Genomic DNA, 57,216 nt, shown 5'->3' with positions numbered 1-57,216 from the left:
CGAGGTTGAAGTCACCGAAATCCTGGTTGCCGTGGGCGACAAGGTGAGCGAAGAGCAGTCTCTGCTGAGCGTGGAAGGTGACAAGGCGTCGATGGAAGTGCCGGCCCCCACCGCCGGCGTGGTGAAGGAAATCAGGATAGCGGTGGGTGACAAGGTCGCCACCGGCTCACTGATTATGGTATTCGAATCCGAGGGTGGCGAAGCCGCCGCCCCGGCCGCCACCGAAGCGCCGGCCGCCAAGGCCGAGGCCGCTCCCGCGGCTGCCGGCGTGGCCCTGAAAGAAGTGCAGGTGCCGGACATCGGCGGTGACGAGGTGGAAGTCACCGAAATCGCCGTGGCCGTGGGCGACACCGTGAGCGAAGAGCAGACCCTGCTCACCGTGGAAGGCGACAAGGCCTCGATGGAAGTGCCCGCGCCCTTCGCCGGCAAGGTGGCCGAGATCAAGCTCGCCGTGGGCGACAAGGTCAGCACCGGCTCTCTGATCATGGTGTTCGAAGTAGCCGGTGGTGCGGCCCCGGCCGCCGCCGCGCCTGCCGCCCAGCAGGAAAGCACGCCGGCACCGGCCGTGACCGGCTCCGCCGCCCGCGACGTCAATGTGCCCGATATCGGCGGTGACGAAGTGGAAGTCACCGAAGTGATGGTGGCGGTGGGCGACAAGGTCGCCGCCGACCAGTCCATCCTCACCGTGGAAGGCGACAAGGCCTCGATGGAAGTGCCCGCGCCCTTCGCCGGCGTGGTCAAGGAAATCAAGGTGGGCACCGGCGACAAGGTCTCCACCGGTTCCCTGGTGATGGTGTTCGAAGCGGCAGCCGCTGCTGTGGAAGGCGCCGCCCCGGCTGCCGCGCCCGCCGCCGCACCGGCCAAGGCCGAAGCGCCCAAGGCGGCGCCGGCTGCCGCTCCTGCTGCCGCCCCGGCCGCCAAGGGTGACTTCGTCGAGAACAATGCCTATGTGCACGCCACCCCGGTGGTGCGCCGCCTGGCCCGTGAGTTCGGCGTGGATCTGTCCAAGGTCAGCCCGACCGGCCCGAAACAGCGCATCCTGAAAGACGACGTGCAGAACTACGTCAAGGCCATCATCAAGAAGGTCGAAAGCCAGCCCGCGGGCGTGGCGGTGGCCGGCAACGGCCTGGAAGTACTGGCCTGGCCCAAGGTCGATTTCGCCAAGTTCGGTGAAATCGAGGAAGTGGCGCTGACCCGCATCCAGAAGATCTCCGGCCCCAACCTGCACCGCAACTGGGTCAAGATCCCCCATGTCACCCAGTTCGACGAGGCGGACATCACCGATCTGGAAGCCTTCCGCAAGGAAGAGAACGCCATCGCCGACAAGCAGAAGTTGGGTTACAAGATCTCCCCGCTTATCTTCATCATGAAGGCCGCCGCCAAGGCGCTGGAAGCCTTCCCCAAGTTCTGCTCTTCCCTGTCGGAAGACGGCCAGAGCCTGGTGATGAAGAAGTACGTGCACATCGGCGTGGCGGTGGATACCCCCAACGGCCTAGTGGTGCCGGTGGTGCGCGATGTCAACAAGAAAGGCATTCGCGAGCTGGCGCTGGAACTGGGAGAAATCTCCAAGAAGGCCCGGGCCGGCAAGCTGACCGCCGCCGACATGCAGGGCGGCTGCTTCACCATCTCTTCCCTGGGCGGGATCGGCGGCACCCAGTTCACGCCTATCGTGAACGCGCCGGAAGTGGCCATACTGGGCGTGTCCAAGTCCGACTTCAAGCCGGTGTGGAACGGCAAGGAATTCGTGCCCAGGCTGATGCAGCCGCTGGCGCTGTCCTACGACCACAGGGTGATCGACGGCGCCGACGGTGCCCGCTTCATCACCATGCTGAGTGGGGTGCTGAGCGACCTTCGTCGTTTGGCCCTTTAATGTGACAAGGCAGGCATTCGCCTGCCTTTTTACTTTCTTTTTACAGGCAGAACAGTAAACTTTGGCCCGTTTAATTCAGTAGTGGTCGTAATGAGTCTGGTCCGGCCGGAGGCGGTTTGTCCGGGCGCCGCTGCTTAAACGGGGCAAAAAATCATAATAGAGGTCACCATGAGTCAAGAAGTCAAAGCTCAGGTTGTGGTACTGGGCGCGGGCCCTGCGGGTTACTCCGCCGCTTTCCGTGCCGCCGATCTGGGCCTGGAAACCGTAATCGTCGAACGTTATTCGACCCTGGGCGGCGTTTGTCTGAACGTCGGCTGTATTCCTTCCAAGGCACTGCTGCACATCGCCAAGGTCATCGAAGAGTCCAAGATGATGGCCAGCCACGGTGTGACCTTCGGCGAGCCCCAAATCGACCTCGACAAGATCCGCGCCCACAAGGAAAAAGTCATCGGTCAGTTGACCCAGGGCCTGGGCGGCATGGCCAAGATGCGTAAGGTCAAGGTCGTCAACGGTTTTGCCAAGTTCACCGGCGCCAACACCCTGGTGGTGGAAGGCGAGGGCGGCAACACCACCGTGACCTTCGACAACGCCATCATCGCGGCCGGTTCCCGTCCGATCAAGCTGCCCTTCATCCCCCACGAAGATCCGCGCATCTGGGACAGCACCGACGCGCTGGAGCTGAAGGAAGTGCCCGAGAAGCTGCTGGTCATGGGCGGCGGCATCATCGGCCTGGAAATGGGCACCGTCTACCACGCCCTGGGCTCCAAGATCGACGTGGTCGAGATGTTCGACCAGCTGATCCCGGCCGCCGACAAGGATCTGATCAAGATCTTCACCAAGCAGGTGAAAGACAAGTTCAACCTGATGCTGGAAACCAAGGTTACCAAGGTGGAAGCCAAGGACGACGGCATCCACGTGACCATGGAAGACAAGAAGGGCGAGAGCAAGACCATCGCCTATGACGCCGTGCTGGTGGCCATCGGCCGTACCCCCAACGGCAAGTCCCTGGACGCGGAGAAGGCCGGCGTCAAGGTGGACGAGCGCGGCTTTATCAATGTCGACAAGCAGCTGCGCACCAATGTGCCGCACATCTACGCCATCGGCGACATCGTGGGCCAGCCGATGCTGGCGCACAAGGGCGTGCATGAAGGCCATGTGGCCGCCGAAGTCATCGCCGGCATGAAGCACTACTTCGATCCGAAAGTGATTCCGTCCATCGCCTACACCGAGCCGGAAGTGGCGTGGGTGGGCGTGACCGAGAAGGAAGCCAAGGAAAAAGGGCTGAACTATGAAGTGGCCAGCTTCCCCTGGGCCGCCTCCGGCCGTGCCATCGCTTCCGACTCGTCCTACGGCATGACCAAGATGATCTTCGACAAGGACACCCATCGTGTGCTGGGTGGCGCCACCGTGGGCACCAACGCCGGTGAGCTGCTGGGCGAGATCTGCCTGGCCATCGAAATGGGTGCCGACGCCGAAGACATCGCCCTGACCATCCACGCCCACCCGACCCTGCACGAGTCCGTGGGCATGGCGGCCGAGATGTTCGAAGGCTCCATCACCGACCTGCCGAACCCCAAGGCCAAGAAGAAGAAATAAGTTTTTCCTGGTATCGGTACTGTCAGCGCCCGGCCTGTAAGCCGGGCGTTTTTGTCTGCGCGATAGTGCCAGACTAGCGCCCTGGTATCGCGAGGGGGAGGGTTGGGGAAGGGGTGTCGGCTAAACATCAGTGTGGTGCCCGCCACCTCGGGCGGTACACCGGGTATTCCATTTGTGTCTGCGATCACTTTTCCGGACTAAAGGCTTCACTTATTTGTCAATTAGTCGATATGGTTAGGAGCCACAACAAAAATAACCATTTTCGACCGATGTAAAGGAATACGAGATGCTCTCAAAACTTGGCCACCTGAGTGTGCGGGTCAAACTGACCCTGGGGTTTGCGCTGGTACTGCTGGCCACCCTGACCACCGCCGCTATCAGTTTCTACACCCTTTCTTCCGTTCTCGATCGAGCCCACAAGCTGGAGGAGGCGGGGGCCATCGACCTGCTGTTCAGCAAGGCCCGCCAGTTCGAGAAAAACTACCTGCTGCAGGACGATCCCGAACAGCTGAACCTGGCCAAGGAGACGGTGCTGCAGGCGCGGGCCCAAGCGGAAACACTAAAAGGCAGCCTGGCCGAAGCGGATGATCTGGCCCTGGTCGAGCAGATCCTGGCCGGTACCCAGTCCTATGAAGAAGAACTGACCCAGATGGCGACGCTGAACGAGGATGCCCAGCGCCAGATCTTCGATCTGAACGGCCTGGGCTTTTCCGCCCAGCAGCGGGCCGAATACCTCAGCTCCAGCGACTCCAGCGCCATGAGCTGGCTGGTGAGGCTGGTGGGTATCCGCCTGACCCAGAAGGACTTCGCCCTGAGCCGGGACGAGATCGATGCCATGCAGCTGGCGTCCCGCCTGCGCGGCCTGCTGGTGACCCTGGAAAACCGCCTCAACATGCGTGAAGACGAGGACGTGAAAGAGCTGTACGACCTGCTCAAGCAGTTCCAGCAGCAGCAGGAGCGCTTTATCGAGGCCATCAACGGCCTGGTGGCGGTGGAAGAGCGCATCGGCGCCGTGGCGGGGACCATCGCCGACGGCACCACCACCCTGCTGGCCAACCAGCAGGCGGCCATGGCCCGGGAGAGCAACTGGTCGCGCATCATCATACTGGCGGTCACGGTGGCCGCGCTGGTGATGGGCGTGCTGTTCGCCTGGCTGATCACCCTCGGTATCATCAACCCGCTCAAGCTGCTGGTGTCCCAGGCCAACCGTATTGCCGAAGGGGATCTGAGCCAGGATATCCGCCATAACCGCAAGGATGAGCTGGGCCGGCTGATGGACCGCATGCAGACCATGACCCTCAACCTGCGCCAACTGGTGGGCGAGCTCAACAACAGCGCCTCCCATATCGCCACCTCGGCGGAAGAACTGTCGGCGGTATCGGAGCAGACCCGTACCGGCGTCAACCAGCAGCGGATGGAGCTGGAGCAGGTGTCCACCGCCATGAACCAGATGGCCGCGACCGTGCAGGAGGTGGCCCGCCATGCGGAGGCCGCCTTCGGCTCTGCTCGCACCGCCGACACCGATGCCAGCGCCGGCGATCAGAAAGTGGGCCTGACCATCAGCCAGATCAACAGCCTGGCGGAGGAAATCCGTCATTCGCTGTCCACCATCAACCAGCTGGAAAGCGAGAGCCTGAATATCGGCAGCATCCTCGACGTGATCAAGGGGGTGGCGGAGCAGACCAACCTGCTGGCGCTGAATGCGGCGATAGAAGCGGCCCGGGCCGGCGAGCACGGCCGCGGTTTTGCGGTGGTGGCCGACGAGGTGCGGGCCCTGGCCAAGCGGACCCAGGAGGCGACTTCCCAGATTGAAAGCATGATCCAGGGCCTGCAGACCAAGGCCCAGGAGTCGGTGACCATGATGGGACGGAGCGCATCCATGGCCGAGGAAACCGTGACCATCGCCAACGAGGCGGGCAGCTCCATCCACGCCATTACCCGCTCGGTGTCCGATATTCAGCAGATGAACAGCCAGATCGCCACCGCCTCGGAGCAGCAAAGCTCGGTGGCCGAGGAGATCAACCGTTCGGTGTTCAGCATTCGCGAGGTGTCGGAGCATTCGGCGGCGGCCACCGAACAGACCGCGTCCAGCAGCTCGGAGCTGGCCCGCCTGGGCAACGAGCTGCAGCAGCTGGTCGGTCGCTTCCGCCTGCCGGCCTGATGATGAGCATGCGGTTTGCACGAGCCGCTCCCTCCCCCGGACTCGGGGTTGCCAGAACGGCGCCGCGGTGTCGCCAGGGGGAGGGGGTGTCGGTAGAGGCCTGCTGTGTTCGGCCCGCCCGCATGGGTGTTACGCCGCTGGTCGGGGGGTGGCATTTGGTCGAATAAATTCGACCCTAGGCCCGGACTTCCACCTTTGCGTGAGCGGCAAGGGGTCAGCAGCGGCCCTTCATCGCCTGGCCGGGCGGGCAGAAGCCGCCGCCCCTGTGGGGGGCGCCGTCGCTGACGCGGATGCTGGCGTCCCGGGTACGGATCTCGGCATCCCGCACCCCCAGGGTGGTGGAGCAGGCACTCAGGCCGAGCAGCATGGCCACAGCAATACACAGATTCTTCATGGTTTACTCCCTTCTGTCAGGCGTTCCATTCTACTCTGGTTGCCGCCCGGGCACAGCGACGGCCCGGGCGCGCCCTGACGTCGTTCGTCGCAGCATCCAGCCAGGTCCGCCGGTCCGGCGGGGGAGTCGACTTCCCGCTTCCCGACGTCCGATTTAGCTCCTACAATGCGGATATCCTTTTCCGCCGGGCCGTACCCCCATGATCCGCCATCTCCTGCTGTCGATATTGTTCGTGGCCACCAGCCTGCCGGCCCTGGCCGAACGTCCCAGGGTGGCCCTGGTGCTCAGTGGGGGCGGCGCCAAGGGGGCCGCCCACGTGGGGGTGATCAAGGTGCTGGAGGCCAACCGCATCCCGGTGGATATCGTCACCGGCACCAGCATGGGCGCCTATGTGGCGGGCATGTACGCCCTGGGGCTGGATGCGGAGGAGCTGGAGCGCCAGCTGTTGAGCCTGGACTGGAACCAGGGCTACCAGGACAAGGTCGGGCGCGACGAGCTCTCGCTGCGGCGCAAGCGCCAGAACGACGAATACCTGCTGCGCACCGATATCGGCATCAACCCGGAGTGGCAGCTGAGTCTGCCCGGCGGCTTCTTCCAGGGCCAGGCCATGGGTGCCCTGTTGCGCCAGAGCACCCTCAACCTGCCCGGGCTGAAAAGCTTCGACGAACTGCCCATTCCCTACCGGGCCGTGGCCACCGACATGGAAACCGTGACCCCGGTGGTGCTGGGCTATGGCCACCTGGCCACCGCCATGCAGGCGTCCATGTCGGTGCCCGGGGTGTTGCAGCCGGTCATGGTGAACGGCCGGCTGCTGGCCGATGGCGGCGTGGTCAACAACATGCCGGTGGACGTGGCCCGGGAGCTGGGGGCGGAGGTGGTGATCGCGGTGGACATCGGTGATGCCATGCTGCCCCGGGAGCGGCTGAACAGCGCCCTGGCGATGATCAGTCAGCTCACCAACTACCTGACCCGTTCCAGCACCGAGCGACAGCTGGCGCTGATGACCGAGCAGGACATTCTGCTGACGCCCAACATCGGCGGCATCGGGGTGGGGGATTTCAGCCTGATGCCCGACGCCATCAGCCGGGGCGAGGCGGCGGCCGAGGTCATGCTGCCCCGGCTGCAGGCCCTGTCGCTGAGCGAAGAGGAATACCAGGCCTACCAGGCCCACAAGCTGGACCGGCGCGCCCAGCTGCAACGCACTGACGCGGTCTACCTCGACCGGGTGGTGGTGGAAAACCGCTCCGGCCTGAGCGAGGCGGTGATCCGCGATGTGCTGGGGGTGGTGCCGGGGCAGTTTCATGAAACCCGGGAGCTGGAAGACGGCGTGCGCCGGCTCTATGCCCTCGACGCCTTCGAGCGGGTCAGTTACCGCATCGAAGAACACAACGGCGAGCAGGTGCTGACGGTTATCACCAGTGAAAAGGGCTGGGGGCCGGGCTTTATCGACTTCAAGTTTGCCCTGGAAGACGACTTCTCCAGCCGCTCCAATTACGAGATCGGCGTCCAGTTCCGCCGCACCAACATCAACATGCTGGGCGGCGAGTGGTTGCTGGAGGCGACCTTCGGCAGCAACAAGCAGCTGGCCTCCGAGTTTTATACCCCGCTCGATACCGATTACGACTTTTTCTGGAAAGTGCGCGGCGAGTACGAAAAACGCCGGCGGACCTTCTTCTTCGATGCCTCGGATCCCCAGTTCGAGCTGTTCCGGCCGCTGACCACCCTGGATGTGGACTATGCCACCTGGAGCCTGCTCACCGAGCTGGGCTACAACCTGCGGCCCTGGAGCGAGCTGGCATTCGGGGTGCAGGGGCTGGTCGGCGATATCGAGGCGCGCAATATCGATCAGCGACTCGATATCGACTCGTTCGGACCCTATGTGCGCTTCAGCCACGATACCCTGGACAACGTCTTCTTCCCCAGACGGGGCGAGGCCTGGGAAGTGCGCCTGGGGTACTTTCGCAACAGCCTGGAGGTGAACGGCGGCGAGGAGAGCGTCAGCGGCCTGGACTATGAACTGGAGTGGCTGCGTCCCTATGCCTTCGATCGCCATACCCTGATCGGCAAGCTGTCGCTCGGGGGCTCCAGTGCCGAGCAGGAAGTGCCCACCTTCGCCCGCAGCCTGGGTGGCCTGTTCAACCTGTCCGGTTACCAGAGCGATCAGCTGAGCGGTCGCTACAGCGCCTTCGGCGGCCTGCTCTACCACTACCGCTGGTTCGACAACGACTTCGGTGCCTTCCGCTCGCCGGTGTACCTGGGCGGCTCCCTGGAGCGAGGCGGGGTGTGGAACTCGGGGGCGGACGTGGACTGGCAGAGTTCGCTGATCGCCGGCAGTGTTTTTATCGGTGTGGATACCAACTGGGGGCCGTTATATCTGGCTTATGGCCATGGAGAAGGGGATAAAAACAGTTTTTATCTCTATTTTGGCAATCTGTTCAGCTTCTGATGTTAATGGTTTGTTGGCGGAAAGGGCCATGCCGGATATGCAAAAGTATATTAAAAACATTGGGTTAGTGAGATATTCGACCAAAGGGTAGGGGCGCCGGATTTTAATTCACGGTTAAAACTTATATACTGCTGCGGCGTCCGGACGGGACGCCAGCCCCCAACAAGGATATTCCCGCCCACGGTGGCGAATGATAATAAGAGGATACAGTCGTGCTTGAAGCCTATCGTAAACACGTCGAAGAACGTGCCGCAGAGGGAGTGGTCGCCAAGCCACTCGATGCAGAGCAAGTTGCCGCCCTGGTTGAATTACTCAAGAACCCACCCGCCGGCGAAGAATCCTTCCTTTATGAACTCCTTTCCAACCGTATTCCTCCCGGTGTCGACGAAGCCGCCTATGTCAAGGCCGGTTTCCTCGCCGCCGTGGCCAAGGGGGAGGTGAGCTCGCCGGTGGTCTCGCCCGCCCAGGCCACCGAGCTGCTGGGCACCATGCAGGGCGGTTACAACATAGCGCCGCTGGTCGAACAGCTGGACAACGACGCCCTGGCCCCCATCGCCGCCCAGGCCCTGTCCCACACCCTGCTGATGTTCGATGCCTTCCACGACGTGGCCGACAAGGCCAAGGCCGGCAATGCCCACGCCAAGCAGGTGCTGCAGTCCTGGGCCGACGCCGAGTGGTTCCTGGAGCGGGCACCACTGGCCGACAAGATCACCATGACCGTGTTCAAGGTGCCCGGTGAAACCAATACCGACGACCTGTCCCCGGCCCAGGACGCCTGGTCCCGCCCGGATATTCCGCTGCATGCCCTGGCCATGCTGAAGAACGCCCGTCCCGGCATCGCCCCCGACGAAGACGGCGTGGTCGGCCCGATCACCGCCATCGAGGCGCTGAAGGAAAACGGCTTCCCCCTGGCCTACGTGGGCGACGTGGTCGGCACCGGCTCCAGCCGCAAGTCCGCCACCAACTCGGTGCTGTGGCACATGGGCGACGACATCCCCTTCGTGCCCAACAAGCGCGCCGGCGGCGTGTGCATCGGCAACAAGATCGCCCCCATCTTCTTCAACACCATGGAAGATGCCGGCGCCCTGCCCATCGAATGCGACGTGACCCAACTGCAGACCGGCGATGTCATCGACATCTACCCCTATGAGGGCAAGATCTGCCGCCACGACAGCGACGAAGTGCTGGCCGAATTCAAACTGAAAACCGATGTGCTGCTCGACGAAGTGCGCGCCGGCGGCCGCATCCCGCTGATCATCGGCCGCGGCCTGACCGACAAGGCCCGCGCCGAACTGGGCCTGGGTCACTCCGAGGTGTTCAAGCGCCCGGCCGACGTGGCCGACTCCGGCAAGGGTTACACCCTGGCCCAGAAGATGGTGGGCAAGGCCTGCGGCGTGGCGGGCGTGCGCCCCGGCCAGTACTGCGAGCCGAAGATGACCACCGTCGGCTCCCAGGACACCACCGGCCCCATGACCCGGGACGAACTGAAGGACCTGGCCTGCCTCGGCTTCTCCGCCGACCTGACCATGCAGTCGTTCTGCCACACCGCCGCCTATCCCAAGCCGATAGACGTGACCACCCACCACACCCTGCCGGACTTCATCATGAACCGGGGCGGGGTGTCCCTGCGCCCGGGCGACGGCGTCATCCACTCCTGGCTGAACCGCATGCTGCTGCCCGACACCGTGGGCACCGGCGGTGACTCCCACACCCGTTTCCCCATCGGCATCTCCTTCCCGGCGGGCTCCGGACTGGTGGCCTTCGCCGCCGCCACCGGGGTAATGCCGCTGGACATGCCCGAGTCGGTGCTGGTGCGCTTCAAGGGCGAGATGCAGCCCGGCATCACCCTGCGTGACCTGGTGCACGCCATTCCCTACTACGGCATCAAGCAGGGCCTGCTGACCGTGGCCAAGGAAGGCAAGATCAACGAGTTCTCCGGCCGGGTGCTGGAAATCGAAGGGCTGCCCCAGCTGAAGGTGGAGCAGGCGTTCGAGCTGGCCGATGCCACCGCCGAGCGTTCCGCCGCCGGTTGTACCATCAAGCTGGATCAGGAGCCGATCGCCGAATACCTCAACTCCAACATCGTGATGCTGAAGTGGATGATCGCCGAAGGCTACGGCGACCCGCGCACCCTGGAGCGGCGCATCAAGGGCATGGAGGAGTGGCTGGCCAACCCGGCGCTGCTGGCAGCGGACGCCGACGCCGAATACGCCCATGTGCTGGAAATCGACATGAGCGAGATCAAGGAGCCGATCCTGTGCGCGCCCAACGATCCGGACGACGCCCGCCTGCTGTCCGAAGTGCAGGGCGAGCAGATTGAAGAGGTGTTCATCGGCTCCTGTATGACCAACATCGGCCACTTCCGCGCCGCCGGCAAGCTGCTGGACAAGTTCAAGGGCCAGCTGCCGACCCGGCTGTGGGTGGCGCCGCCGACCAAGATGGACAAGGACCAGCTGACCAGTGAGGGTTACTACGGCATCTTCGGCCGGGTCGGTGCCCGCATCGAGATCCCGGGCTGCTCCCTGTGCATGGGCAACCAGGCGCGGGTGGCGGACAACAGCACGGTGGTGTCCACCTCCACCCGCAACTTCCCCAACCGCCTGGGCAAGGGCGCCAACGTGTACCTGGCGTCGGCCGAGCTGGCGGCGGTGGCGGCGATCCACGGCAAGCTGCCGACGGTGGCGGAGTACCTGGAGTACGCCCAGGCGCTGAACGCCACGGCGGCGGACACCTACCGCTACCTGAACTTCGACGAGCTGGACAGCTACGTGCAGAAGGCCGATACCGTGATCTTCCAGCAGGCCATCTAAGCCCTGGTGAGAACACGCTGAACCAAAGCCAGCCTCCGGGCTGGCTTTTTGCGTTTTAGCCATGTTCGTTTTTGCCGCGGGCGCCGGACCACCGGCATGCTGGGCATCCCCGCTCGTACTCCGCGGTCAAAGTTGAATAGAATTGAGAGTAAGTTTTTTTTAGAATACGCCCGGTGCGACGCCACGAGGGTGTCCGCTTGATGGACGATATCGTTGTATGGAACCGTTTTCTGCCCTGGCCGATGCCCTCTACGGCCTGCTCTGGCTGCCTCTCTGGCACAAGTTCACCGGCCTGTTCGATCTGAATGGGCGCATGGGTATTTTCTTCCTCGCGATCTCCGGGTTGGTGGCCTACGGGTTGTACCGCCGGCAGCGGCGCCAGGGGTATACCCAGGCGAACGGCTTCTGGCACTATCTGGGGGGCCGCGAGGTGTGGTGGCACCCCTCCGCCCGCCTCGACTATCAGTATTATTTTGTTCGTGCCCTGCTGCACCTGGCCCTGGTGCTGCCGGTGCTGATCTGGCTGGATCCCTACCTGTTGCGTTCCGCCGACGTCCGGGGACTGCTGAACGAGCTGTGGGGGGCCAGGCCCTGGGCGGGGGAAAGTACCGGCCTGATGCTGGGCTATGGACTGGGCGCCTTTCTGGTGGCCGACTGCGTGCATTACTGGGTGCACCGGGCCTTTCACTGCCGCTGGTTGTGGGAGTTTCACAAGGTGCACCATTCCGCCACCGTCATGGTGCCCTTTACCGCCAGCCGAGTGCACATCGTGGAGAAGTTGGCCGAGAAGCTGTGCAAGGGGACCGCCCTGGCGCTGTTTGCGGGGCTGTTCTTTTACCTGAGCGGGGGCAAGGTCGGCAAGTACACCCTGTTTGGCGCCAGCTACCTGGTGCTGATCTTCAATTCGTTGGCGGCCAATCTCCGGCACACGCATGTCTGGCTGTCTTTTGGCCCGCGGATCGAACACCTGATCAACAGCCCGGCCCAGCATCAGATCCACCACAGCCGTGATCCACGCCACTTCAACCATAACTTCGGTACCAACCTGTCGCTCTGGGACTGGCTGTTCGGCACCCTGTACGTGACCACGGCCCGGCCCGAGCCGTTGCAGTTCGGCGTCGGCCCCAGGGACAACGAGCGCTATCAACGGATGAGTACCCTGATCCTGCGTCCTTTCTGGGTAACCGGCCTCAAGCTGTGGCGTGCCCTGCAAGGGATTATCCCGGCTGTTCGATCCGCGCACCGGCGAGTAGAATAGCGTTCTTTTTTACTGGTATTCAGCGATGGACTTTGAGTTTTTCCGGGATCTGACCGGGGTGTGCCGGGCGCGCTTTTCCATGGGCCATGAGGCCTTCGGCCAATGGCTGACCGATGAGGTGACGCCGGCGGAGGTGAGCGCCCTGCTGGCGCAGATCCGGCGGCTCGAGGCGCGCCAGGGCGAGGAGTTCAGGAAGGTCTACGCCGAGTTCACGTTGTTGCTGGGCCGGGATGATGTCGAGCTTGCCGCCCATAGCCTGGCGTTCGAGGGCGACCAGCTGGAAGAAGGCATGGCCTATTACGACGACGAGCTGTTCGCCGGCTGCGGCCTGGACGATCTGGCCCGGGTACTGGAGCAATGGCGGGAGTTTATTAAAGCTTGAAACGGTAGGCTGGACGCTTGAAGCTGCCCGATGCTGGCTGTGAATTAAGCCTCATCTGGGTCTTTTTTTCTGCCTGCCCAGGCCACAGGCACAACATATAAACCTCAGCCGGCTCGGGCAGCTTCCCGCATCAGGCTTCCCGCTTACAGCTTGATCTTCCCCCGGCCGCTCTTGATCTTGCCCCGGTGGGTTTTGCTGTCTACCCGGCGGGCCCTGGCGGCCTTGCCCGGTTTGGTGGCCCGGCGCACCTTGATGGGGCGCCCGGCCTGTTGCAGCAGGGCCACCAGGGCGGCTTTGGCGGTTTCCTTGTTCTGCAGCTGGCTGCGATCGGTGTCACAGCGAATGAGGATCCAGCCGGAGGCCAGTATCCGGCTGTCCTTGATGGTCAGCAGGGCATTTTTGTAATACTCGGGCAGACTTGGACTATTGGCATAGTCGAAGCGCAGCTGCACTGCCGAGTCGGTTTTATTGACATGCTGGCCGCCGGGCCCGCCGGCGCGCATGGTCAGAAACTCCAGTTCCCGCTCCGGTATCCTCACCCGGGCCGATACTTCCAGCATCTCCTGCTCCTGTGCACCACTTTGGTGCTTTTATGTTCAAGCCTGCACCAAGATAACATCAAGACCCTGGTCCAGGCCAGGGTGTCACTATTAACTATATGAAAAATATGAAATAAAAAAGTTGGCACAGAGATTGTTTATAGCTAAGGGTCTCAGGCTTACAACACGGAGCTAGCCATGAAAATGATCTGCGCCATTATCAAACCGTTCAAACTCGACGATGTGCGCTCGGCCCTGGCCGAGGTGGGCATAGACGGTATGACGGTATCGGAAGTAAAGGGATTTGGCCGCCAGAAAGGTCACACCGAGCTGTATCGGGGTGCTGAGTACACCGTTGATTTCCTGCCCAAGATCAAGCTGGAGATCGCCACCCAGTCCGATCAGGTGGAGCGGGTGATCGAGGCGATCAGCGAAACCGCCTACACCGGCAAGATTGGCGACGGCAAGATTTTTGTATTTGACCTGCTGCAAACCGTGCGCATCCGCACCGGTGAGCGCGACGTAGAAGCGATTTAAGCGAGGGAACGCATGATGGATGCACTAACCGAAATGAAGTTTGCCCTGGACACCTTTTACTTCCTGATGTCCGGCGTACTGGTAATGTGGATGGCGGCCGGCTTCGCCATGCTGGAAGCCGGCCTGGTCCGCGCCAAGAACACCACCGAGATCCTGACCAAGAACATTCTGCTGTTCGCCATCGCCTGTACCATGTACCTGCTGGTCGGCTATCACATCATGTACGTGGACAACGCCGAAGGCGGCTGGCTGCCGAGCCTGGGCGGCCTGATCGGTGCTCAGGCCGACGGTGCCGACCACGCCCTGGAATCCGATTTCTTCTTCCAGGTGGTGTTCGTGGCCACCGCCATGTCCATCGTTTCCGGTGCCGTGGCCGAGCGCATGAAGCTGTGGGCCTTCCTCGCCTTCGCCGTGGTACTGACCGCCTTTATCTACCCGCTGGAAGGCTACTGGACCTGGGGCGGCGGCTTCCTGTCCGAGTGGGGCTTCACCGACTTCGCCGGCTCCGGCATCGTGCACATGGCCGGCGCCTCCGCCGCCCTGGCCGGGGTGCTGCTGCTGGGTGCCCGTAAAGGCAAGTACGGCAAGAACGGCGAGATCCACCCTATCCCCGGCTCCAACATGCCGCTGGCGACCCTGGGTACCTTTATCCTGTGGATGGGCTGGTTCGGCTTCAACGGTGGCTCCCAACTGCTGGTGTCCGACGTTGAAAACTCCACCGCCGTGGCCAAGATCTTCGTCAACACCAACGCCGCCGCTGCCGCCGGTGCCATCGGTGCCCTGCTGGTCACCAAGCTGACCTGGGGCAAGGCCGACCTGACCATGGTGCTGAACGGCGCTCTGGCCGGCCTGGTGGCCATTACCGCCGACCCGCTGTCGCCCGGTCACCTGTGGGCCGCGTCCATCGGTCTGCTGGCCGGCGTGCTGGTGGTGTATGCCATCGTGAGCCTGGACAAGCTGCGCATCGATGATCCGGTCGGCGCCATCTCCGTGCACGGCGTATGCGGTATCTTCGGCCTGCTGCTGGTGCCGGTGGCCAACGACGACGCCTCCCTGTGGGCCCAGCTGGCCGGCATCGTGGTTATCGGTGCCTGGGTGTTCTTCGCCAGCCTGCTGGTGTGGTACCTGCTCAAGCAGGTGATGGGCATCCGTGTGACCGAAGAGGAAGAGATGTCCGGCATGGACATGATCGACTGCGGTATCGACGCCTATCCCGAATTCGTGACCGTGAAGCAAAGCTGATTGATGACTTGACGAGGCTGCCGAGCCTGGTTTTGGGGAGACCATGATGGTCTCCCTTTTTTTGTCTTCCGTTTGATCCGGCGCAAGGTATTCCGGCCGGGATTCAGGAATCGTATTGCAGATGAAAATTTTTATTATTTAGATAGGGGTTGGCTGTTGATTCCACTCTCTGTCCGGGTATACTTCTGAACGTTAATTATTCTCAATCAACCAAAGGGAATCTGGATGATGTCTAACAAGTTTTTCCTGTCCGCCGCCGCCTTGCTGGTCTCCAGCGTTACCGCCCAGGCCTTTGCCGAAGAAGTGAACGTGTATTCCAACCGTCAGGACTTCCTGATCAAGCCCATCGTCGACGAGTTCACCAAGGAAACCGGTATTCAGGTCAATCTGGTCAACATTCCCGATGGCCTGGGCGAGCGCCTGGAGCGGGAAGGCCGCCTGTCCCCGGCGGATCTGGTGCTGACCGTGGACATCAGCCGCCTGATGGACGTGGTGGAGAAAGACCTGACCCAGCCGCTGGACAACGCCGTGCTGGAAGAGAACATCCCCGCCCAGTATCGCGACGCGGACGGCAAGTGGTTTGCCCTCACCACCCGCGCCCGGGTGGTTTACAGCTCGGTGGAGCGGGTCGGCAAGACCGACGTCACCTATGAAGAACTGGCGGATCCCAAGTACAAGGGCAAGGTCTGTACCCGCAGCGGCAAGCACCCCTACAACGTGGCCCTGACCGCCTCCATGATTGCCGAGCACGGCACCGAGTACACCAAGACCTGGCTGGAGGGCCTGAAGGCCAACCTGGCGCAGAAGCCCCAGGGCGGCGACCGGGATCAGGTCAAGGCGATCAAGGACGGCGTCTGTGATTTCGCCCTGGGCAACAGCTACTACTACGGCGCCATGCTGAACGACGAAAACCAGCGTGCCTGGGCCGAGTCTGCGGCGGTGAACTTCCCCAACCAGGCGGATCGCGGCACCCACGTCAACATTTCCGCCGTGGCCCTGACCAAGCACGCCAAGAACAAGGAAGCGGCGGTCAAGCTGATGGAATACCTGGTGAGCGATGACGCCCAGCACCTGTACGCTTCCCTCAACCATGAATATCCGGTCAAGCCGGGCGTCGAGCCCTCCGCGCTGGTGAAGGGCTGGGGCGAGTACAAGGCGGATGAACTGCCGCTGACCGACGTCGCAAAACATGCGAAAGAAGCGATCCAATTGATGGACGAAGTGCAATACGATCTGTAAAAAGACGGGGGTTCATCCCCCGCTCAGAGTTGTAGATGAAAAGACTTGGTTGGATGGTCAGTAGTTGGGGCATAGCCCTGCTGCTGACTTTGCCTATTCTGGCGCTGATATATGAAGCGCTGTTGCCCGCAGAGGACATCTTCCGTCATTTGTGGAATACGGTGCTGCCCGTTTATATCAACAATACCTTCTGGCTGGTGCTGCTGGTGCTGGGCTTCAGCCTGCTGTGCGGCCTGCCCGCGGCCTGGCTGATGGCCATGTGCGAGCTGCCCGGCAAGCGCTGGCTGCAGTGGGCGCTGATCCTGCCCCTGGCCATGCCGTCCTATATCGTCGCCTTCGTCTATACCGACCTGCTGGATTTTTCCGGCCCGGTGCAGTCGACCCTGAGAGCCTGGTTTGGCTGGCAATCCTCCGCCGACTATGTCTTTCCGCCCATCCGCAGCCTGGGCGGCGCCGCCCTGGTGCTGGGGCTGGTGCTCTACCCTTATGTCTACCTGCTGGCGCGCACCGCCTTCCTCGAGCAGTCCACCAGCCTGATCCAGTCGAGCCGGTTGCTGGGTTGCACCCCCTGGCAGAGCTTCAAGCGGGTCAGTCTTCCCCTGGCGCGGCCGTCCATCGCCGTGGGCCTGTCGCTGGTGGCGATGGAAACCCTGGCCGACTTCGGCACCGTCAAGTTCTTCGCGGTCAATACCCTGACCACCGCCGTGTACGACACCTGGCTCGGCTATGGCAGCCTCAATGCGGCCGCCAAGATTTCGGCCATCATGCTGCTGGTGGTGATGCTGCTGCTCAGCCTGGAGCGGATGAGCCGCAAGCGCCAGCAGGTATTCCAGAAAGGCATGGAGCACGAGCAGGAAACCGGCTACCGGCTCACCGGCCTGACCCGGCTGGGGGCCCTGGTGTTCTGCTGGGGCCTGGTGGTGCTCGGCTTTTTAATGCCCTTCCTTATCCTCTGTTACCATGCGCTGCGCTATTTCGGGCAGGCCTGGAACGCCCGGTTTTTCGAGTACAGCCTCAACAGCCTGCTGCTGTCGACCCTGGTGGCGGCGGTGGCGCTGATGATGGCGCTGTTGCTGGGCATGACCCACCGGCTGAAGGGCAAAAGCCATACGGTGCTGCCCCTGCGGTTGGCGTCCATGGGCTATGCCCTGCCGGGCACCGTGCTGGCCATCGGGGTGCTGGTGCCGCTCACCAGCCTCGACTTTGCCATCAACGACCTGGCGCTGTGGCTGGGGTTCACCGAGCCCGGCCTGGTGCTGACCGGCACCATGACCGCCATCGCCTTCGGCTACCTGGTCCGCTTCGGCGCCATGGCGGTGGGGGCGGTGGAGAGCAGCATCAACAAGGTATCGCCCTCCCTCGACATGGTGACCCAGACCATGGGCTATGGTCCCCGCGCCATGATCATCCGGGTGCACATGCCGCTTATTCGCAAGGGCATGCTGGCGGGGGCCCTGCTGGTGTTTATCGAGTGCATGAAGGAGTTGCCGGCGGCGCTGTTGCTCAGGCCGTTCAACTTCCAGACCCTGGCGACCTACGTATATCAGTTCGTCTCCGACGAGCAGCTTGAAGTGGGGGCGCTGCCGGCCATCGTGATCGTGCTGGTCGGCCTGATCCCGCTGATTTTCTTGAATCGATCCCTGGAGCAGCATCACTGATGGCGGCATTGGATGTGAACGGCATTCGCTGTAGTTATAACGGCAAGGCCATACTGGACAACCTCTCGCTCCAGGTAGTCGAGAACGAAATCATGTGCCTGTTGGGTGCCAGCGGCTGCGGCAAGACCACCCTGTTGAAGGCGGTGGCCGGCCTGCTGCCGGTGAGCCGGGGCGAAATCCGTATCCATGGCCGGCCGATGAATGCGCCGGGTGTGGCGGTGGTGCCGGAAGAGCGCAACATCGGCATGATCTTCCAGGACTATGCGCTGTTTCCGCACATGAATGTGGCGCAGAATGTCGCCTTCGGCCTGCAGAGCAAAGAGAAGAACAAGGCCCGGGTCAGGGCCCGGGTGGCCGAGGCGCTGGAACTGGTCAACCTGGCGGAGCTGGGGGATCGCTACCCACACCAGCTGTCCGGCGGCCAGCAGCAGCGGGTGGCCATCGCCCGCGCCCTGATCTGCCAGCCCCGGCTGATGCTGCTCGACGAGCCCTTTTCCAATATCGACACCCAGGTGCGGATGCGCCTGATCGGCGAGATCCGTTCCCTGCTCAAGGGCCAGGGCATCAGCGCCATCTTCGTCACCCACAGCAAGGAAGAGGCTTTCGCCTTTTCCGACCGGCTGGCGCTGTTCCGGGCCGGCCATATCGAGCAGGTGGGCCGGCCGCAGACCCTGTACCAGCACCCGGAGAGCCGCTTCGTGGCCGACTTCCTCGGGCTGGCCAACTATGTGCCCGCCACCGTGCTCGACAGCCGCACCCTGGTCACCGCCATGGGCACCATCGGTAGCCAGGCCTGCCTGAACGCCGAGCCCGGCACCCATGGCCAGCTGCTGCTGCGACCGCGGCAAATCCAGCTGTCGCTCACCGAGCAGGGCAACGGCCGGGTGCTGGAGCAGCAGTTCCTCGGCAGTCATACCCGCTGCCTGGTGGAATGCCTGGGAGTAACGCTCGAGGTGAGCATCAACGAGCCGCTGCCGGCGGTGAGCCAGGTCAATGTCGGCATAGTGCCTCATGCCCTGACCTTTTTCCCCGATACCCGGCAAGGGCAGCGCGCCGTGGCCTAAAAACGGGGATTTGGGATAAGGGACTCGGGACTAGGCTCCCCGAATCCCGAGTCCCAAGTCCCTGTTTTTCCGGTTATACTGGACCACCCTGGATGACCGAGAGAGCAGGCGATGACAGCACAAGCCGGCATTTGCGCCGAACCCAACCTTCATGCTTACTACCTGATGTTTGATATCCTGCCCGGCTGCCAGCCGGCGGTACGCTCGGCCCTGGCCGAGGTGCCCTCCCTGTGGCGCGAGCTGGCACAGAGTTACCCGGATGCCGCTTTTTCCGGCCTGGTGGCGGTGGGAGACCGGGCTTGGGATACGCTCTATCCCCGTGCCCGTCCGGCCGGGCTGGTGCCTTTCCCGGCCCAGCAGCAGGGCAAGCGGACCGCGCCCGAGACCCCCTTCGATCTGTTTTTCCAGTTACGTGCCGACCGGCTGGACGTGGCCTATATCGCCGTGCAGCGGGTGATGGCGCTGCTGGCCGGACAGGCCGAGCTGAAATACGAGCGCCAGGGCTTCCGCTACCTGGACTGCCGGGATCTGACCGGTTTTGTGGATGGCACCGAAAACCCCCAGGGCGAGCACAGGGCCGAGGTGGCGCTGCTGGCCGAAGGGCCCTTCGCCGGTGGCAGCCATGTCCATGTGCAGCACTACAGGCACAACCTGGTCAAGTGGCAGCGGATGTCGGTAACGTCCCAGGAGGACGTGTACGGGCGCACCAAGGCAGGCAACATCGAGTACGAGTCGGAGCAGAAGCCGTCCACCGCTCACACCAAACGTACCAGCCTGAAGGATGAGGCGGGCAACAGCATGGAAATTCTGCGCCAGAGCATGCCCTGGGGCAGTGCCTCGGAGCAGGGACTGGTGTTCATCTCCTGCTGCAACACCCCGCTGCACTTCACCCGCATGCTCGACAACATGTTCCAGGCCGACCCGGCCGGGCACTTCGATCACCTGACGCTGTTTACCCAGGCCGAAACCGGCTCGGCGTTTTTCGCTCCAGCGCAAGAGTGGCTGGAAAGACAGGGAGAGTAACCGGCCGCTGGAAGCTGGAGGCGGTAAGCCATAAGCGTTAAGCTGATCGAGCCGATGCCGTGAATAAATCAACCAAATAAAAAAGCTGCGAACCCTTGGCAAGGAGTCCGCAGCCTTTACCATTTATTTCCAGCTTCCAGCTTCCAGCTTCCAGCTTCCAGCTTCCAGCTTCCAGCTTCCAGCTTCCAGCTTCCAGCTTCCAGCTTCCAGCTTCCAGCTTGCTGCAGGCGTCAGACGTACTGCTCGAACAGGTCCAGCACGCTCTGGAACAGCTCCTCGATGGGAGTGTCCTTGGTGGGGGTGATGAAGATGGTATCGTCACCGGCAATGGTGCCGAGAATACCTTCGGCCTTGCCCAGGGAGTCGAGCATGCGGGCGATCAGCTGGGCCGCGCCGGGGCTGGTATGAATGACGATCAGCGCACTGTTGTGGCCTACGTCCAGCACCAGGTTCTTCAGCTGGCTGCTGCTGGTGGGCACCCCCAGTTCGACCGGCAGGCAATAGACCATTTCCATCTTGGCGTTGCGAGTACGTACGGCGCCGAACTTGCTCAGCATGCGGGAGACTTTGGACTGGTTGATATTGTCGAATCCCAGATCCTGCAGCGCACTCACGATTTCCGCCTGGGAGCCGAAGCGTTCTTCCTTGAGCAGGGCCTTGAAGGCCTTGATCAGTTGTTCTTGCTTTTCATTCATCTTTTGCAGTCGACTGAGCGTGGTTGAGTAGGACATATTGTCTATCCGTAGCCGGGTTTTATCAAGGAATAGTCATTTGTTTTGCATAAAGATGCAGATTTAGCTTGCATTAACACCAATGCAAAATAAAATCAGCCGAACACTCTGACAGATGATGTGAACATAGCGCATGGGCATAGAATTCAGCGGCATTTGCAAGTCCTGGGCTGGTCAGGAAATTTTAAGCCAGGTTTCGCTTAAATGCGATGCCGGAGAGACATTAGTTCTGCTCGGCCCGAGCGGTGCAGGAAAAAGTTCGCTGTTGCGGCTGCTGAACCTGTTGGATATTCCGGATTTCGGCAGCCTGACCATCGCCGGCGAGCGCTTTGCCTTTCCCGACCCGCAACCGGGAAAATTACAGCAACGGGCACAACGATTGCGCTGCAAGGTGGGCATGGTGTTCCAGCAGTATCATCTGTGGCCGCACCTGACGGTGGAGCAGAACCTGCTGGAAGCGCCGCTCAAGGTGCTGGGCATGAACAGGGCCGAGGCCCAGGACAAGGTGGGTTACCTGCTCGGCCAGCTCAAGCTGGCCGACAAGCGTCAGAGCTGGCCGGGTGCCCTGTCCGGCGGCCAGCAGCAGCGGGTGGCCATCGCCCGCGCCCTGATGATGAATCCCGAGGTGCTGCTGTTCGACGAACCCACGGCGGCGTTGGATCCGGAGATCACCAAGGAAGTGGCGGAGATCATCCTGCAACTGGGAAAAACCGGCATTACCCAGGTGATCGTGACCCACGAAGTCGGTTTCGCCCGACGGGTAGCCACCCGGGTGGCCTACCTCGAACAGGGCCGGTTGGTGGAATACGGCGATGCTGGCCTGCTCGATCATCCCCAGAGCAAGCGTCTGGCAGAATTTCTGACTCATTAATCACAATTTAAGGACATGACCATGAATAAAACCCTGTTGTCCCTGGCCCTGCTGGCCAGCCTGGGCGCCACCGTCGCCCAGGCCGAAGAAGTGAAATTCGTGACCAACGCCGCCTACCCGCCGTTCGAGTTCGTTGATGAAAACAACGAGATGCAGGGTTTCGACATTGACCTGGCCAAGGCCCTGTGCGACGTGGCGGCCCTGGAGTGCAGCTTCCACAACCAGGCCTTCGACAGCCTGATCCCCAGCCTCAAGTTCCGTCGCTACCATGCCGCCATCGCCGCCATGGACGTGACCCCGGAGCGTTCCGAGCAGGTGGATTTCAGCGACATCTACTACGAAAACTCCGCGGTGTTCGTGGCCCCGCAAGGCAAGTTCGGCAGCCTGGACGAGCTGCTGAGCCAGACCGTGGGCGTGCAGAATGGCACCTCCCACCAGAAATACATCCAGGACAAGCTGGAAGGCGAGGGGCTTCAGTCCCGTCCCTATCAGAGCGTGCAGGATGCGCTGCTGGACATGACCAACGGCCGGCTGGACGCGGTATTCGCCGATACCGCTGTGGTGGGCGAGTGGCTGGCCAAGACCGAAGGCTATGAGGTGGTGGGCGAGGCCATTACCGATGACAACTATTTCGGCACCGGCTTCGGCATCGCCGTCACCAAGGGCAACCAGGAACTGCTCGACAAGCTGAACCAGGGCCTGGCCGAGCTCAGGGCCAACGGCACCTACGACAGCCTGTACGGCAAGTACTTCCCGCAATAAGATGATGACCCATCTGTTTAATGCCGCCCTGATGACCCTGGGGCTGGCATTGGTATCGCTGGCGTCGGGCCTGCTGCTGGCCATGCTGCTGTGCGGTGCCGAAATGAGCCGCTACCGGCTGCTGCGCTGGCCGGCGTCCGTGTTCACCACGATGTTGCGCGGCCTGCCCGAGATCCTGGTGGTGTTCTTCATCTATTTCGGATCCACCCACCTGCTGTTTCTGCTGACCGGGGAATACCTGGAATTCAGCCCCTTCTGGTGCGGGGTAACGGCGCTGTCGTTGCTGTTCGCCGCCTACGCCGCCCAGACCCTGCGCGGGGCCCTGAACGCGGTATCCCACGGCCAGCGGCAGGCGGCCCAGGCGCTGGGACTGCCGCCGCTGTATACCTTTTTCCGGATCGTGCTGCCCCAGACCTGGCGTCACGCCCTGCCGGGACTGGGCAACCAGTGGCTGATCCTGCTGAAGGACACCGCCCTGGTGTCGCTGATCGGGGTGCACGATCTCATGTACCAGGCCAAGTCGGTGGCGGCCAGCACCTACCAGCCCTTCACCTGGTACGGCATCGCCGCCCTGATTTACCTGGCGATCACCGTGCTCAGCCAGCAGGGGCTGAAACGCCTGCAGGGGAGGGTAACCCGCTATGACTGACTGGCTCGACTATCTGCCCGTGCTGTTGCGGGGGGTGGAGGTGACGCTCACCATCACCCTCTCCGGACTGCTGCTGGGCTTGATCATCGCCCTGTGGCTTACCTGGATACTGGATCGCAAGGTGCCGGTGCTGGCGCAACTGGCGGAAGGCTACCTGCTGCTGCTGACCGGCACGCCGCTGCTGGTGCAGATCTTTTTGGTCTACTACGGCCCGGCCCAGTTCGACTGGGTGAAGAGCAGCTGGGCCTGGCACTACCTGCGCGAGCCCCTGTTCTGCGCCATACTGGCGCTCGGCATGAACGCCGGCGCCTATACCTGCCGGCTGTTCAAGGGCGCGCTGGACGCGGTGCCCAGGGGCGAGACCCTGGCCTGCCAGGCGCTCGGCATGAACGCCTGGCAGACGCTCAGCGTCAAGCTGCGCCACGCCGGCCGGCGGGTGATCCCGGCCTATTCCAACGAGGTGGTGCTGGTGCTCAAGGGCAGCTCCCTGGCCAGTACCATCAGCATCATGGAAATCATGGGCCTGGCCCAGCGCCTCAATGGCCAGACCTACGATACCCTGGTGGTGTTCGGCCTGGCCGGCGCCATCTACCTGACCCTGAACGGCATTCTGACATTTTTGTTCCGTTTGCTGGAGAAACGGGCGCTGTTGTTCCAGGCCCAGGGATGACTCGCCCTGGCTCACAGAACATAAGATTCGGTGGGCCTTGGGCATTGTCTTTCCGCGAGGGTTTCGCTATGTTGCTAGGGCCCAAGGAAACGTATAACTATTCAATAATAAACGGAGTTCAGCTATGAAAGTTGCCGTACTCGGAGCCGCCGGTGGTATCGGCCAGGCTCTGGCCCTGCTGTTGAAAAACAACCTGCCCGCCGGTTCTGAATTAAGCCTGTACGATATCGCCCCCGTGACCCCCGGTGTTGCCGCCGATCTGAGCCATATCCCCACGCCGGTGAGCATCGTCGGTTTCGGTGGTGAAGACCCCACCCCCGCCCTGGAAGGCGCCGATATCGTGCTGATCTCCGCCGGCGTGGCCCGCAAGCCGGGCATGGACCGTGCCGACCTGTTCAACGTGAACGCCGGCATCGTCAAGAACCTGATCGAAAAAGTTGCCGCCGCCTGTCCCCAGGCCTGCGTCGGCATCATCACCAACCCGGTGAACACCACGGTGCCGATCGCCGCCGAAGTGCTGAAGAAGGCCGGTGTGTACGACAAGAACAAACTGTTCGGCATCACCACCCTGGACGTGATCCGGGCCGAGACTTTCGTGGCCGAAGCCAAGGGGCTGGACGTGACCCAGGTCAAGGTGCCGGTGATCGGCGGCCACAGCGGCGTGACCATACTGCCGCTGCTGTCCCAGGTGGAAGGCGTGTCCTTCTCCGACGAGGAAATCGAGAAGCTGACCTACCGCATCCAGAACGCCGGCACCGAAGTGGTGGAAGCCAAGGCCGGTGGCGGCTCCGCCACCCTGTCCATGGGCCAGGCCGCCTGCCGTTTTGCCCTGTCGCTGGTGAAGGCCATGCAGGGTGAAGCCAACGTGGTGGAATGCACCTACGTGGACGGCGGCAGCGAGCACGCCCAGTTCTTCGCCCAGCCGGTGCTGCTCGGCAAGAACGGCGTGGAAGAGGTACTGCCCTACGGCGCGGTCAGCGCCTACGAGCAGGCCGCGATGGACGGCATGCTGGAAACCCTGCGCGGCGACATCGAGAAAGGCGTGGAGTTCGTCAACCAGTAAGGTTGGGATCCCGTCCGATATAAAAGGGGGCTGCGGCTCCCTTTTTGCGTTTTTGAGCGCCGGGCCAAGGAAAAGCAACAAGACAATTGCATTCCGGCGCTTTGCTTTTTATTGTAGCTGACTCGATTCAGCACCTTGGTGCCGGACCCGAGCCGTTACCCAAGTCGATCGCCCTGATTGGTCTGTTTGGGTAACCGCTTCCTCATATTCTATTTTTTATTATCCGACTCTTTGCAGGTGATGCTATGAACTCAGTCAACCCCCTCGATACCCGGGCCTGGCAGCAGCTTGGCGAGCTGGCGCAAACCGAACGCACCCTTTCTACCCTGTTCGCCCAGGATCCGGAGCGGGCACGCCGCTACAGCCTGGAGCTGGAGCGCTGCCTCAAGCTCGACTTTTCCAAGAACCTGATCGACGACCAGGTGCTGGGTGCCCTGCTGGCCCTGGCCGAGGAAACCGGGCTGCGCGACAACATCAAGGCGCTGTTCGCCGGTGAAACCATCAACCGCACCGAAAACCGGGCGGTATTCCATATGGCGCTGCGCAACCGCAGCGGCGAGCCCATGCCCCTGGCCGACGGCACCGATGTGATGCCCCGGGTGCAGGAGGTGCTGGCGCAGATGAAGGCGTTTTGCGCGGCGGTGCGCGGCGGCGGCTGGACCGGTTTCGACGGCCGGCCCATTCGTGACGTGGTCAATATCGGTATCGGCGGCTCGGATCTCGGCCCCTATATGGTGAGCGAGGCGCTCAAGCCCTACCATGGCGAGCTGCGGCTGCACTTCGTGTCCAACGTGGACGGCGCCCACCTGGCCCAGACCCTGCAAGGGCTTAATCCGGCCACCACCCTGTTCATCGTGGCCTCCAAGACCTTCACCACCCAGGAAACCATGACCAACGCCTTCAGCGCCCGGGAATGGCTGCTGGCGGCGACCGGGGACCCGTCCGCCACCGCCAAACACTTCGTGGCCCTGTCCACCAACGCCGCCAAGGTGGCCGAGTTCGGCATCGACACCACCAACATGTTCGCCTTCTGGGAATGGGTGGGCGGCCGCTTCTCCCTGTGGTCCGCCATCGGCCTGCCGATCGCCCTGGCCATCGGCTTCGAGGGCTTCGAACAACTGCTGTCCGGCGCCTGGGAGATGGACAGGCACTTTAAAACGGCGCCGCTGGAGGCCAACATGCCGGTGCTGCTGGGGCTGCTCGGCATCTGGTACCGCAACTTCCTCAATGCCCCTTCCGAGGCGATACTGCCCTACGATCAGTGCCTGCACCGGCTGCCCGCCTACCTGCAGCAGGCGGTGATGGAGTCCAACGGCAAGTCGGTGGATCGCAACGGCGAGCCGGTGGCCTACCACACCTCGCCCATCGTCTGGGGCGAGCCGGGCACCAACGGCCAGCATTCCTTCTACCAACTGCTGCACCAGGGCACCCACCTGATCCCGGCGGACTTCATCATGCCGGCCCAGAGCCATTATCCTCTGGGCGATCACCACGCCAAGCTTGTCGCCAACTGCCTGGCCCAGAGCCGGGCCCTGGCCTTCGGTCAGTCCGAGCAGGAACTGCGCGAGCAGGGCGAGCAGCCGGAACTGATCCCCTTCAAGGTGCACAAGGGCAATTCGCCCTCCAACACCCTGCTGCTGCCCAAGGTGACCCCCCACACCCTGGGAGCGCTGATCGCCCTCTACGAGCACAAGATCTTCGTGCAGGGCGCGATCTGGAATATCTTCAGCTTCGACCAGTGGGGGGTGGAGCTTGGCAAGAAGCAGGCCAGCGTGCTGCTGCCCTGCATCACCGGCGACGGCGACACCTCGGTGCTGGATGCGTCCACCCGCAGCCTGCTGGCCCAGCTGAAAGACTGGGCCTGAGGTTAGCTGGAGGCTTGAAGCCGGAAGCGGGAAGAATAGACCGCTTCCAGCTTCCTTCCCCGCGCAAAGCCTGTTATGTTACCTGTAACATAACAGGCTTTTTGCATATCCATGATCAAGAAGAAAAGACCGACACTGCAGGACGTGGCCGACCGGGTCGGGGTGACCAAGATGACGGTCAGCCGCTACCTCAAGGATCCGGCCCAGGTATCCACCGCCGCCCAGGAAAAAATCGCCGAGGCGCTCGAGATACTCGGCTATATCCGCAACCGGGCCCCGGACATTCTCTCCAACGCCAAGAGCCACGCCATCGGTGTGCTGCTGCCCTCGCTCACCAACCAGGTGTTCGCCGAGGTGTTGCGCGGCATCGAGCAGGTCACCGAGGAAGCCGGCTACCAGACCATGCTGGCCCACTACGGCTACAGTGCCAAAGTGGAAGAGGAGCGCATCGCCTCGCTGCTGTCCTACAACGTGGACGGCCTGATCCTGTCCGAAAGCTACCACACCGCCCGTACCCTCAAGATGATCGAAATCGCCGGGGTACCGGTGGTGGAGATCATGGATACCTGCTCTTCCTGCATCGAGCAGGCGGTGGGCATCGACAATATCGCCGCCGCCCGGGCCATGGTGGAGGCGATGATCGAACGCGGTTATCGCCATATCGTCTACTTCGGTGCCCGCCAGGACGTGCGAACCCTGCAGCGCCAGCAGGGCTACGCCGCCGCCATGCAACTGCACGGCCTGTCACCCCGCTCGCTGCTGACCGAACGTTCCTCTTCCTACTCCTTGGGGGCGGATCTGCTGGCCGAGGCGCTGGACAAGTACCCGGAGCTGGACGGCATCTTCTGCACCAACGACGATCTGGCGGTGGGCGCCATCTTCGAGTGCCAGCGGCGGGGCATAGCGGTGCCGGGACGGATCGGCGTGGCCGGCTTCCACGGTCACGATATCGGCCAGGCAATAGTGCCGAAACTGGCCAGCGTGATCACCCCGCGCAAGGACATGGGCAGGATCGCCGCCGAGCGGCTGCTGGCCCGGCTGCACGGTGAGCCCATTCATGAGCGCACCGTAGACGTGGGCTTCGAGCTGAAGCTGGGGGAAAGCCTCTGAAGCCGGAAGCTTGAAGAAATTAAAAAAGCCGCTTCCAATCCGAAGCGGCCTTTAACATCATTCAGCTTCCAGCTTTAGTTCCGTAGGGCCCATTTCAATGGGCCATTCCCGCAGCGCCGCCATGATTTGGTCGAATGAATTCGACCCTACAAGCGACTTGCTTCCGGCTTTCAGCCTTTTACCGCCGCTACTGCGTCCGCGGCCAGGCGGGTGATGCCGTCCCAGTCCTTGGCGGCGACCAGCTCTGCCGGCAGCATCCAGGAGCCGCCCACCGTCATCACCGACTTCACCGCCAGGTAGTCCTTGGCGTTGGCGGCGCTGACGCCGCCGGTGGGGCAGAAGCGCAACTGGGGCAGGGGGCCGGCCAGGGCCTTGAGCGCCTTGGCGCCGCCGTTGATCTCCGCCGGGAAGAACTTGAGGTGGGTGTAGCCCAGCTCCAGCGCCTGCATGGCCTCGGAGGGGGTGGCGATGCCGGGCATCAGCGGCACCGGGCCGGCCTTGGCGTGCCTGAGCAGGGCCGGGGTGAAACCAGGGGTGATCACGAACCTGGCGCCGGCGGCCACGGCGGCGTCGTACTGCGCCACGTTGAGCACGGTGCCGGCGCCTACCAGGGCGTCGGGCAGTTCGCGGGCGATGGCGCGGATGGCGTCCAGCGCCGCGGCCGAGCGCAGGGTCACTTCAAACACGGTGATACCGCCGGCGGCCAGGGCCCTGGCCAGGGGCACGGCGTCGGCGGCGTCTTCCACCACCATCACCGGGACCACGGGAGAAGCGGAAAAGACGTCGGCGGGGGAAAGGGTCCAGCTCATAAGTTACTCCTGATAAAAGATAGAGGCACCGGTTTCCGCACTGGAAACCTGGCGGCGGAACAGGGCGAACAGCTCGCGGCCCAGGCCACTCTGTTCGCTGGTTAAATCCGGTTGCAGCGGGCTGCGCCGCTCGAGCGCGGCCTCGGTGAACAGCCGGCCGCTGGCGGCGTCCAGGGTGATGATATCACCGTCGCGCAGCCGGCCGAGGGGGCCGCCCTTGGCGGCTTCCGGGGTGATATGAATGGCCGCCGGTATCTTGCCCGAGGCGCCGGACAGGCGGCCGTCGGTGACCAGCGCCACCTTGAAGCCGGCCTTCTGGATATTGCCGAGGATCGGCATCAGCTTGTGCAGCTCGGGCATGCCGTTGGCGCCGGGGCCATTATGGTGCACCACCACGATGACATCCCGGTTGAGCTCGCCGTTCTGGTAGGCGCGCTCAACCGCATGCTGGCTGCTGAACAGGGCGGCGGGAGCGGTGATGAGCTGGTGCTCGGGCGCCACGGCGCTGACCTTGATCACCCCCCGGCCCAGGTTTCCGTCCAGCAGCCGCAGGCCGCCGCTGACGCTGAACACCGTGTCCTGGGGCGGGATCACCGCCGGATCCCGGGTTTCCGGCACCGGCTGCCAGGCCAGTTGCTCCCCTTCCAGCACCGGCTGACGGAAATAGTCCTCGAGCCGGCCGAACATGGGGGTGGCGTCCCTGTGCAGCAGGCCGCGCTCGGCCAGCTTGCGCAGCAGCAGGGGCACGCCACCCGCCTGCTGGAAGGCGTTGATGTCCGCCGGGCCGTTGGGGTAAACCCGGGCCAGCAGGGGCACCACCTCGGAGAGATCGCTGAAATCGTCCCAGCTCAGCACCAGGCCCGCGGCCCGGGCCACCGCCACCATGTGCAGGGTGTGGTTGGTGCTGCCGCCGGAGGCGAGCAGGGCGATGAGGCCGTTGACCAGGCCCTTTTCGTCCACCACCTCGGCCAGCTGACGGTAGTGGCCGCTGCCCTGGATCTGGCCGGCGAGGCGCAGGGCGGCGTGTTCGGTCAGTGCCCGGCGCAGGGCCGAGTGCGGGTGCACGAAGGCGGAGCCGGGCAGCATCAGGCCCATGGCCTCGAACACCAGCTGGTTGGTGTTGGCGGTGCCGTAGAAGGTGCAGGTGCCGGGGGAGTGGTAGGCGTTGCACTCCATCTCCAGCAGCGCCTCCTTGCCCACTTCACCGGCGGCGTACTGCTGGCGCACCTTGACCTTTTCGTCGTTGCTGATGCCGGTGGCCATGGGGCCGGCGGGCACGAAGGCGGTGGGCAGGTGGCCGAAGCTGAGGGCGCCGATCAGCTGGCCCGGGGCAATCTTGTCGCAGATGCCGAGCAGCAGGGTGGCGTCGAAGGTATTGTGGCTGAGCGACAGGGCGGTGGCCTGGGCGATGACGTCGCGGGAAAACAGTGACATGTCCATGCCCGGCTGGCCCTGGGTGACGCCGTCGCACATGGCGGGCACGCCGCCGGCCACCTGGGCGCTGTGGCCATGCTCCGCCAGCACCCGCTTGAGCTGCTCCGGGTAGCCGGCGTAGGGCTGGTGGGCCGACAGCATGTCATTGTAGGCGCTGACGATGGCCACATTGGCGCTGGTCAGGTTGAGGATACGCTGTTTCTGATCCGGGCCGCAGGCGGCCACCGCGTGGGCCAGGTTGCCGCAGCTCAGGCTGGATTTGTGCTTGCCCTGCTCGGCTTGGGCCTGCATCCGGGCCAGGTAGCCTTCGCGCAGCGCCTGGCTGCGCTCGAGGATACGGCGGGTAACCCGGCCGATCACCGGGTGGAGTTCAGTTGACATGGGCTTCTCCCTTGATGGCGGCGAGGGCGCGGTTGACCACGTCCTCGAAGTTGCCGTCGATGCTGATGAAGGTAACGTCCGGCTCGTCGGCGCCGGGACGTTCCAGCACCTCGAACTGGTTTTGCAGCAGGGACTCGGGCATGAAGTGGCCGTTGCGCCGGCGCAGCCGGGCCAGGATCAGCTCGAAGTCGCCGTCGAGAAAGATGAAACGCACCCGGTCGTTGCCGGCGCGGATGCTGTCGCGATAATGGCGCTTGAGCGCCGAGCAGACGATGACCCCGGTCTCGCTCTTGTGGCGGATGCTGAATACGGCGTCGCGGATCCGCTCCAGCCAGGGTGCCCTGTCCTCGTCACCGAGCGGTACACCTTCGGCCATCTTGAGGATATTGGCCCTGGGGTGCAGGTCGTCGCCGTCGATAAACTTGGCGCTCAGCGCCCGAGCCAGGGCGGCGCCCACGCTCGATTTGCCACAGGCGGTAACGCCCATCACTATGATGCTTTCTCCAGTCATGCTTGACCTCTGTCCCTACTGGTAATCTTGCCCTGGGGTGAATGGCTTTTACTCTATCAGGTTACGGGTAACATGTTACCAGTAACTTTTGAAAATGTGAGCTGACACACAATGACAACAACAGGCGATATGGCCGGAGATGGCGGTACAATAAGCGGGCTTATGAATTTAAATTATTTTAAATCAGTGTTTTATGTTTTTCTTTTGGTTGTTTATGAAGATTTTATGATTTTCGTTTTCTTGAGCGCAGTCCCATTTTTTAACTTTATCGTCACTTGGGGCTTGGTGGTTCCTCTTGGTTACGCGTAACATGTTACTGGTAACTTCACTGAGCAATGGAATGGAGTAAAACGCCATGGCGGAAATGTCCCATAAACCCGTGTCTGTGCTGCGCCGTGCAGCGGAGGCCATGCTGGCCATCAGCATGTTCGGCATGGTGTGCGCCGTGTTCCTGAACGTGGTGATGCGCTATCTGTTCAACACCGGCCTGGCCGGCTACGAGGAGCTGTCCCGCCTGCTGTTTGTCTGGCTGGTGTGCATCGGCGCCGTGCTGGCTACCGTCGACAATCAGCACCTGCGTTTCGATCTGGTGCTGGACCGGCTGCCGGCACCGGCGCAGCGGCTGTGCCGCTGGCTGAGCCGGCTCCTTATCGGCTGGGCGCTTTATCACCTGATCCTCGGTGCCTGGGCCCAGATCCTGGTGGGCATCGACAGCCGCAGCCCGGTGCTGGGTTATCCCCTGGCGCTGGCGGCGGCGGCGGTGTTCACCATGGGCGCCTGCATGGCGGTGCTGCTGCTGCGCGAGGCCTGGCAGGAGCTGCGCTGCCGTCGCGGCGAAGCCGGCGCCGCCGTTACCACTCATAGCGTTAAGTAAGGATAGCTACCATGTCGATCGCAATTTTTCTGGCGGTACTGTTCAGCTCCATGAGCATCGGCGTACCCATCGCCTTCGCCCTGATGCTGACCGCCCTGGCGCTGATGATCCAGCTCGACTTCTTCGATGCCCAACTGCTGGCGCAGAACGTGCAGGCGGGCTTCGACAACTTCCCCCTGCTGGCGGTGCCCTTCTTCGTGCTGGCCGGCGAGCTGATGACCGCCGGCGGCCTGTCGCGGCGCATCGTGGACCTGGCCCGGGTCTATTGCGGCCATGTGCGCGGCGGCCTGGGCTATGTGGCCATCGGCGCCTCGGTGCTGCTGGCCTCGATGAGCGGCTCGGCCATCGCCGACACCGCCGCCCTGGCCACCCTGCTGTTGCCGATGATGCGCCGCCAGGGCTACCCGCTCGGCAGCAGCGGCGGCCTGATCGCCTCCGGCGGCATCATAGGCCCCATCATTCCGCCGTCCATGCCCTTCATCATCTACGGGGTGACCACCAACACCTCCATCAGCCAGCTGTTCCTGGCGGGTATCGCGCCCGGCATCATGATGGCGGTGGCCATCGCCGTCGCCTGGGGCTGGATAGTGCGCGGCAAGGAGCTGCCGGTGGAGGAGAAGGCCAGCTGGAAGGAGCGCGGCCGGGTGATGCGCCGCAGTATCTGGGCCCTGCTGCTGCCGGTGATCATCGTCGGCGGCCTGCGCGGCGGCATCTTCACCCCTACCGAAGCGGCGGTGGTGGCGGCGGTCTACGCCCTGATCATCACCACCCTGGTGTACCGGGAGCTGGATCTGAAAGGCCTGTACAAGGTGCTGGTGGATGCCTCCAAGACCACCTCGGTGGTGATGTTCCTGGCCGGTGCCGCCATGGCGTCCTCCTACATGATCACCCTGGCGGATCTGCCGCGCCAGCTGATCGACCTGTTCGAGCCGGTGCTGGGCAGCCCGATGCTGTTTATGGCGCTGGTGGTACTGTTCCTGCTGGTGATCGGCATGGTGATGGACCTCACTCCCGCCATCCTGATCCTGGCGCCGGTGCTGGCGCCGATGGCCGCCGCCGCCGGGGTACACCCGGTATACTTCGGCCTCATCTTCATCATGTCCGGCTGCATCGGGCTGATCACCCCGCCGGTGGGCACTGTGCTCAACGTGGTCTCCGGCGTGGGCAACATGAAAATGGAAGCGGTGGTGCGGGGTGTGATGCCCTTTATCGTCGCCTATTTCACGCTGCTGGCACTGCTGGTGCTGTTCCCGCAGCTGGTACTCTGGCCACTGAGCTGGCTGTCCTGACCCCGGGTCTTGTTAACTTGATAAGGATATTTCCATGAAACTGAAAACCCTCGTACTGTCCGGCATTATCGGCCTGATGTCCGCCAACGCCATGGCGGCCGATATCCAGTCTCGGATGATCCGTTTCGGCTACGGCCTGAATGAAGACTCCAACCAGGGCCGGGCCACCCAGAAATTCGCCGCCGAAGTGGGCAAGCTGTCCGGCGACAAGATGAAGGTACGCGCCTTCGGCGCCGCCACCCTGGGCTCGGATCTGCAGATGCAGCAGGCCCTGCTGGGCGGTGCCCAGGAGATGATGGTGGGCTCCACCGCCACCCTGGTGGGCATAGTGCCGGAAATGGCCATCTGGGATACCCCCTTCCTGTTCAACAACGTCGAGGAGGCGGATGCCGTGCTCGACGGCCCGGTGGGCGAGCAGGTGATGGCCAGGCTGGAAGAGAAGGGCCTGATCGGTCTCGTCTACTGGGAGAACGGCTTCCGCAACCTGACCAACAGCCGCGGCCCGGTGACCAGCCTGGAAGACATGAACGGCATCCGCCTGCGGGTGATGCAGAACAACGTCTTCCTCGACAGCTTCAAGGCGCTGGGCGCCAACGCCGTACCCATGGCGTTTTCCGAGCTGTTCACCGCGCTCGAAACCCGCACCGTGGACGGCCAGGAAAACCCCTACAACACCATCCTCTCCAGCAAGTTCTACGAGGTGCAGAAATACCTGACCGTGACCAACCACGTCTACAGCCCCTGGATAGTGCTGGTGAGCAAGAAGTTCTGGGACAAGCTGTCCGACGACGAACGCAACGTGCTCAAGCAGGCCGCCGTGGCCTCCCGCGACTTCGAGCGGGCCGACACCCGGGAAGAGGCCGCCTGGGCCCTGGCCGAGCTGAAGGAAAAGGGCATGGAAGTGAACGAGCTGGACGCGGCCCAGGTGGATCGCATGCGCGCCCGCCTGGATGAGGTCAACCAGGGCATCGCCCAGGACGTGGGCCAGCAGCTGTGGGACGACGTGCAGGCCGAGCTGCAGAAGATCCGCGGCTGATAACGCCTTGTTTTGGTACTTTGAAGGCGCCCGCGGGCGCCTTTTTAGGCTGAGTAAAAATGAGCCCACTAGTGCTGAAGTGTATCGACGGTGGCGATGACGTGATGCTGCGTTGTCAAGTCACCTGGCCTACGCTTCTATCTGGGTCGTCTCATGCTTATTGGCATGGTGTGCCTGGGCGAAATTGATACCGGACAGCAGCGCTTTCAGCGACGCGCTCACGGTGTCGCTATCTTCGGCAACGGCACAAATACGCTGGCCGTCAATATTCAGTTGTACAAACGCGATGGCGTTTGCTTCGCTGTCTCCCCCCAGGGAGTGCTCGCTGTAATCAAGAATCGCCACCTGACTACCCGAGTGTTTTTTCCATGCGTCGGTAAACGCCGACATCGCACCATTGCCAGTACCTGAAAGCCGCAGCGTTTCAGCATTTTGCCACAAGGTAACCTCGATGCCCTCGTGCTGTTCTTTAGAGAGCCGGTAATCGGCCAGTGCCAAGGGGGCATCATGAGTGAAGTTGTCGAACATCACCTGACGAATCACCTCGCTGGACAGCTCGCTACTACGCCGCTCGCTCTCTTTTTGCACATAGGGAGCCAGTGCCAGCATCATCCAGCGCGGCAGGTTGATGCCGTAGTCCCGCTCCAGCAAGAAGGCCATACCACCTTTGCCCGATTGACTGTTAACGCGGATAACGGCCTGATAGTCGCGGCTGATATCGTGGGGGTCTATGGGCAAGTAGGCCACCTGCCAGGGTTCACCGGGCTTTTGATGTTTAAGCGACTTGCGAATGGCGTCCTGGTGGCTGCCGGAAAACGCGGTATACACCATTTCGCCTACCCAGGGGTGGCGAGGATGTATGGCAATGCCGGTGCACTCGTGCACGACCTGGATAATTTCGTCCGGATTCGACAAGTCCAATCCAGGATCGATACCCTGGCTATACAGATTCATCGCCAGGGTCACAATATCCATATTACCGGTACGCTCGCCGTTGCCGAGCAGGGTTCCTTCTACGCGGTCGGCACCCGCCAACAGCGCAAGTTCTGCGGAGGCGACGGCACCACCGCGATCATTATGGGTATGCACCGAGATAATCACACTGTCGCGACGGCTGATGTGCTGGCAGAAGTATTCAATCTGGTCCGCGTGGTGGTGCGGCCCTGCCACTTCGACGGTAGTTGGCAGGTTGAGAATACACTTGTTGTCGGGCGTTGGCTGCCAAACGTCCATCACCGCCTCGCAAATGGCCAGCGAAAAGTCGATCTCGGTGCTGGAAAAGCTTTCCGGCGAGTACTGGAAGCGCCAGTTAACGTCCGGATACCGGGCCGCATAGGTTTTGACCCAGGCCGCCCCTTGAACGGCAATGTCGGTAATGCCATCGCGATCCATCTCAAATACCCGTTCGCGCTGGATGGTTGAGGTCGAGTTGTAGAGATGAACTATCGCCCGCTTAACGCCTGCCAGCGATTCGAACGTCTTCTCAATCAGGTGTTCGCGGCATTGAACCAATACGGCGATAGTGACGTCATCGGGAATTTGCTCTTCCTCGATCAGCCAGCGTACAAAGTCATAGTCGGGTTGGCTGGCGGACGGGAAGCCGACCATGACCTCTTTAATGCCAACCTTGATAATCTGATGCCAAAAACGCTGCTTTTGCGCAACCGTCATCGGCTCCAGCAGTGCCTGATTACCATCGCGGAGGTCTTCGCTCAGCCAAATGGGGGCATGATCCAGGTTGCGATCGGGCCATTGCCGGTTGAATGCCGGGACTCGAGGGGCCGGGCGGTACTTGCGATGATCAAAGGCAGACATATTGGGTTTCCTGATGGTAATGAGTTATTGAGGGCGCTGGCTTGTGGCATCAACCGTTTTAAATAACCGGGCCTGCTTTGTAACAATAACCACAGTATACGTCGGCCATGGCGAAAGGTTATTGCGAAAACAGGCTGTTTTGGGGGGTTGTTAGCGTAACATTGCCAAATAATGAGTATTGTTGGCATAACTCGCCTTCTTTATCGCTAGATTGCCATTCCGAATAGCAGCTCACTCTCGGCAGTGACCAGGTACCACTAAGCAGGCCCTCCGCGCCAGGGCCGGAAAATGCTCCTGCCGTTCCGCCATTCCCGCCATCCACGCTGGTCAGAGGCGCGGCGGAGCTCCATGGCTGGGGTGACGGTGTGCCGGTGAAGTAGTACGTTTTGGCCGAGTAACACAGAGAAAAATTGGGCTCCAAATGACAGCGTATCAGGCGGTGTCCGGTCAGAATTTCAAACTGATTGGTGCCCAAGGGCCCGGCCCACCTTGGAGCTGTTTTCCCGGCCCAGTTGTTGGCTGATCCAGTGCCCCGTCTCCACCAGCCTGGCCAGGTCCACCCCGGTCTGGAAGCCGAGGCCGTGCAGCAGGTAGACCACCTCTTCGCTGGCCAGGTTGCCGGAGGCGCCTTTGGCATAGGGGCAGCCGCCCAGGCCCGCCACCGAGCAGTCGGCGATGCGCACCCCTTCTTCCAGCACTGCATAGAGATTGGCCAGGGCCTGGCCGTAGGTATCGTGAAAGTGGGCGGCGAGTCGTGTTATCGGCACCTCCCGGCGCACCGCTGCCAGCATGGCCCTGGCCTTGCCCGGGGTGCCGGTGCCGATGGTGTCACCGAGGGAAACCTCATAGCAACCCATCCGGTACAGGGCCCCCGCCACCCGGGCCACGGCATCGGGGCTGATGTCGCCCTCGTAGGGGCAGCCGAGCACGGTGGACACATAGCCCCGCACCCGGATCCGGCGGGCCCGGGCCTCGGCCAGCACCGGGGTGAAGCGCGCCAGGCTCTGATCGATGGAGCAGTGGATGTTCTGCTGGCAGAACGACTCGGAGGCGGCGGTGAACACCGCCACCTCGTCGGCGCCGGCGGCCAGGGCCGCCGCCAGCCCCTTGAGGTTGGGGGTGAGGGCCGAGTAGACCACTCCGGCCTTGCGGCGGATACCGGCCAGCACGGCGGCGCCGTCGGCCATTTGCGGTACCCACTTGGGCGAGACGAAGCTGGCCGCCTCTATGTGCCGCAGGCCGCAGTCGGCCAACCGCTCGACCAGTTCAATCTTGACCGCCGTGGGGACCCGGGCGGCCTCGTTCTGCAGCCCGTCCCGCGGGCCCACCTCCACCAGCTTGACCCTATCCATCCGCTTCCTCCAGCCGCAGCAGTTCATCCCCTTCGTTCACCTGGTCGCCTTCCCGGCAGCGGATCTCCGCCACCCGGCCGGCGGCGGGGGCGCGCAGGGGGTGCTCCATCTTCATCGCCTCCAGCACCAGCAACGTCTGGCCGGCGGCGACGGTGTCGCCCACCGCCACCCGCAGCTGGCCGATGAGCCCGGGCATGGGCGCCCTGAGGCCGGCCTGGTGCCCGCCCTGATGCCGGGCGACCTCGAGCGGGGCCAGGCGCAGGTCGTAGCGCTCGCCCCGGTGGAACAGCCACAGCAGGTCGGCGTGACGGGCGCAGTGGCAGGGCAGGGGCTCGCCGTCCAGCTCCGCCTGCAGCCGGTCGCCGTCGAGCAGCGCACGGACTTGGTGACGGTGCCCGCCACTCTCCACCTGCCAGCCCAGGTCTTCAGCGGTCATATCGACTTCATGCCGCTCCCCACCGTATTCCAGCTCCATCCGACGCCGTGCCGGCAGGTTGAGCCACCAGCCCGAGTGGCCGGCGAAGGGGGCGATCTCGTCGTTCGGCTCCAGCGCCAGCCAGCAGGCGGCGGCCAGGGCCAGCACCCGGGAGGTGGACAGGGTTGGCGGGGCAAAGAGCAGTTCCTGGTGCTGCTCGATAAAGCCGGTATGCAACTCGGCGGCCTGCAGCGGCGCCGAGCCCGCCAGGGCGTGCAGAAAGCGCAGGTTGGTCCTGACCCCGCCGATGCGGTACCGGGCCAGGGCCCGGGCCAGCCGGTGCAGGGCCTGCTCGCGACTGGGATCCCAGACGATCAGCTTGGCGACCAGGGGATCGTAGTGGATGCCCACCTCGTCGCCTTCGCGCACCCCGGTGTCCAGCCGTACCCGGGGGCCGGTGGCAGGCTCGCGCAGGTAGTGCAGGGGGCCGGCGGCGGGCAGGAAGCCCTGGTCGGCGTCTTCGGCATAGACCCGCGCTTCGATGGCGTGGCCGCGGACGGTCACCTGAGCCTGGGTCAGCGGCAGCGGCTCACCCGCCGCCACCCGCAGCTGCCATTCCACCAGATCCAGGCCGGTGACCAGTTCGGTCACCGGGTGCTCCACCTGCAAGCGGGTGTTCATCTCCATAAAGTAGAAGCGGCCGTCCTCCTGATAGAGAAACTCGATGGTGCCGGCCCCTTCATAGTCGATGGCCTGGGCGGCGCGCACCGCCGCCTCGCCCATGGCCACCCGGGTTGCGGGGGCAAGATTGGGGGCCGGTGCCTCCTCCAGCACCTTCTGGTGGCGGCGCTGCACCGAGCAGTCCCGCTCGGCCAGATAGAGGCCGTGACCGAGCCGGTCGCAGAACACCTGTATTTCCACATGGCGGGCCCGGGGCAGGTAGCGTTCCAGCAGCATGGCGTCGTCGCCGAAGGCGGCCAGGGCTTCGCGTCGGGCCGCGGCCAGGGCTTCGTCGAACTCATCGATATGGTTGACTACCCGCATGCCCTTGCCGCCGCCGCCGGCCACCGCCTTCAGCAGCAGCGGAAAGCCGCAGCGCCCGGCTTCTTGCCGCAGCCGCTCCGGGGACTGCGCCGGGCCATGGTAGCCGGGCACCACCGGCACCCCGGCGGTTTCCATCAGCGCCTTGGCGGCGGACTTGGAGCCCATGGCGGCGATGGCCTCGGCGGGCGGGCCGACGAAGACCAGGCCGGCGGCGGCGCAGGCACGGGCGAAGTCGGCGTTTTCCGACAGGAAACCATAGCCCGGGTGCACCGCCTGGGCATCAGCGGCCCGGGCGATGGCCAGCAGCCGGGGTTGGTTCAGGTAGCTCTGGGCCGCCGGCGCCGGGCCCAGGTGCCAGGCCTCGTCGGCCAGTGCCACATGGCGGGCGTGGCGGTCGGCGTCGGAGTAGACCGCCACGCAGTCGATGCCGAGCCGGTGGGCGGTGCGGATGATGCGGCAGGCGATTTCGCCCCGGTTGGCGACCAGCAGCTTAGTGAACATCCTCGTCCTCCCAGGCCGGCGGCCGCTTGTCGAGAAAGGCGGCGAGTCCTTCCCGGGCCTCGCTCGTTACCCGGATCCGTGCTATCCGGCGGGCGCTGTCGAGCAGCTGCGCCTCGTCGAGGGGGCGGCCGGCGTAGTCATTGATGAGTTGCTTGGCCGCCCCCTGTGCCGCCGGGCCGTTGCGCTGGAGCGCCGCGATCAGCGGGGCGGCGGCTTCGTCCAGGGGCTGGCCGGGCTCGGCCAGCAGGTGTACCAGGCCCAGCCGTTCGGCTTCCCGGACAGGAATGATCTCGGCGGTCAGCATATAGCGTCGGGCCTGGCGCGGCCCCAGGGCGCGCAACACATAGGGGGCGATGGTGGCGGGGATCAGCCCCAGTCGGACCTCGCTCAGGCAGAAACGGGCATCGGCGGCGGCCACCACCAGGTCGCAGCAGGCGACCAGCCCCAGGGCACCGCCGTAGGCCGCCCCCTGCACCAGCGCCAGGGTGGGATGGGGAAAATGGTCGAGCCGCCACAACAGTCGTGCCAGGGCTTGGGCGTCGGCCAGGTTGGCCGCCTCGCTCAGGCTTGCCGCCCGGCGCATCCAGGCCAGATCCGCGCCGGCACTGAAATGCCTGCCACTGGCGCGCAGCACCAGCAGCCGCAACCCGGGCTGGCGGGCGGCCTGCTCCAGCCCGGTGCTCATGGCGGCGATCAGTTCATCGTCGAAGGCGTTGCGGCGTTCGGGCCGGTTCAGCACCAGCTCCCAGACACCGGGAAGGGAGGCTTGCAGCAACAGGGGCTCGCTCATGGCTTCTCCTCACATGCGGAACACCCCGAAGCGGGGCTCGTCCATGGGCCGGTTCAGGGCCAGGGCCAGGCTCATGGCCAGCACGGCGCGGCTGTCCCTGGGATCGATCACGCCGTCGTCCCACAGCCGGGCACTGGCGTACCAGGGGTGGCCCTGGCGCTCGTAGCGCTCGACGATGGGCGCCTTGAAGGCGGCTTCGTCCTCGGTGCTCCAGGATTCACCGGCCTTTTCCTTGGCATCTCGTCGCACCCTGGCGAGCACACCGGCGGCCTGCTCGCCCCCCATCACCGAGATGCGGGCGTTGGGCCAGATCCACAGAAAGTCGGGATCATAGGCCCGGCCGCACATGCCGTAGTTGCCGGCGCCGAAGCTGCCGCCGATGATCAGGGTCACCTTGGGTACGTTGGCGCAGGCCACCGCCATCACCAGCTTGGCACCGTGCTTGGCGATGCCCTCGGCCTCGTATTTCCTGCCTACCATAAAGCCGGTGATGTTCTGCAAAAACAGCAGGGGAATGCGGCGTTGGCAGCACAGTTCAATGAAATGCGCCCCCTTCTGGGCCGATTCGCTGAACAGCACGCCGTTGTTGGCCAGTATGCCTACCGGGTAGCCGTGCAGCCGGGCGAAGCCGGTGACCAGGGTGGGGCCGAAGTCGCGTTTGAACTCGTCGAAGGCCGAGTCGTCCACCAGCCGGGCGATCACCTCGCGCACCTCGAAGGCCTTGCGCAGATCGGTGCCGACGATGCCGTACAGCTCCTCGGCCGGGTAGCGGGGCGGCAGCGGCGGGTGGGGCGGGGCCGGCAGCGCCGGCCGGTTGAGGTTGGCCACTAGCCGGCGGGCCAGGTGCAGGGCGTGGGCGTCGTCCTCGGCGATATGATCCGCCACCCCGGAGACGCGGGTGTGCACCTCGGCCCCGCCCAGATCCTCGGCGCTGACCACCTCGCCGGTGGCGGCCCGCACCAGGGGCGGACCACCGAGGAAGATGGTGCCCTGGCCGCGCACTATGATGGACTCGTCCGCCATGGCCGGCACATAGGCGCCGCCGGCGGTGCACAGCCCCATCACCACCGCCAACTGGGGGATGCCGTCGGCGGACATCCGCGCCTGGTTGAAGAAAATGCGGCCGAAGTGGTCCCGATCCGGGAACACCTGGTCCTGGCTGGGCAGGTGGGCGCCGCCGGAGTCCACCAGGTAGAGGCAGGGCAGTCGGCAGCGTTCGGCGATGGCCTGGGCGCGCAGGTGTTTCTTGACCGTGAGCGGGTAGTAGGTGCCGCCCTTGACGGTGGCGTCGTTGGCTACCAGCATGCATTCCACCCCACCGACTCGGCCGATGCCGGCCACCAGCCCCGCCGCCGGTACTGCCTCGTCGTAGACCCGGTGGGCGGCGAGTTGGGACAGCTCGAGGAAGGGGGCACCCGGGTCCAGCAAGCGGCGGATGCGTTCCCGCGCCAGCAGCTTGCCCCGCTGCCGGTGGCGCTGCCGGCTGGCATCGTCGCCGCCCGCTTCGATGCCGGCCACCAGCTCGCGAAGCGCCGCCACCTCGGCGGCCATGGCGTTATGATTGGCCCTGAACTCCTCCGACTCGGACCTGATCTGGCTGGTCAGTATGGTCATGGCTGGATCCTCACCGGTTCTGCACCAGTTCCCGGCCGATCAGCATGCGGCGGATCTCCGAGGTGCCGGCGCCGATTTCGTACAGCTTGGCGTCCCGCAGCAGGCGGCCGGCGGGGAACTCGTTGATATAGCCGTTGCCGCCTAACAGCTGGATGGCGTCCAGCGCGATCTGGGTGGCGGTTTCCGCCGCCAGCAGTATCACCCCGGCGGCGTCCTTGCGGCCGAGCGCGGCCCGGTCCGCGGCCATGGCCACCATATAGGTGTAGCTGCGGGCGGCGTTCATGCGGGTGTACATGTCGGCGAGCTTGCCCTGCACCAGCTGGAAGTCGCCGATGGCCTGGCCGAACTGCTTGCGCTCCCGCACATAGGGCACCACCAGATCCATGGCCGCCTGCATGATGCCGAGCGGCCCGCCGGCCAGCACCAGCCGCTCGTAGTCGAGCCCGCTCATCAGCACCTCGACCCCGCCGTTCAGGGTGCCGAGCACATTGTCCGCCGGCACCCGGCAGTCCTGGAACACCAGCTCGCAGGTATTGGAGCCGCGCATGCCGAGCTTGTCGAGCTTCTGGGCCTGGCCGAAGCCGGGTGTATCGCGTTCGACGATAAAGGCGGTGATGCCCCGGGCGCCGGCTTGGGGATCCGTCTTGGCGTACACCACGAACACCTGGGCGTCGGGGCCGTTGGTGATCCACATCTTGGTGCCGTCGAGCACGAAGTGATCGCCGTCGGCCCGGGCGGACAGCCGCATGGACACCACGTCGGAGCCGGCATTGGGCTCGGACATGGCCAGCGCGCCGATGTGTTCGCCGCTGAGCAGTTTGGGCAGGTAACGCGTTTTCTGTGCCTCGTTGCCGTGGCGGTGGATCTGGTTGACGCAGAGGTTGGCGTGGGCGCCGTAGGACAGGCCCACCGCCGCCGAGGCCCGGCTGATTTCCTCCATCGCCAGCACCTGGGCCAGGTAGCCCATGTTCACGCCGCCGTAGTGTTCGGCCACGGTAATGCCGAACAGGCCCATGTCGCCGAGTTGGGGCCAGAGTTCGGTGGGGAAGCGGTTGTCCCGGTCGATGGCCTCGGCCAGGGGAGCGATTTCCCGGCTGGCGAAGGCGGCGACCTGGTCGCGCAGCAGGTCCAGGGTCTCGCCCAGGCCGAAGTTCAGTTGCGGATAGGGGGCCATGGAAACCTCCTTGCTGATGGAGAGATTGGGCTCGTTTGCTACCAATATTGCTGAATTAACTATAGTTGTTATGGGACTGTTAGGGGTCGGCTAAGCTTGAATAGATAAAGGATTTTTAGGTTGCCACTGATGATTGGGTGCAGGGCGATAAAAGGAACGACACGCCGACACGCCACAAGTACGTCCATGTAGGCTCGGACATGCCGGATGTCGCGGAAACCGCCGTATCATCGTTTCGCGATGCTGGCGGCGGTGCCAGGCGCTTCGCGCCCCCTGGCATGTCACGGTCGGCTTAGTCGCTTCCTTATTATCGCCTTTGCCTCATCACTGGCCTGCGGCAGATGGAGCCACCATGGCAAAAAGCGAGATAGTGATAGTCGGTGCGGCCCGGACCCCCATGGGGGCCCTGCTGGGGGACTTCGGCGCCGTACCGGCGCCCAAACTGGGGGCCGCGGCCATCGAGGCCGCCCTGAGCAGGGCCGGGGTCGCGAATGAGCGGGTGGATGAGGTGGTGATGGGTTGCGTGCTGCCCGCCGGCCAGGGCCAGGCGCCGGCCCGGCAGGCGGCGCTGGGGGCCGGATTGCCGGTTGCCGTCGGCTGCACCACGGTCAACAAGATGTGCGGCTCGGGCATGAAGGCGCTGATGCTGGCCCACGATCAACTGCTGGCGGGCTCTGCCCGGCTGATGGTAGCGGGCGGCATGGAGAGCATGAGCCTGGCGCCCTACCTGCTGCCCAAGGCGCGGGCGGGGCTGCGCATGGGCCACGGCCAGTTGCTGGATCACATGTTCTTCGACGGCCTGGAAGACGCCTACGAGGGCGGCCTGATGGGGTCTTTCGCCCAGCAGACGGCGGACAAGTCCGGCATCGGCCGGGAGGCGATGGACGACTTCGCCATCGCCTCCCTGACCCGGGCCCAAAGGGCCATCGGCGAAGGGGATTTTGCCGAGGAAATCGTGCCGGTAGCGGTGGAGGAGCGGCAGGGCCGTCGTCTGGTGGACACCGACGAGCAGCCGGGCAAGGCCCGACCCGACAAGATCCGTACCCTCAAGCCCGCCTTCGCCCAGGGCGGCACCATCACCGCCGCCAATTCCAGCTCCATTTCCGACGGCGCCGCCGCCCTGGTGGTGACCACCGCCGAGCAGGCGGCGGCGCTCGGCCTCAGGCCCCTGGCCCGGGTGCTGGCCCATGCCACCCACGCCCAGCTGCCCGCCGAGTTCACCCTGGCGCCCATCGGCGCCATCAACAAGCTATTGGATAAGCTCGGCTGGCAGGCCAGCGAGGTGGATCTGTTCGAGATCAACGAGGCGTTCGCGGTGGTCGCCCTGCTGGCCATCCGCGAGCTGGGGCTGGATCCGGCGCGGGTCAACGTCAACGGCGGCGCCTGCGCCCTGGGTCACCCCATCGGCGCCAGCGGTGCCCGCATCCTCGTCACCCTGCTGTACGCCCTGCGCCGGCGCGGACTCAGGCGAGGGGTGGCGGCCCTGTGCATCGGCGGCGGTGAGGCCACGGCGGTGGCAGTGGAATTGCTCTAGGAGGACAGGAAAATGGCATATCAGGTACCGCTCTTCATCGGCGGCAATATGGTGCAAAGCCGGACTCACGAGTGGCTGGAGGTGAACAACCCGGCCACCCAGGAGATTATCGCCCGCCTGCCGTGCGCCACACCCGAGGAGGTGGCGGCGGCGGTGGCGGCGGCGAGCCGGGCCTTTGCCGAGTGGCGGGAAGTGCCGGTGCCGGAGCGGGCCCGGCTGATGCTGCGCTACCAGGCGCTGCTGAAGGAGCACCACGACGACATTGCCCGCCTGCTCAGCGAAGACACCGGCAAGACCTTCGAGGACGCCAGGGGCGACGTGTGGCGGGGCATAGAAGTGGTAGAGCAGGCCGCCAATATCGCCTCCCTCAGCATGGGCGAGACCCAGGAAAACGTGGCCCGGGGCGTGGACTGCTACAGCCTTACCCAGCCGCTGGGGGTCTGCGTGGGCATCACCCCCTTCAACTTTCCGGCCATGATCCCGCTGTGGATGTTTCCGCTCGCCATCGCCTGTGGCAACACCTTTGTGCTCAAACCGTCGGAGCAGGATCCCCTGGCGTCCATGCGGCTGGCCGAGCTGTTCAAGCAGGCCGGTGCTCCTGACGGCCTGCTGCAGGTGGTACACGGCGGCAAGGAGGTGGTGGACCAGTTGCTGGTACACCCGGAGGTGTGCGCCATCTCCTTCGTCGGCTCGGTGGCCGCCGGCCAGCATATCTACCAGACCGGCACCGCCTACCTGAAACGGGTGCAGGCCTTCGCCGGCGCCAAGAACCACATGGTGGTGCTGCCCGACGCCAACAAGCAGCAGGTGATCAACAACCTGGTGGGCTCCTCGGTGGGCGCCGCCGGCCAGCGCTGCATGGCGATATCGGTGGCGGTGCTGGTGGGCGAGGCCAGGGCCTGGATCCCGGAGCTGCAAGACGCCATGGCCCGGGTGCGGCCCGGTGCCTGGGACGACCCCGATGCCGGTTACGGCCCGCTCATCAGCCAGGCGGCCCGGGAGCGGGTGCTGCGGCTGATTGCCGGGGGCAAGGCCGAGGGCGCCGACTGCCTGCTCGACGGCAGCGAGTGCACGGTGGACGGCTATCCCCGCGGCAACTGGGTGGGGCCCACCCTGTTTAGCGGCGTCACTCCCGAGATGGGTCTCTACCGGGAGGAGATCTTCGGCCCCGTGCTGCTGCTGATGGAGGCGGACAGCCTGGACCAGGCCATCAGCCTGGTCAACGCCAACCCCTACGGCAACGGCACCTCCATTTTCACCGCCTCGGGTGCGGCGGCGCGCAAGTACCAGCACGAGATCCGGGTGGGCCAGGTGGGCATCAACGTACCCATTCCGGTGCCGCTGCCCTTTTTCTCCTTCACCGGCTGGCGCCGCTCCTTCTACGGCGACCTGCACGCCTACGGCAAGCAGGCGGTGCGGTTTTACACCGAAACCAAGACCGTCACCGCCCGCTGGTTCGAAGACGAGGCGGTGGCCGGGCCCAATATGTCGATTCATCTGAAATAGCCGGAGAGCGGCTGGAAGCAACAGCAGGCAGCGGCGGGGTCGGGTGGAGGGCAAAGGGAACGGCTCTGCCGACCGTCACATGCCAGGGATGGCATGTGCCGAGCGTCACAGGGATGTGCTTGAAGCGTGTCGGCGAAGTCGGCCCTTTGGCCGACAGTCAACGGATATTAAGGAGAGGCCATGGACTTTGAACTGAGCGACGAACAGCGGGCCTTTGCGGCCCTGGCCGACGACTTTGCCCGCAACGAACTGGAGCCCCATGCCGCCGACTGGGACCGGGATCACCACTTCCCGATCGAGACCCTGCACAAGGCGGGCGGGCTGGGGCTCTGCGCCCTCTATACCCCCGAGTCCGCCGGCGGCCTGGGGCTGAGCCGGCTCGACGCCAGCATCATCTTCGAGCGCCTGGCCATGGGCTGCACCTCCACCACCGCCTTCCTCACTATCCACAACATGGTGACCTGGATGGTGGCCAGCGCCGGCCGTGAAGAGACCTGGGCGCGCTGGGGCGAGGGGCTGGTCGGCGGCCGCCTGCTCGGCTCCTACTGCCTGACCGAGCCCAACGCCGGCTCCGACGCCGCCGCCCTCAGGTCCAGTGCCCTCCGCGACGGCGATCAGTACGAGCTCAATGGCAGCAAGATGTTCATCTCCGGCGCCGGCAGCACCCAGGTGCTGGTGGTGATGGCCCGCACCGGCGGCGAGGGGCCCGGCGGCATCTCCGCTTTCGCCCTGGACGCCGACAGCCCCGGCATCGTCTACGGCCGCCCCGAGGACAAGATGGGCTGGAACAGCCAGCCCACCCGCACCGTCACCTTCGAACGGGTGCGGGTGCCCGCCAATCAACTGCTGGGCCAGGAAGGTGAGGGCTTCAAGCTGGCGATGAAGGGGCTGGACGGGGGCCGCATCAACATCGCCAGCTGCTCAGTGGGCACGGCTCAGCAGGCCCTCAACAAGGCGCGCCAGTACCTGCAGGAGCGCAGCCAGTTCGGCCGCAAACTGGCCGAGTTCCAGGCGCTGCAGTTCAGCATCGCCGACATGGCCACCGAACTGGTGGCGGCGCGGCAGCTGGTGCGGCTGGCGGCAAGCCGGCTGGATGCGGGCCATCCAGACGCCACCACCTACTGTGCCATGGCCAAGCGCTTCGCCACCGATGCCGGCTTCAAGGTGTGCGATCAGGCGTTGCAGCTGTACGGCGGCTACGGCTATATCCGCGAATACCCGCTCGAGCGTTACCTGAGGGATACCCGGGTGCACCGCATCCTGGAGGGCACGAACGAGATCATGCGGCTGCTGATCGCCCGCCGGGTACTGGCGGAAGGCAGCGGGGAGCTGTGATGGGTTCGCATAGGGAGCTTGAGTTGATGTCAGTACCTGTGTGCCAGTTCGGTAATGCCGTCCGTGATATGGGCGGAGGAGACCAAAGGGGGCCGCTACGCCGACACGCTACAAGCACGTCCATGTGGGCTCGGACATGCCATCCCTGGCATGTCACGGTCGGCTCCTCGGCCCCCTTTGTTCTCCTTTTGGGCATGGGCGGCGTCTGTGTCATAGCTGTTCCCGGAGCTTTATCACCACTGGCCATAGTCATAGAGAGGTGCACCCATGACCACCGCTATTCGTTTTGAACAACAAGACCATACCGCCATCCTGACCATGGACAACCCGCCCGCCAATACCTGGACGGCGGCAAGCCTCTCGGCCCTGGCCGAGCTGGTGGCAAAACTGAACGACGACCGGGAGATCTGGAGCCTGGTGCTGACCGGGGCGGGGGACAGGTTCTTTTCCGCCGGGGCCGATCTCAAGCTGTTCGCCGACGGCGACAGGGCGGTGGCGCGGGAGATGGCGCGGCGCTTCGGCGAGGCCTTCGAAGCCCTGAGCCGGTTTCGCGGCCTGTCCATCGCCGCCATCGACGGTTACGCCATGGGCGGCGGCCTGGAGGCGGCCCTGGCCTGCGATCTGCGCGTGGCCGGCCGGCAGGCGGTGATGGCCCTGCCCGAGGCCAAGGTGGGGCTGCTGCCCTGTGCCGGCGGCACCCAGAACCTGACCTGGCTGGTGGGCGAGGGCTGGGCCAAGCGGCTTATCCTCTGCGGCGAGCGGCTGGATGCCGAACGGGCCCTGGCCATCGGCCTGGTGGAGGAGGTGGTGCCGCAGGGACAGGCCCTCGACCGGGCCCTGGCGCTGGCCCGCCAGGCGGAGCAGCAGAGCCCCTCGTCGCTGGCCGCCTGCAAGCGATTGATCCAGTCGGCCCGCCGCCGGCCCCTGGAGCAGGGCTATATCCGGGAGCGGGAGGAATTCGTGGATTTGTTCGACACCGAGGATCAGCGGGAAGGGGTCAACGCCTTCCTGGAGAAACGCCCGCCCCAATGGCGCAACCGTTAAGGAGACTCTATGAGCCTGATAATCGAAGAGCATGCCACGGGTGGCGGCCGGCGTATCGGCCGGCTGGTGCTCGACAATGAGCGCAGCCTCAATGCCCTGAGTCTGGAGATGATAGAACGGATGCTGCCCCAACTCTCCACTTGGCGGCAGGACGAAGGGCTGGTGGCGGTGCTGCTGGAAGGTACCGGCAGCAGGGCTTTCTGCGCCGGCGGCGATGTGGTGGGGCTGTACCGGGCCATCACCTCGGCCCGCACGGCAGGCCCCCTGGATGACCTGGGCCTGGGGCCGGTGCCCGAGCCGGCGGCGCGCTTTTTCGAGCAGGAATACCGGCTGGATTATTTGCTGCATGGTTACCCCAAGCCGGTGATCTGCTGGGGCGGCGGCATCGTGATGGGCGGTGGCCTGGGGCTGTTCAGTGGCAGTCATCAGCGCATCGTTACCGAAAGCAGCCGGCTGGCGATGCCGGAAGTGACCATCGCCCTCTATCCGGACGTGGGCGGCAGCTGGTTCCTCAACCGCCTGCCGCCGGGGCTGGGCGAATTCATCGCCCTCACCGGCTGCCAGTTGAACGCCAAAGACAGCCTCTGGCTGGGGCTGGCCAACAGGGCCATCGCCGAGAGCCAAAGGACCGAGCTGCTGCCCCGCCTGCGGGAGGTGGCCGACTGGCAGGCGCCCGCGGCGGCGGTGGGCTTGGTGCTGCGACAACTGGAAGCGGCCTCGGCCGGCGCCTTCGCCGACCAGCCCTCGCCCCTGCGGGAGCACCAGGACGCCATTCGCCGGCTGCTGGACCGGGACCGTCTGGCGGACCGGGTGGTGGCCATCCTCGAGGCGGGCATCGGCTCTCCCTGGTTCGAGCGGGCCCGGCAGGGGCTGGCGGCGGGCAGCCCGCTGGCCATCCGGGTGATAGCGGAGCAACTGCGCCGCTGCCGGCATTGTTCCCTGGCCGAGGTGTTCCGCCGGGAGCTGGCGCTGTCGGTGCAGCTGTGCCGATATCGGGAGTTCGCCGAAGGGGTGCGAGCCCGGCTTGTCGACAAGGACAACAACCCCGACTGGACATTCAAGCGCCTGGACGAGGTGGACGAGGCGCTGCTGGCCGCTCTGTTCTCCCCGCCCTGGCCCCGGAACCCACTGCAGGATCTGTAACGGAGGTAACACCATGGCAACCATTGCATTTATCGGATTGGGCAACATGGGTGGCCCGATGGCCGCCAACCTGGTCAAGGCCGGGCACCGGGTGCAGGTGTTCGATCTGCAGCCCGAGGCGGTCAGCCGGGCCGCCGGTACCGGCTGTATTCCGGAAACCAGCGCCACCGAGGTGGTGAAGCAGGCGCAGGTGGTGATCTCCATGCTGCAAAGCGGCCGCCAGGTGGACTCGCTCTACCTGAGCGGCCCCGAGCCGTTGTTCCAGCGGCTGGCGCCGGGCACCCTGGTGATCGATTGCTCCACCATCGATGCGACTACCGCCAAGGCCACGGCCGAGCGGGCCGCGGCCCATGGGCTGGACTTTGTAGATGCCCCCGTGTCCGGCGGCGTGGCCGGGGCCCAGGCCGGCACCCTCACCTTTATCGTCGGCGGAGCCGAGGCCCAGTTCGCCCGGGCCGAGCCGGTGCTGCGCCAGATGGGCAAGAACGTGTTCCACGCCGGCCCCCACGGTGCCGGCCAGATGGCCAAGGCCTGCAACAACATGCTGCTGGCGGTGCTGATGGCGGGGACCTGCGAGGCGCTCAACATGGGCATCAACAGCGGCCTCGACCCCAAGGTACTGTCGGAGATCATCAAGCAAAGCTCGGGCAACAACTGGGCGCTGCAACTCTACAACCCGGTGCCGGGGGTGATGGAAAACGTGCCGGCGGCCCGTGGTTATCAGGGCGGCTTCCTGGTCAATCTGATGTGCAAGGATCTGAACATCGCCATGGATCTCAGCCGGGACAGCGGCTCGCCGGTGCCGATGGGTGCCGCCGCCAAGGCATTGTTCAACCTGCACCAGGTGGCGGGCCACGGCGGCCTCGACTTTTCCAGCCTGTTCCGGATGTTTGAGCAGCGGAAGGGAGGCGAATGACCATGGATATCAGGGAAAAGGTGGTGGTGATCACCGGGGCCGGCCGGGGCCTGGGGCAGGTCATGGCCCGGCAGCTGGCGCGCCAGGGCGCCAGCCTGGCGCTTATCGACAACAACGAGCAGGATCTGGCCAACAGCGGCGAGCTGGTGGCCGCCACCGGGGCCCGGGTGGCGGTGCACCTGTGCGATATCGCCGACGAGCGACAGGTGGCGGACAGCTTCGGTCATATCGTGCGGGAGCTGGGTGGGCTGGACGTGCTGGTCAACAACGCCGGCCTGATGCGCGACGCCTTGCTGGTCAAGCTGGAGGAGGGCAAGCTTGCCGGCAGGATGAGCCTGCAGCAGTGGCAGCAGGTGGTGGACGTCAACCTTACCGGTACCTTCCTGTGCGGCCGGGAGGCGGCGGCGATCATGGCCGAGCGGGGCCAGGGCGGCCTTATCGTCAACATTTCCTCGGTGGCCCGGGCCGGCAACCGGGGCCAGAGCAACTATTCCGCCACCAAGGCGGGGGTGGCGGCGTTGGTGGTGTGCTGGGCCGGCGAGCTCAGCCGCTACGGCATCCGGGTGGCGGGCATCGCCCCCGGGGTGATCGCCACCGCCATGACCGCCCAGATGAAGCCCGAGGCGATGGAACGCATCACCCGCAACATTCCCCTGGGACGCCTGGCGCAGGTCGAGGAGCTGATGCACAGCCTGCAGTACATCATCGAAAACGACTACTTCCACGGCCGCATGCTGGAAATGGACGGCGGCCTGCGGCTGTAGGACTAAAGTCTAGCTTGTCCGGATGCCCCGGTGGGGGTAAAGTTTTTTGCAACGCACAGCAACGGACGTGCCTGCCTGCGTTAACAGAGCGAATCAACTCAAACATAATAACGACTGTCATATCCCTGAACGCAATGGTTCCCCATGGTGACGGAATCACTGCCTTCAGGGTTTTTTTTATGGCTACATATTGGGATAGTTGGGGCCGCTGCCCCCTTCCGGCGGCACCCAGCGGATATTCTGGGCCGGATCCTTGATGTCGCAGGTTTTGCAGTGCACACAATTGGCGGCATTGATCTGGAAGCGGGGCTCGCCTTCCTGCTCCACCACCTCGTAGACCCCCGCCGGACAATAGCGCTGGGCCGGCTCGTCGTAACGGGGCAGGTTGTCCCGCAAGGGTATCTCCGGATCGAGCAACTGCAGATGGCAGGGCTGGTCTTCGTCGTGGCCGGTGTTGGCCAGGTAGACCGACGACAGCCTGTCGAAGGAGAGCCGGCCGTCCGGCCTGGGATAATCCGGCTTGCGGCACTTCGCCGCCGGGGCCAGGGTGGTGTGATCCGGCGTCTTGTCGTGCAGGGTGAGGGGCAGCCGCCCACCCAGCCAGTTGTGGTTGAGGACGTTGAAGGCGCCGCCCAGCCAGGGCCCCAGTTTGTGCAGGGCGGGGATGAAATTGCGGCCCTGATCCAGCTCCCGGTATAGCCAGGAATCCCTGAAGGCGGAGGCGAAGTTGGTGAGCTCCCGCCCCCCCGGATCCCCCGACGCCAGGGCCTGCACCACCGCCTCGGCGGCCAGCATGCCGGATTTCATGGCGGTGTGGATGCCCTTGATCTTGGCCCCGCTCAGGGTACCGGCGTCGCAGCCCAGCAGCAGGGCGCCGGGCATCACCATGCGCGGCAGCGAGTTCAGGCCGCCCTTGGTGATGGCCCGGGCGCCGTAGGCCAGCCGCTTGCCGTCATACAGATGGCGGGCCAGCAGCGGATGATGCTTGAGCCGCTGGAACTCGTCGAAGGGGCTGAGGTGGGGGTTGCGGTAGTTGAGATCCACGATAAGCCCCACCGCCGCCTGGCCGTCGTCGCCGTGGTAGAGGAAAAAGCCGCCACCGCTGTCTTCCTGCAACGGCCAGCCGCTGCCGTGCAGCACCAGACCCGGCCGGTGGCGTTCGGGGGCGAGCTGCCACAGCTCCTTGATGCCGATGGCGTAATGCTGGGGATCCCGGCCCCGGTCCAGGCCGAAACGGGCGATCAGCTCCTTGCCGATATGGCCGCGGCAACCCTCGGCGAACAGGGTGTACCTGGCGTGCAGTTCCATGCCCGGCACGTGACTGGCCTTGGGGCTGCCGTCCGCCGCCAGCCCCATGTCGCCGGTCAGGATGCCACAGACGGCGCCATCTTCCGCGTAGAGCGGTGCCTGGGCGGCGAAACCGGGAAAGACGGCCACGCCCAACTGCTCGGCCTGGGCCGCCAGCCAGCGGCACAGGTTGCCCAGGCTCACGATAAAGTTGTCCTCGTTGTGCAGGGGGGCGGGCACCAGGGCGGGGGGCAGCTCGATACCGCCCCGTTCGCTGCTCAGCATGTAGAGCCGGTCGTCGATGACCCGGGTATGCACGGGCGCGCCCCGCTCCCGCCAGTCGGGGAAGAGTTCGTCTAGGGCCCGGGGCTCCAGCAGGGCACCGGAGAGGAGATGGGCGCCGACTTCGGCGCCCTTTTCCACCACGCAGACACTGAGCGTCAGGCCCCGGGCCGCGGCCTGCTGCATCAGCCGGCAGGCGGCGCTCAGGCCGGCAGGGCCGGCGCCTACTATGACCACGTCAAATTCCATCGACTCCCTTTCCATTTCCGGCTCCGAACCTGGGGTACATGGCTAAAGTATTGTATTGGTTGCGGTATTTAACAAACCGTTAAAACGGCAGGATCCCCGGCCATGGATTAGTATTAACTCAAATCCGACAACATCCGGGAGCCGCCATGAAGGTGCTGGTTACGATAAAACGGGTGATCGACTATCACGTCAAGATCCGGGTCAAGGCCGATCAGAGCGGGGTGGATCTGGCCAACGTCAAGATGGCGGCCAACCCCTTCTGCGAAATCGCGGTGGAGGAAGCGGTGCGGATGAAGGAAAAGGGCTGGGTGTCGGAGGTAGTGGCCGTGTCCGTCGGCCCCGCGGCGGCCCAGGAGCAGCTGCGCGCGGCGCTGGCGCTGGGGGCTGATCGGGCGGTGCTGGTGCAGGCCGATGACTTCCCCGAGCCGCTCACCGTGGCCAGGCTGCTGGCCAGCTTGTGCGAGCGGGAACAGCCCGGGCTGGTGCTGCTCGGCAAGCAGTCCATCGACACCGACAACAACCAGGTGGGGCAGATGCTGGCGGCACTCAACGGCTGGCCCCAGGCCACCTTCGCCTCGCACATTGAACGGGAAAACGACGAACTCCTGGTCACCCGGGAAGTGGACGGCGGCCTGCAGACCCTGGCGCTGGCCCTGCCGGCGGTGGTGACCACGGATCTCAGGCTCAACGAGCCGCGCTATGCCTCCCTGCCCAATATCATGAAGGCCAAACAGAAACCCCTGGAAACCCTGACCGCGGACGCACTCGGGGTCACGCCCAGGGTTCATTCCCAGTTACTGAAGGTGACGCCGCCGCCGGTGCGCCAGGCCGGCATCAAGGTGGCCGACGTGGCCGAGCTGGTGGACAAACTCAAGCACGAAGCAAAGGTGATCTGATGACGACGCTGGTGATTGCGGAACACGATGCCGAGGGCCTGAAGCCGGCCAGCCTCCATGCCCTGGCCGCCGCCGCCCGATTGGACGGGGAGACGGATCTGCTGGTGATGGGCCAGGGGTGCCGGGCGGCGGCCGAGGCCGGTACGGCACTGGGGGTCAGACAAGTATTGCTGGCGGACGAGGCGGGGTATGCGCATCAGCTGGCCGAACCCTGCGCCGCCCTGGTGACCAGCCTGGCCGGTGACTACAGCCACCTGCTGGCCCCGGCCACCACCTTCGGCAAGAACCTGATGCCGAGGGTGGCGGCGCTGCTCGACGTGGGCATGGTGGCGGATATCATCGCCATCGAGGCGGAGGATACCTTCGTGCGGCCCATCTATGCGGGCAATGCCATCGCCACCGTCCGCTCGCTGGATCCGATCAAGGTCCTGACCATTCGCGCCACCGCCTTCGAGGCGGTGACCGCCGGCCCCGACCCGGCACCGGTGGTGGAGCTGGCGCACCCGGCCGAGCCCGGCGGCAGCCGCTTCGTGACTGACGCCCTGGCCGAGAGCGCGCGGCCCGAGCTCACCGCGGCCCGGGTAGTGATCTCCGGTGGCCGGGGCCTGGGCTCGAAGGAGAACTTTGCCTTGCTGGAGCGGCTGGCGGACAAGCTGGGGGCGGCGGTGGGCGCCAGCCGGGCGGCGGTGGACGCGGGGTTTGCCGCCAACGACATGCAGGTGGGCCAGACCGGCAAGATAGTGGCCCCCGAGCTCTATATCGCGGTGGGCCTGTCCGGTGCCATCCAGCACCTGGCGGGGATGAAGGACTCCAGAGTGATCGTCGCCATCAACAAGGATGGGGAGGCGCCCATCTTCCAGGTGGCGGACTACGGCCTGGTGGCGGACCTGTTCGATGTGCTGCCCGAGCTGGAAAGGCAGCTGGCGCCATAGAAGCTGTTTAAGGTCTTTGTGACGTGTCTTCATCTGTTACGACTCAGTAAAGAGGCAATCCCTGTTGCCTCTTTACATACCCCGCTGTGGTTTGATAGCCGTATCAGCTGGCGACACTGGCGATCTTTGGCCGGGTACACCAGAGCCCGGACAGGCCTTCGGGCGAGTGTCGTTTTATCTGATCGGCGTCAAGTTTTGGTTGTTACATTTTGTTGTAATAAAACTACATAAGACGTTATAGTGCCCACCAGTCTGCCGCTGGCAGCAGGTTCGAATGCGGAATCAGGCACGGCGTCACCGGGACCGCCCGGGGATTGTTTCATTGTCGTTATCGGGCATCTTGCGTATACTATGACCCCGTCTTGAATTCCACATTTCATTCGTTCCCTAGCTTTCTTCAGGTTCAGCATGACGACTAAATATATTTTTGTTACTGGTGGGGTAGTGTCCTCCTTGGGTAAAGGCATTGCGGCCGGCTCCCTGGCGGCCATCCTCGAGGCTCGCGGTCTTAATGTGACCATTATGAAGCTGGATCCCTACATCAACGTGGATCCGGGAACCATGAGCCCGACCCAGCACGGTGAAGTCTTCGTGACTGACGACGGTGCCGAAACCGATCTGGATCTAGGCCATTACGAGCGTTTCATCCGTACCAAGATGACCCGCCGCAACAATTTCACCACCGGCCGTATCTATGCGGACGTGCTGCGCAAGGAACGACGCGGCGACTACCTGGGTGCCACCATCCAGGTGATCCCCCATATCACCAACGCCATCAAGGACAGGGTGATCGCCGGTGCCGAAGGGCATCAGGTCGCCATCGTGGAAGTCGGCGGCACCGTCGGCGATATCGAATCGCTGCCGTTCCTCGAGGCGCTGCGTCAGCTGGCGGTGGAAGTGGGCCGGGAAAACACCCTGTTTATGCACCTGACCCTGGTGCCCTATATGGCGGCGGCCGGCGAGGTGAAGACCAAGCCGACCCAGCACTCGGTGAAGGAACTGCTGTCCATCGGCATCCAGCCCGATATCCTTATTTGCCGCAGCGACCGGGCCATTCCGCCCAACGAGCGCGCCAAGATTGCCCTGTTCTGCAACGTGTCCGAAAAGGCCGTTATTTCCCTGAAGGACGTGGACTCCATCTACAAGATCCCGGCGCTGCTGCGTTCCCAGGGGCTGGACGAGCTGGTGGTCCGGCGCTTCGCCCTGGAGTGCCCGCCGTCGGATCTGTCCGAGTGGGAACAGGTGATCTACGAAGAAGCCAATCCGGTGGGGGAAGTGACCATCGGCATGGTGGGCAAGTACGTCGAGCTGCCCGATGCCTACAAGTCGGTCAACGAGGCGCTCAAGCACGGCGGCCTGAAGAACCGGCTCACCGTCAACATCAAATACATCGACTCCCAGGATCTGGAAAGCAAGGGCCTGGGCCTGCTCGAGGGCCTGGACGCCATCCTGGTGCCCGGCGGCTTCGGCGAACGCGGGGTCGAGGGCAAGATCATGGCGGCCCGCTATGCCCGGGAAAACCGCGTGCCCTACCTCGGCATCTGTTTGGGGATGCAGGTGGCACTGATCGAATACGCCCGCAACGTGGCCGGCCTGGAAGGCGCCCATTCCTCCGAGTTCGACAAGCAGAGCCCCTACCCGGTGGTGGGTCTGATCACCGAGTGGGTGGATGAAGAGGGCAGGGTGGAGGTGCGCGACGAGCAGTCCGATCTGGGCGGCACCATGCGCCTGGGCGCCCAGCTGTGCCACCTGGAGCCGGGCTCCAGGGTGCATGCCCTGTACGGCTCCGACACCATCTACGAACGTCACCGCCACCGCTATGAAGTCAACAACCGGCTGCTGCCCAAGATCGAAGCGTCGGGCCTGAAAGTGACCGGCCGTTCCGCCGACAAGAAGCTGGTGGAAATCATCGAGAACCCGGATCACCCCTGGTTCGTGGCGGCCCAGTTCCACCCCGAGTTCACCTCCACGCCCCGCGACGGCCACGGCCTGTTCGCCGGCTTTGTGAAGGCGGCGGGCCAGTACCAACAGGGTGAACTGGAATAACCTGATCCTGCGGCTGAGCCACCTGGCTTGGCCGTATTTTTATAGTGCTTTGTTTCGTTTTACTTTTTTAACTCAAGAGGAAAGAGAGAATGGCAAAGATCGTTAAAGTGATCGGTCGCGAAATCATCGACTCCCGCGGCAACCCCACCGTTGAAGCCGACGTTTACCTGGAAGGCGGTTTCATGGGCCGCGCCGCGGCGCCGTCCGGTGCCTCCACCGGCTCCCGCGAAGCGCTGGAACTGCGTGACGGCGACAAGTCCCGCTTCCTGGGCAAGGGTGTACAGGTTGCCGTAGCCAATATCA

General features: G+C 64.2%; 47 protein-coding genes (2 of these 47 only partly in view). 34 read left to right on the top strand and 13 right to left on the bottom strand.

The annotated features are described in order from the left end of the window. From aceF to C7H85_RS08345, 3 genes are all read left to right on the top strand, one after another. Positions 1–1,870, top strand: the 3' portion of a protein-coding gene (gene aceF / locus C7H85_RS08355; RefSeq protein WP_106729237.1) for a pyruvate dehydrogenase complex dihydrolipoyllysine-residue acetyltransferase. It extends 38 nt beyond the left edge of the window; the window shows 1,870 of its 1,908 coding nt (coding positions 39–1,908); its start codon lies beyond the left edge, outside the window; it ends in the stop codon at positions 1,868–1,870. Positions 1,871–2,038: 168 nt separating this feature from the next. Continuing rightward, complete coding sequence (gene lpdA / locus C7H85_RS08350) at positions 2,039–3,466, top strand: dihydrolipoyl dehydrogenase (RefSeq protein WP_106729236.1); 1,428 nt, start codon at positions 2,039–2,041, stop codon at positions 3,464–3,466. 286 nt (positions 3,467–3,752) lie between these two features. After that, the gene (locus C7H85_RS08345; protein ID WP_106729235.1) at positions 3,753–5,627 is read left to right on the top strand and encodes a methyl-accepting chemotaxis protein; all 1,875 of its coding nucleotides are present in this window, start codon (positions 3,753–3,755) and stop codon (positions 5,625–5,627) included. A gap of 214 nt (positions 5,628–5,841) precedes the next feature. Here the strand turns inward: C7H85_RS08345 and C7H85_RS08340 are convergent, their stop codons facing one another. Beyond that, positions 5,842–6,021: a hypothetical protein gene (locus C7H85_RS08340; RefSeq protein ID WP_106729234.1), complete on the bottom strand. Its 180-nt coding sequence runs from the start codon at positions 6,019–6,021 to the stop codon at positions 5,842–5,844. Between the two features lie 199 nt (positions 6,022–6,220). On the opposite strand from C7H85_RS08340, the gene C7H85_RS08335 reads away from it, so the two are divergent. From C7H85_RS08335 to C7H85_RS08320, 4 genes are all read left to right on the top strand, one after another. Then, entirely contained in the window at positions 6,221–8,467 is a 2,247-nt protein-coding gene (locus tag C7H85_RS08335) for a patatin-like phospholipase family protein (protein ID WP_106729233.1), read from the top strand. A gap of 212 nt (positions 8,468–8,679) precedes the next feature. Continuing rightward, positions 8,680–11,277, top strand: a complete 2,598-nt coding sequence (gene acnB / locus C7H85_RS08330) for a bifunctional aconitate hydratase 2/2-methylisocitrate dehydratase (RefSeq protein WP_106729232.1) — start codon at positions 8,680–8,682, stop codon at positions 11,275–11,277. A 217-nt stretch (positions 11,278–11,494) separates the two neighbouring features. Beyond that, positions 11,495–12,535: a sterol desaturase family protein gene (locus C7H85_RS08325; protein ID WP_106729231.1), complete on the top strand. Its 1,041-nt coding sequence runs from the start codon at positions 11,495–11,497 to the stop codon at positions 12,533–12,535. Positions 12,536–12,560: 25 nt separating this feature from the next. After that, on the top strand, positions 12,561–12,917 hold the full coding sequence (locus tag C7H85_RS08320; protein ID WP_106729230.1) for a YacL family protein: 357 nt from the start codon (positions 12,561–12,563) through the stop codon (positions 12,915–12,917). Between the two features lie 143 nt (positions 12,918–13,060). Here C7H85_RS08320 and arfB read toward each other — a convergent pair whose 3' ends face one another. Next, the gene (gene arfB / locus C7H85_RS08315; protein WP_106729229.1) at positions 13,061–13,477 is read right to left on the bottom strand and encodes an alternative ribosome rescue aminoacyl-tRNA hydrolase ArfB; all 417 of its coding nucleotides are present in this window, start codon (positions 13,475–13,477) and stop codon (positions 13,061–13,063) included. A gap of 177 nt (positions 13,478–13,654) precedes the next feature. Here arfB and C7H85_RS08310 point away from each other — a divergent pair, with 177 nt between their 5' ends. The 6 genes from C7H85_RS08310 to C7H85_RS08285 all read left to right on the top strand — a co-directional run bounded on the left by C7H85_RS08310 (position 13,655) and on the right by C7H85_RS08285 (position 20,219). Continuing rightward, entirely contained in the window at positions 13,655–13,993 is a 339-nt protein-coding gene (locus tag C7H85_RS08310) for a P-II family nitrogen regulator (protein ID WP_094040211.1), read from the top strand. 15 nt (positions 13,994–14,008) lie between these two features. Then, positions 14,009–15,235, top strand: coding sequence for an ammonium transporter (locus C7H85_RS08305; RefSeq protein WP_210433598.1), 1,227 nt, complete (start codon positions 14,009–14,011; stop codon positions 15,233–15,235). 228 nt (positions 15,236–15,463) lie between these two features. After that, positions 15,464–16,474 carry a Fe(3+) ABC transporter substrate-binding protein gene (locus C7H85_RS08300; protein WP_106729408.1) on the top strand — a complete coding sequence of 337 codons (1,011 nt, stop codon included), beginning with the start codon at positions 15,464–15,466 and terminating at the stop codon, positions 16,472–16,474. A 35-nt stretch (positions 16,475–16,509) separates the two neighbouring features. Further along, on the top strand, positions 16,510–18,132 hold the full coding sequence (locus C7H85_RS08295; RefSeq protein WP_106729227.1) for an ABC transporter permease: 1,623 nt from the start codon (positions 16,510–16,512) through the stop codon (positions 18,130–18,132). Beyond that, positions 18,132–19,196, top strand: coding sequence for an ABC transporter ATP-binding protein (locus C7H85_RS08290; RefSeq protein WP_106729226.1), 1,065 nt, complete (start codon positions 18,132–18,134; stop codon positions 19,194–19,196). The genes C7H85_RS08295 and C7H85_RS08290 overlap by 1 nt, the downstream gene beginning before the upstream one ends. Before the next feature lie 111 nt (positions 19,197–19,307). Then, positions 19,308–20,219 (top strand): Dyp-type peroxidase, encoded by a 912-nt coding sequence (locus tag C7H85_RS08285; protein ID WP_106729225.1) that lies wholly within the window; start codon positions 19,308–19,310, stop codon positions 20,217–20,219. Positions 20,220–20,449: 230 nt separating this feature from the next. Here C7H85_RS08285 and argR read toward each other — a convergent pair whose 3' ends face one another. Then, entirely contained in the window at positions 20,450–20,950 is a 501-nt protein-coding gene (argR, locus tag C7H85_RS08275; RefSeq protein WP_245879600.1) for a transcriptional regulator ArgR, read from the bottom strand. Positions 20,951–21,083: 133 nt separating this feature from the next. Between argR and C7H85_RS08270 the strand changes: the two genes are divergently transcribed. The 7 genes from C7H85_RS08270 (at position 21,084) to gntR (ending at position 27,940) form a co-directional block, all read left to right on the top strand. Beyond that, a complete protein-coding gene (locus C7H85_RS08270) occupies positions 21,084–21,821 on the top strand; it encodes an ATP-binding cassette domain-containing protein (protein WP_106729223.1) in 738 nt (245 codons plus the stop codon). A gap of 21 nt (positions 21,822–21,842) precedes the next feature. Beyond that, positions 21,843–22,583, top strand: coding sequence for a transporter substrate-binding domain-containing protein (locus tag C7H85_RS08265; RefSeq protein ID WP_106729222.1), 741 nt, complete (start codon positions 21,843–21,845; stop codon positions 22,581–22,583). Between the two features lies 1 nt (position 22,584). Beyond that, positions 22,585–23,232 (top strand): arginine ABC transporter permease ArtQ, encoded by a 648-nt coding sequence (gene artQ, locus C7H85_RS08260; protein ID WP_106729221.1) that lies wholly within the window; start codon positions 22,585–22,587, stop codon positions 23,230–23,232. Beyond that, positions 23,225–23,902: an arginine ABC transporter permease ArtM gene (gene artM, locus C7H85_RS08255; protein ID WP_106729220.1), complete on the top strand. Its 678-nt coding sequence runs from the start codon at positions 23,225–23,227 to the stop codon at positions 23,900–23,902. Before artQ ends, artM begins: the two co-directional genes overlap by 8 nt. Before the next feature lie 124 nt (positions 23,903–24,026). Next, on the top strand, positions 24,027–24,965 hold the full coding sequence (gene mdh / locus C7H85_RS08250; protein WP_106729219.1) for a malate dehydrogenase: 939 nt from the start codon (positions 24,027–24,029) through the stop codon (positions 24,963–24,965). A 245-nt stretch (positions 24,966–25,210) separates the two neighbouring features. After that, on the top strand, positions 25,211–26,830 hold the full coding sequence (pgi, locus tag C7H85_RS08245) for a glucose-6-phosphate isomerase (RefSeq protein ID WP_106729218.1): 1,620 nt from the start codon (positions 25,211–25,213) through the stop codon (positions 26,828–26,830). A 111-nt stretch (positions 26,831–26,941) separates the two neighbouring features. Continuing rightward, on the top strand, positions 26,942–27,940 hold the full coding sequence (gene gntR / locus C7H85_RS08240) for a gluconate operon transcriptional repressor GntR (RefSeq protein ID WP_106729217.1): 999 nt from the start codon (positions 26,942–26,944) through the stop codon (positions 27,938–27,940). A 170-nt stretch (positions 27,941–28,110) separates the two neighbouring features. Here the strand turns inward: gntR and C7H85_RS08235 are convergent, their stop codons facing one another. Genes C7H85_RS08235 through C7H85_RS08225 form a run of 3 tightly spaced genes read right to left on the bottom strand, consistent with a single transcriptional unit; the run spans position 28,111 to position 31,075 of the window. After that, entirely contained in the window at positions 28,111–28,749 is a 639-nt protein-coding gene (locus C7H85_RS08235) for a bifunctional 4-hydroxy-2-oxoglutarate aldolase/2-dehydro-3-deoxy-phosphogluconate aldolase (protein ID WP_106729216.1), read from the bottom strand. Between the two features lie 3 nt (positions 28,750–28,752). After that, positions 28,753–30,564, bottom strand: a complete 1,812-nt coding sequence (gene edd, locus C7H85_RS08230) for a phosphogluconate dehydratase (RefSeq protein WP_106729215.1) — start codon at positions 30,562–30,564, stop codon at positions 28,753–28,755. After that, positions 30,554–31,075: a gluconokinase gene (locus tag C7H85_RS08225; RefSeq protein ID WP_106729214.1), complete on the bottom strand. Its 522-nt coding sequence runs from the start codon at positions 31,073–31,075 to the stop codon at positions 30,554–30,556. Before C7H85_RS08225 ends, edd begins: the two co-directional genes overlap by 11 nt. Before the next feature lie 355 nt (positions 31,076–31,430). Here C7H85_RS08225 and C7H85_RS08220 point away from each other — a divergent pair, with 355 nt between their 5' ends. The 3 genes from C7H85_RS08220 to C7H85_RS08210 are packed head-to-tail and all read left to right on the top strand — an operon-like array spanning position 31,431 to position 34,274. Then, on the top strand, positions 31,431–31,949 hold the full coding sequence (locus C7H85_RS08220) for a TRAP transporter small permease (RefSeq protein ID WP_210433597.1): 519 nt from the start codon (positions 31,431–31,433) through the stop codon (positions 31,947–31,949). Between the two features lie 11 nt (positions 31,950–31,960). After that, the gene (locus C7H85_RS08215; RefSeq protein ID WP_106729213.1) at positions 31,961–33,238 is read left to right on the top strand and encodes a TRAP transporter large permease; all 1,278 of its coding nucleotides are present in this window, start codon (positions 31,961–31,963) and stop codon (positions 33,236–33,238) included. A 34-nt stretch (positions 33,239–33,272) separates the two neighbouring features. Further along, the gene (locus C7H85_RS08210; protein WP_106729212.1) at positions 33,273–34,274 is read left to right on the top strand and encodes a TRAP transporter substrate-binding protein; all 1,002 of its coding nucleotides are present in this window, start codon (positions 33,273–33,275) and stop codon (positions 34,272–34,274) included. Positions 34,275–34,403: 129 nt separating this feature from the next. Here C7H85_RS08210 and C7H85_RS08205 read toward each other — a convergent pair whose 3' ends face one another. From C7H85_RS08205 to C7H85_RS08180, 6 genes are all read right to left on the bottom strand, one after another. Further along, entirely contained in the window at positions 34,404–36,089 is a 1,686-nt protein-coding gene (locus tag C7H85_RS08205) for a 2-isopropylmalate synthase (protein ID WP_106729211.1), read from the bottom strand. A gap of 455 nt (positions 36,090–36,544) precedes the next feature. Then, on the bottom strand, positions 36,545–37,441 hold the full coding sequence (locus tag C7H85_RS08200; RefSeq protein WP_106729210.1) for a hydroxymethylglutaryl-CoA lyase: 897 nt from the start codon (positions 37,439–37,441) through the stop codon (positions 36,545–36,547). Continuing rightward, positions 37,434–39,401 carry an ATP-binding protein gene (locus tag C7H85_RS08195; protein ID WP_106729209.1) on the bottom strand — a complete coding sequence of 656 codons (1,968 nt, stop codon included), beginning with the start codon at positions 39,399–39,401 and terminating at the stop codon, positions 37,434–37,436. Before C7H85_RS08195 ends, C7H85_RS08200 begins: the two co-directional genes overlap by 8 nt. Continuing rightward, positions 39,391–40,191, bottom strand: a complete 801-nt coding sequence (locus C7H85_RS08190) for an enoyl-CoA hydratase-related protein (protein WP_106729208.1) — start codon at positions 40,189–40,191, stop codon at positions 39,391–39,393. Before C7H85_RS08190 ends, C7H85_RS08195 begins: the two co-directional genes overlap by 11 nt. A 9-nt stretch (positions 40,192–40,200) precedes the next feature. Then, positions 40,201–41,805, bottom strand: coding sequence for a carboxyl transferase domain-containing protein (locus C7H85_RS08185; protein ID WP_106729207.1), 1,605 nt, complete (start codon positions 41,803–41,805; stop codon positions 40,201–40,203). A 10-nt stretch (positions 41,806–41,815) separates the two neighbouring features. Next, positions 41,816–42,979, bottom strand: coding sequence for an isovaleryl-CoA dehydrogenase (locus C7H85_RS08180; protein ID WP_106729206.1), 1,164 nt, complete (start codon positions 42,977–42,979; stop codon positions 41,816–41,818). A gap of 352 nt (positions 42,980–43,331) precedes the next feature. Here C7H85_RS08180 and C7H85_RS08175 point away from each other — a divergent pair, with 352 nt between their 5' ends. From C7H85_RS08175 to C7H85_RS08145, 7 genes are all read left to right on the top strand, one after another. After that, positions 43,332–44,513, top strand: a complete 1,182-nt coding sequence (locus tag C7H85_RS08175) for an acetyl-CoA C-acyltransferase (RefSeq protein WP_106729205.1) — start codon at positions 43,332–43,334, stop codon at positions 44,511–44,513. A 12-nt stretch (positions 44,514–44,525) separates the two neighbouring features. Next, positions 44,526–46,019, top strand: coding sequence for a CoA-acylating methylmalonate-semialdehyde dehydrogenase (locus C7H85_RS08170; RefSeq protein WP_106729204.1), 1,494 nt, complete (start codon positions 44,526–44,528; stop codon positions 46,017–46,019). Positions 46,020–46,199: 180 nt separating this feature from the next. Continuing rightward, complete coding sequence (locus C7H85_RS08165; protein ID WP_106729203.1) at positions 46,200–47,354, top strand: acyl-CoA dehydrogenase family protein; 1,155 nt, start codon at positions 46,200–46,202, stop codon at positions 47,352–47,354. A gap of 267 nt (positions 47,355–47,621) precedes the next feature. Then, a complete protein-coding gene (locus tag C7H85_RS08160) occupies positions 47,622–48,398 on the top strand; it encodes an enoyl-CoA hydratase (protein ID WP_106729202.1) in 777 nt (258 codons plus the stop codon). A gap of 9 nt (positions 48,399–48,407) precedes the next feature. Next, positions 48,408–49,541, top strand: a complete 1,134-nt coding sequence (locus C7H85_RS08155) for an enoyl-CoA hydratase/isomerase family protein (RefSeq protein WP_106729201.1) — start codon at positions 48,408–48,410, stop codon at positions 49,539–49,541. Between the two features lie 13 nt (positions 49,542–49,554). Then, positions 49,555–50,457 carry a 3-hydroxyisobutyrate dehydrogenase gene (mmsB, locus tag C7H85_RS08150; RefSeq protein ID WP_106729200.1) on the top strand — a complete coding sequence of 301 codons (903 nt, stop codon included), beginning with the start codon at positions 49,555–49,557 and terminating at the stop codon, positions 50,455–50,457. 2 nt (positions 50,458–50,459) lie between these two features. Next, complete coding sequence (locus tag C7H85_RS08145; protein WP_106729405.1) at positions 50,460–51,221, top strand: SDR family NAD(P)-dependent oxidoreductase; 762 nt, start codon at positions 50,460–50,462, stop codon at positions 51,219–51,221. 183 nt (positions 51,222–51,404) lie between these two features. Here the strand turns inward: C7H85_RS08145 and C7H85_RS08140 are convergent, their stop codons facing one another. Then, a complete protein-coding gene (locus tag C7H85_RS08140; protein WP_106729199.1) occupies positions 51,405–53,054 on the bottom strand; it encodes an electron transfer flavoprotein-ubiquinone oxidoreductase in 1,650 nt (549 codons plus the stop codon). Between the two features lie 131 nt (positions 53,055–53,185). On the opposite strand from C7H85_RS08140, the gene C7H85_RS08135 reads away from it, so the two are divergent. From C7H85_RS08135 to eno, 4 genes are all read left to right on the top strand, one after another. Then, entirely contained in the window at positions 53,186–53,935 is a 750-nt protein-coding gene (locus tag C7H85_RS08135; protein ID WP_106729198.1) for an electron transfer flavoprotein subunit beta/FixA family protein, read from the top strand. Then, positions 53,935–54,867, top strand: a complete 933-nt coding sequence (locus C7H85_RS08130; protein WP_106729197.1) for an electron transfer flavoprotein subunit alpha/FixB family protein — start codon at positions 53,935–53,937, stop codon at positions 54,865–54,867. Before C7H85_RS08135 ends, C7H85_RS08130 begins: the two co-directional genes overlap by 1 nt. 408 nt (positions 54,868–55,275) lie before the next feature. After that, positions 55,276–56,913 (top strand): glutamine hydrolyzing CTP synthase, encoded by a 1,638-nt coding sequence (gene pyrG / locus C7H85_RS08125; RefSeq protein WP_106729196.1) that lies wholly within the window; start codon positions 55,276–55,278, stop codon positions 56,911–56,913. Positions 56,914–57,002: 89 nt separating this feature from the next. After that, positions 57,003–57,216, top strand: the 5' portion of a protein-coding gene (gene eno, locus C7H85_RS08120; RefSeq protein WP_106729195.1) for a phosphopyruvate hydratase. Its footprint extends 1,088 nt past the window's final position; only the first 214 of its 1,302 coding nucleotides appear in the window; it begins with the start codon at positions 57,003–57,005; the stop codon falls past the right edge of the window.

This window comes from Zobellella endophytica (genome assembly GCF_003012775.1).
Lineage (GTDB): Bacteria > Pseudomonadota > Gammaproteobacteria > Enterobacterales > Aeromonadaceae > Oceanimonas > Oceanimonas endophytica.
This window is presented reverse-complemented; position numbering and strand designations above follow the sequence as displayed.

What these genes read in the sequence shown, in the direction of transcription:
- C7H85_RS08235 (WP_106729216.1), bottom strand. Translation starts at nt 28,749, where the DNA reads ATGAGCTGGACCCTTTCCCCCGCCGACGTCTTTTCCGCTTCTCCCGTG.
- C7H85_RS08195 (WP_106729209.1), bottom strand. Translation starts at nt 39,401, where the DNA reads ATGTTCACTAAGCTGCTGGTCGCCAACCGGGGCGAAATCGCCTGCCGC.
- mmsB (WP_106729200.1), top strand. Translation starts at nt 49,555, where the DNA reads ATGGCAACCATTGCATTTATCGGATTGGGCAACATGGGTGGCCCGATG.
- C7H85_RS08290 (WP_106729226.1), top strand. Translation starts at nt 18,132, where the DNA reads ATGGCGGCATTGGATGTGAACGGCATTCGCTGTAGTTATAACGGCAAG.
- argR (WP_245879600.1), bottom strand. Translation starts at nt 20,950, where the DNA reads ATGTCCTACTCAACCACGCTCAGTCGACTGCAAAAGATGAATGAAAAG.
- C7H85_RS08305 (WP_210433598.1), top strand. Translation starts at nt 14,009, where the DNA reads ATGGATGCACTAACCGAAATGAAGTTTGCCCTGGACACCTTTTACTTC.
- artQ (WP_106729221.1), top strand. Translation starts at nt 22,585, where the DNA reads ATGATGACCCATCTGTTTAATGCCGCCCTGATGACCCTGGGGCTGGCA.
- C7H85_RS08325 (WP_106729231.1), top strand. Translation starts at nt 11,495, where the DNA reads ATGGAACCGTTTTCTGCCCTGGCCGATGCCCTCTACGGCCTGCTCTGG.
- C7H85_RS08270 (WP_106729223.1), top strand. Translation starts at nt 21,084, where the DNA reads ATGGGCATAGAATTCAGCGGCATTTGCAAGTCCTGGGCTGGTCAGGAA.
- C7H85_RS08345 (WP_106729235.1), top strand. Translation starts at nt 3,753, where the DNA reads ATGCTCTCAAAACTTGGCCACCTGAGTGTGCGGGTCAAACTGACCCTG.
- C7H85_RS08320 (WP_106729230.1), top strand. Translation starts at nt 12,561, where the DNA reads ATGGACTTTGAGTTTTTCCGGGATCTGACCGGGGTGTGCCGGGCGCGC.
- gntR (WP_106729217.1), top strand. Translation starts at nt 26,942, where the DNA reads ATGATCAAGAAGAAAAGACCGACACTGCAGGACGTGGCCGACCGGGTC.
- C7H85_RS08215 (WP_106729213.1), top strand. Translation starts at nt 31,961, where the DNA reads ATGTCGATCGCAATTTTTCTGGCGGTACTGTTCAGCTCCATGAGCATC.
- C7H85_RS08155 (WP_106729201.1), top strand. Translation starts at nt 48,408, where the DNA reads ATGAGCCTGATAATCGAAGAGCATGCCACGGGTGGCGGCCGGCGTATC.
- C7H85_RS08130 (WP_106729197.1), top strand. Translation starts at nt 53,935, where the DNA reads ATGACGACGCTGGTGATTGCGGAACACGATGCCGAGGGCCTGAAGCCG.
- C7H85_RS08175 (WP_106729205.1), top strand. Translation starts at nt 43,332, where the DNA reads ATGGCAAAAAGCGAGATAGTGATAGTCGGTGCGGCCCGGACCCCCATG.
- C7H85_RS08310 (WP_094040211.1), top strand. Translation starts at nt 13,655, where the DNA reads ATGAAAATGATCTGCGCCATTATCAAACCGTTCAAACTCGACGATGTG.
- C7H85_RS08200 (WP_106729210.1), bottom strand. Translation starts at nt 37,441, where the DNA reads ATGGATAGGGTCAAGCTGGTGGAGGTGGGCCCGCGGGACGGGCTGCAG.
- C7H85_RS08170 (WP_106729204.1), top strand. Translation starts at nt 44,526, where the DNA reads ATGGCATATCAGGTACCGCTCTTCATCGGCGGCAATATGGTGCAAAGC.
- C7H85_RS08220 (WP_210433597.1), top strand. Translation starts at nt 31,431, where the DNA reads ATGGCGGAAATGTCCCATAAACCCGTGTCTGTGCTGCGCCGTGCAGCG.
- C7H85_RS08300 (WP_106729408.1), top strand. Translation starts at nt 15,464, where the DNA reads ATGTCTAACAAGTTTTTCCTGTCCGCCGCCGCCTTGCTGGTCTCCAGC.
- C7H85_RS08225 (WP_106729214.1), bottom strand. Translation starts at nt 31,075, where the DNA reads ATGACTGGAGAAAGCATCATAGTGATGGGCGTTACCGCCTGTGGCAAA.
- C7H85_RS08205 (WP_106729211.1), bottom strand. Translation starts at nt 36,089, where the DNA reads ATGTCTGCCTTTGATCATCGCAAGTACCGCCCGGCCCCTCGAGTCCCG.
- pgi (WP_106729218.1), top strand. Translation starts at nt 25,211, where the DNA reads ATGAACTCAGTCAACCCCCTCGATACCCGGGCCTGGCAGCAGCTTGGC.
- C7H85_RS08185 (WP_106729207.1), bottom strand. Translation starts at nt 41,805, where the DNA reads ATGACCATACTGACCAGCCAGATCAGGTCCGAGTCGGAGGAGTTCAGG.
- C7H85_RS08285 (WP_106729225.1), top strand. Translation starts at nt 19,308, where the DNA reads ATGACAGCACAAGCCGGCATTTGCGCCGAACCCAACCTTCATGCTTAC.
- C7H85_RS08160 (WP_106729202.1), top strand. Translation starts at nt 47,622, where the DNA reads ATGACCACCGCTATTCGTTTTGAACAACAAGACCATACCGCCATCCTG.
- C7H85_RS08140 (WP_106729199.1), bottom strand. Translation starts at nt 53,054, where the DNA reads ATGGAAAGGGAGTCGATGGAATTTGACGTGGTCATAGTAGGCGCCGGC.
- C7H85_RS08335 (WP_106729233.1), top strand. Translation starts at nt 6,221, where the DNA reads ATGATCCGCCATCTCCTGCTGTCGATATTGTTCGTGGCCACCAGCCTG.
- lpdA (WP_106729236.1), top strand. Translation starts at nt 2,039, where the DNA reads ATGAGTCAAGAAGTCAAAGCTCAGGTTGTGGTACTGGGCGCGGGCCCT.
- C7H85_RS08190 (WP_106729208.1), bottom strand. Translation starts at nt 40,191, where the DNA reads ATGAGCGAGCCCCTGTTGCTGCAAGCCTCCCTTCCCGGTGTCTGGGAG.
- edd (WP_106729215.1), bottom strand. Translation starts at nt 30,564, where the DNA reads ATGTCAACTGAACTCCACCCGGTGATCGGCCGGGTTACCCGCCGTATC.
- pyrG (WP_106729196.1), top strand. Translation starts at nt 55,276, where the DNA reads ATGACGACTAAATATATTTTTGTTACTGGTGGGGTAGTGTCCTCCTTG.
- C7H85_RS08265 (WP_106729222.1), top strand. Translation starts at nt 21,843, where the DNA reads ATGAATAAAACCCTGTTGTCCCTGGCCCTGCTGGCCAGCCTGGGCGCC.
- artM (WP_106729220.1), top strand. Translation starts at nt 23,225, where the DNA reads ATGACTGACTGGCTCGACTATCTGCCCGTGCTGTTGCGGGGGGTGGAG.
- C7H85_RS08180 (WP_106729206.1), bottom strand. Translation starts at nt 42,979, where the DNA reads ATGGCCCCCTATCCGCAACTGAACTTCGGCCTGGGCGAGACCCTGGAC.
- C7H85_RS08165 (WP_106729203.1), top strand. Translation starts at nt 46,200, where the DNA reads ATGGACTTTGAACTGAGCGACGAACAGCGGGCCTTTGCGGCCCTGGCC.
- C7H85_RS08295 (WP_106729227.1), top strand. Translation starts at nt 16,510, where the DNA reads ATGAAAAGACTTGGTTGGATGGTCAGTAGTTGGGGCATAGCCCTGCTG.
- C7H85_RS08210 (WP_106729212.1), top strand. Translation starts at nt 33,273, where the DNA reads ATGAAACTGAAAACCCTCGTACTGTCCGGCATTATCGGCCTGATGTCC.
- C7H85_RS08135 (WP_106729198.1), top strand. Translation starts at nt 53,186, where the DNA reads ATGAAGGTGCTGGTTACGATAAAACGGGTGATCGACTATCACGTCAAG.
- arfB (WP_106729229.1), bottom strand. Translation starts at nt 13,477, where the DNA reads ATGCTGGAAGTATCGGCCCGGGTGAGGATACCGGAGCGGGAACTGGAG.
- mdh (WP_106729219.1), top strand. Translation starts at nt 24,027, where the DNA reads ATGAAAGTTGCCGTACTCGGAGCCGCCGGTGGTATCGGCCAGGCTCTG.
- C7H85_RS08145 (WP_106729405.1), top strand. Translation starts at nt 50,460, where the DNA reads ATGGATATCAGGGAAAAGGTGGTGGTGATCACCGGGGCCGGCCGGGGC.
- C7H85_RS08340 (WP_106729234.1), bottom strand. Translation starts at nt 6,021, where the DNA reads ATGAAGAATCTGTGTATTGCTGTGGCCATGCTGCTCGGCCTGAGTGCC.